General features: G+C 71.5%; 48 protein-coding genes and 4 pseudogenes (1 of these 52 only partly in view). 22 read left to right on the top strand and 30 right to left on the bottom strand.

All coding sequences use genetic code 11. From position 1 onward, the window contains the following. The first annotated feature begins 116 nt into the window (after positions 1–116). Positions 117–1,709 carry an oleate hydratase gene (locus tag BMZ82_RS20335; RefSeq protein WP_107487676.1) on the top strand — a complete coding sequence of 531 codons (1,593 nt, stop codon included), beginning with the start codon at positions 117–119 and terminating at the stop codon, positions 1,707–1,709. Positions 1,710–2,092: 383 nt separating this feature from the next. Here BMZ82_RS20335 and ppdK read toward each other — a convergent pair whose 3' ends face one another. Then, positions 2,093–4,219: a pyruvate, phosphate dikinase gene (gene ppdK, locus BMZ82_RS20330; protein WP_256252015.1), complete on the bottom strand. Its 2,127-nt coding sequence runs from the start codon at positions 4,217–4,219 to the stop codon at positions 2,093–2,095. Positions 4,220–4,268: 49 nt separating this feature from the next. Next, positions 4,269–4,550: pseudogene (locus BMZ82_RS20325) on the bottom strand (universal stress protein); the annotation flags it as partial. A gap of 166 nt (positions 4,551–4,716) precedes the next feature. Here BMZ82_RS20325 and BMZ82_RS20320 point away from each other — a divergent pair. Continuing rightward, on the top strand, positions 4,717–5,547 hold the full coding sequence (locus BMZ82_RS20320; RefSeq protein WP_093777729.1) for a universal stress protein: 831 nt from the start codon (positions 4,717–4,719) through the stop codon (positions 5,545–5,547). 723 nt (positions 5,548–6,270) lie between these two features. Here BMZ82_RS20320 and BMZ82_RS20315 read toward each other — a convergent pair. The 9 genes from BMZ82_RS20315 to BMZ82_RS20275 form a co-directional block, all read right to left on the bottom strand. After that, complete coding sequence (locus BMZ82_RS20315) at positions 6,271–6,780, bottom strand: flavodoxin domain-containing protein (protein WP_093777727.1); 510 nt, start codon at positions 6,778–6,780, stop codon at positions 6,271–6,273. A 22-nt stretch (positions 6,781–6,802) separates the two neighbouring features. Beyond that, positions 6,803–7,534, bottom strand: coding sequence for a CBS domain-containing protein (locus tag BMZ82_RS20310; protein ID WP_093777725.1), 732 nt, complete (start codon positions 7,532–7,534; stop codon positions 6,803–6,805). A 12-nt stretch (positions 7,535–7,546) separates the two neighbouring features. Further along, positions 7,547–10,237: a bifunctional acetate--CoA ligase family protein/GNAT family N-acetyltransferase gene (locus BMZ82_RS20305; RefSeq protein ID WP_093777723.1), complete on the bottom strand. Its 2,691-nt coding sequence runs from the start codon at positions 10,235–10,237 to the stop codon at positions 7,547–7,549. 150 nt (positions 10,238–10,387) lie between these two features. Next, entirely contained in the window at positions 10,388–11,401 is a 1,014-nt protein-coding gene (gene gap / locus BMZ82_RS20300) for a type I glyceraldehyde-3-phosphate dehydrogenase (protein ID WP_093777721.1), read from the bottom strand. 43 nt (positions 11,402–11,444) lie between these two features. After that, positions 11,445–13,835: a phosphoketolase family protein gene (locus BMZ82_RS20295; RefSeq protein WP_093777719.1), complete on the bottom strand. Its 2,391-nt coding sequence runs from the start codon at positions 13,833–13,835 to the stop codon at positions 11,445–11,447. 87 nt (positions 13,836–13,922) lie between these two features. After that, a complete protein-coding gene (locus BMZ82_RS20290) occupies positions 13,923–14,801 on the bottom strand; it encodes a universal stress protein (RefSeq protein ID WP_093777810.1) in 879 nt (292 codons plus the stop codon). A 5-nt stretch (positions 14,802–14,806) separates the two neighbouring features. Further along, the gene (locus BMZ82_RS20285) at positions 14,807–15,829 is read right to left on the bottom strand and encodes a zinc-dependent alcohol dehydrogenase (RefSeq protein WP_093777717.1); all 1,023 of its coding nucleotides are present in this window, start codon (positions 15,827–15,829) and stop codon (positions 14,807–14,809) included. 31 nt (positions 15,830–15,860) lie between these two features. Next, the gene (locus BMZ82_RS20280) at positions 15,861–16,748 is read right to left on the bottom strand and encodes a universal stress protein (protein ID WP_093777715.1); all 888 of its coding nucleotides are present in this window, start codon (positions 16,746–16,748) and stop codon (positions 15,861–15,863) included. Between the two features lie 150 nt (positions 16,749–16,898). Continuing rightward, a complete protein-coding gene (locus BMZ82_RS20275) occupies positions 16,899–17,534 on the bottom strand; it encodes a DoxX family membrane protein (protein WP_093777713.1) in 636 nt (211 codons plus the stop codon). Between the two features lie 835 nt (positions 17,535–18,369). On the opposite strand from BMZ82_RS20275, the gene BMZ82_RS20270 reads away from it, so the two are divergent. Both BMZ82_RS20270 and BMZ82_RS20265 read left to right on the top strand, forming a co-directional pair. Beyond that, positions 18,370–18,834: a Crp/Fnr family transcriptional regulator gene (locus BMZ82_RS20270; RefSeq protein WP_093777711.1), complete on the top strand. Its 465-nt coding sequence runs from the start codon at positions 18,370–18,372 to the stop codon at positions 18,832–18,834. Positions 18,835–18,869: 35 nt separating this feature from the next. Beyond that, positions 18,870–19,526 (top strand): CBS domain-containing protein, encoded by a 657-nt coding sequence (locus BMZ82_RS20265; protein ID WP_093777709.1) that lies wholly within the window; start codon positions 18,870–18,872, stop codon positions 19,524–19,526. A gap of 58 nt (positions 19,527–19,584) precedes the next feature. On the opposite strand, the gene BMZ82_RS20260 is transcribed toward BMZ82_RS20265, so the two are convergent. Further along, complete coding sequence (locus tag BMZ82_RS20260) at positions 19,585–20,163, bottom strand: Rv1733c family protein (RefSeq protein ID WP_093777707.1); 579 nt, start codon at positions 20,161–20,163, stop codon at positions 19,585–19,587. 225 nt (positions 20,164–20,388) lie between these two features. Between BMZ82_RS20260 and BMZ82_RS20255 the strand changes: the two genes are divergently transcribed. Together BMZ82_RS20255 and BMZ82_RS20250 are read left to right on the top strand one after the other, a co-directional pair. After that, complete coding sequence (locus tag BMZ82_RS20255; protein ID WP_093777705.1) at positions 20,389–21,090, top strand: response regulator; 702 nt, start codon at positions 20,389–20,391, stop codon at positions 21,088–21,090. Between the two features lie 133 nt (positions 21,091–21,223). Then, the gene (locus BMZ82_RS20250) at positions 21,224–22,228 is read left to right on the top strand and encodes an Acg family FMN-binding oxidoreductase (protein ID WP_093777703.1); all 1,005 of its coding nucleotides are present in this window, start codon (positions 21,224–21,226) and stop codon (positions 22,226–22,228) included. Positions 22,229–22,346: 118 nt separating this feature from the next. Here the strand turns inward: BMZ82_RS20250 and BMZ82_RS20245 are convergent, their stop codons facing one another. Together BMZ82_RS20245 and BMZ82_RS20240 are read right to left on the bottom strand one after the other, a co-directional pair. After that, on the bottom strand, positions 22,347–22,967 hold the full coding sequence (locus BMZ82_RS20245) for a universal stress protein (RefSeq protein WP_093777701.1): 621 nt from the start codon (positions 22,965–22,967) through the stop codon (positions 22,347–22,349). Between the two features lie 79 nt (positions 22,968–23,046). Next, positions 23,047–24,774 carry a sensor histidine kinase gene (locus tag BMZ82_RS20240; protein WP_177244574.1) on the bottom strand — a complete coding sequence of 576 codons (1,728 nt, stop codon included), beginning with the start codon at positions 24,772–24,774 and terminating at the stop codon, positions 23,047–23,049. A gap of 336 nt (positions 24,775–25,110) precedes the next feature. Here BMZ82_RS20240 and BMZ82_RS20235 point away from each other — a divergent pair, with 336 nt between their 5' ends. The 3 genes from BMZ82_RS20235 (at position 25,111) to BMZ82_RS20225 (ending at position 26,885) form a co-directional block, all read left to right on the top strand. Next, positions 25,111–25,512 carry a hypothetical protein gene (locus BMZ82_RS20235; RefSeq protein ID WP_093777699.1) on the top strand — a complete coding sequence of 134 codons (402 nt, stop codon included), beginning with the start codon at positions 25,111–25,113 and terminating at the stop codon, positions 25,510–25,512. Positions 25,513–25,620: 108 nt separating this feature from the next. After that, entirely contained in the window at positions 25,621–26,298 is a 678-nt protein-coding gene (locus tag BMZ82_RS20230; protein WP_256252013.1) for a CBS domain-containing protein, read from the top strand. A 107-nt stretch (positions 26,299–26,405) separates the two neighbouring features. Further along, on the top strand, positions 26,406–26,885 hold the full coding sequence (locus BMZ82_RS20225) for a pyridoxamine 5'-phosphate oxidase family protein (RefSeq protein WP_093777697.1): 480 nt from the start codon (positions 26,406–26,408) through the stop codon (positions 26,883–26,885). A gap of 375 nt (positions 26,886–27,260) precedes the next feature. Here the strand turns inward: BMZ82_RS20225 and BMZ82_RS20220 are convergent. The 5 genes and pseudogenes from BMZ82_RS20220 to BMZ82_RS20200 all read right to left on the bottom strand — a co-directional run bounded on the left by BMZ82_RS20220 (position 27,261) and on the right by BMZ82_RS20200 (position 31,416). Then, positions 27,261–27,625, bottom strand: a pseudogene (locus BMZ82_RS20220) (hypothetical protein). A 135-nt stretch (positions 27,626–27,760) separates the two neighbouring features. Beyond that, complete coding sequence (locus BMZ82_RS20215) at positions 27,761–28,594, bottom strand: universal stress protein (RefSeq protein ID WP_177244573.1); 834 nt, start codon at positions 28,592–28,594, stop codon at positions 27,761–27,763. Positions 28,595–29,092: 498 nt separating this feature from the next. Further along, complete coding sequence (locus tag BMZ82_RS20210; RefSeq protein ID WP_093777693.1) at positions 29,093–29,539, bottom strand: pyridoxamine 5'-phosphate oxidase family protein; 447 nt, start codon at positions 29,537–29,539, stop codon at positions 29,093–29,095. Between the two features lie 37 nt (positions 29,540–29,576). Then, on the bottom strand, positions 29,577–30,326 hold the full coding sequence (locus BMZ82_RS20205; protein WP_093777691.1) for a helix-turn-helix domain-containing protein: 750 nt from the start codon (positions 30,324–30,326) through the stop codon (positions 29,577–29,579). Beyond that, complete coding sequence (locus BMZ82_RS20200; RefSeq protein WP_093777689.1) at positions 30,319–31,416, bottom strand: zinc-dependent alcohol dehydrogenase family protein; 1,098 nt, start codon at positions 31,414–31,416, stop codon at positions 30,319–30,321. Before BMZ82_RS20200 ends, BMZ82_RS20205 begins: the two co-directional genes overlap by 8 nt. 212 nt (positions 31,417–31,628) lie before the next feature. On the opposite strand from BMZ82_RS20200, the gene BMZ82_RS42715 reads away from it, so the two are divergent. The 3 genes and pseudogenes from BMZ82_RS42715 to BMZ82_RS39510 form a co-directional block, all read left to right on the top strand. After that, a complete protein-coding gene (locus BMZ82_RS42715) occupies positions 31,629–32,105 on the top strand; it encodes an STAS domain-containing protein (RefSeq protein ID WP_093777687.1) in 477 nt (158 codons plus the stop codon). A gap of 40 nt (positions 32,106–32,145) precedes the next feature. Then, a complete protein-coding gene (locus BMZ82_RS20190; RefSeq protein ID WP_093777685.1) occupies positions 32,146–32,727 on the top strand; it encodes an Rv1733c family protein in 582 nt (193 codons plus the stop codon). A gap of 113 nt (positions 32,728–32,840) precedes the next feature. Beyond that, positions 32,841–33,042 (top strand): annotated as a pseudogene (locus BMZ82_RS39510) (amino acid permease); the annotation flags it as partial. A 211-nt stretch (positions 33,043–33,253) separates the two neighbouring features. Here BMZ82_RS39510 and BMZ82_RS42710 read toward each other — a convergent pair. The 3 genes and pseudogenes from BMZ82_RS42710 to BMZ82_RS20175 all read right to left on the bottom strand — a co-directional run. Beyond that, a pseudogene (locus BMZ82_RS42710) lies at positions 33,254–33,349 on the bottom strand (hypothetical protein); the annotation flags it as partial. Positions 33,350–33,499: 150 nt separating this feature from the next. Next, positions 33,500–34,519 (bottom strand): ABC transporter permease, encoded by a 1,020-nt coding sequence (locus BMZ82_RS20180; RefSeq protein WP_093777683.1) that lies wholly within the window; start codon positions 34,517–34,519, stop codon positions 33,500–33,502. After that, positions 34,516–35,487: an ABC transporter ATP-binding protein gene (locus tag BMZ82_RS20175; RefSeq protein WP_093777681.1), complete on the bottom strand. Its 972-nt coding sequence runs from the start codon at positions 35,485–35,487 to the stop codon at positions 34,516–34,518. The genes BMZ82_RS20180 and BMZ82_RS20175 overlap by 4 nt, the downstream gene beginning before the upstream one ends. Before the next feature lie 179 nt (positions 35,488–35,666). Between BMZ82_RS20175 and BMZ82_RS20170 the strand changes: the two genes are divergently transcribed. The 8 genes from BMZ82_RS20170 (at position 35,667) to BMZ82_RS20135 (ending at position 45,766) form a co-directional block, all read left to right on the top strand. Next, positions 35,667–36,878, top strand: a complete 1,212-nt coding sequence (locus BMZ82_RS20170; protein WP_256252012.1) for a sensor histidine kinase — start codon at positions 35,667–35,669, stop codon at positions 36,876–36,878. Further along, the gene (locus tag BMZ82_RS20165; protein ID WP_177244572.1) at positions 36,875–37,543 is read left to right on the top strand and encodes a response regulator; all 669 of its coding nucleotides are present in this window, start codon (positions 36,875–36,877) and stop codon (positions 37,541–37,543) included. The genes BMZ82_RS20170 and BMZ82_RS20165 overlap by 4 nt, the downstream gene beginning before the upstream one ends. Before the next feature lie 167 nt (positions 37,544–37,710). Further along, on the top strand, positions 37,711–38,700 hold the full coding sequence (locus BMZ82_RS20160; protein ID WP_093777679.1) for an NADPH:quinone reductase: 990 nt from the start codon (positions 37,711–37,713) through the stop codon (positions 38,698–38,700). Positions 38,701–38,870: 170 nt separating this feature from the next. Next, positions 38,871–39,431, top strand: coding sequence for an SRPBCC family protein (locus BMZ82_RS20155; RefSeq protein WP_093777800.1), 561 nt, complete (start codon positions 38,871–38,873; stop codon positions 39,429–39,431). 66 nt (positions 39,432–39,497) lie between these two features. Then, positions 39,498–41,072: a class I adenylate-forming enzyme family protein gene (locus tag BMZ82_RS20150; RefSeq protein ID WP_093777677.1), complete on the top strand. Its 1,575-nt coding sequence runs from the start codon at positions 39,498–39,500 to the stop codon at positions 41,070–41,072. Between the two features lie 10 nt (positions 41,073–41,082). Beyond that, complete coding sequence (locus BMZ82_RS20145; RefSeq protein WP_093777675.1) at positions 41,083–42,333, top strand: FAD-dependent monooxygenase; 1,251 nt, start codon at positions 41,083–41,085, stop codon at positions 42,331–42,333. After that, positions 42,330–44,369 (top strand): FAD/NAD(P)-binding protein, encoded by a 2,040-nt coding sequence (locus tag BMZ82_RS20140; protein ID WP_256252011.1) that lies wholly within the window; start codon positions 42,330–42,332, stop codon positions 44,367–44,369. The genes BMZ82_RS20145 and BMZ82_RS20140 overlap by 4 nt, the downstream gene beginning before the upstream one ends. Next, positions 44,366–45,766 carry a nitrosuccinate lyase gene (locus BMZ82_RS20135; protein WP_093777671.1) on the top strand — a complete coding sequence of 467 codons (1,401 nt, stop codon included), beginning with the start codon at positions 44,366–44,368 and terminating at the stop codon, positions 45,764–45,766. The genes BMZ82_RS20140 and BMZ82_RS20135 overlap by 4 nt, the downstream gene beginning before the upstream one ends. An 89-nt stretch (positions 45,767–45,855) precedes the next feature. On the opposite strand, the gene BMZ82_RS20130 is transcribed toward BMZ82_RS20135, so the two are convergent. From BMZ82_RS20130 to BMZ82_RS20105, 6 genes are all read right to left on the bottom strand, one after another. Further along, entirely contained in the window at positions 45,856–47,754 is a 1,899-nt protein-coding gene (locus BMZ82_RS20130) for an anthranilate synthase family protein (protein ID WP_093777669.1), read from the bottom strand. After that, positions 47,751–48,374 carry an isochorismatase family protein gene (locus BMZ82_RS20125; RefSeq protein WP_093777667.1) on the bottom strand — a complete coding sequence of 208 codons (624 nt, stop codon included), beginning with the start codon at positions 48,372–48,374 and terminating at the stop codon, positions 47,751–47,753. The genes BMZ82_RS20130 and BMZ82_RS20125 overlap by 4 nt, the downstream gene beginning before the upstream one ends. Positions 48,375–48,458: 84 nt before the next feature. Next, positions 48,459–49,229: a 2,3-dihydro-2,3-dihydroxybenzoate dehydrogenase gene (locus BMZ82_RS20120; RefSeq protein WP_093777665.1), complete on the bottom strand. Its 771-nt coding sequence runs from the start codon at positions 49,227–49,229 to the stop codon at positions 48,459–48,461. A gap of 17 nt (positions 49,230–49,246) precedes the next feature. Beyond that, positions 49,247–50,428, bottom strand: a complete 1,182-nt coding sequence (locus BMZ82_RS20115) for a 3-deoxy-7-phosphoheptulonate synthase (RefSeq protein ID WP_093777798.1) — start codon at positions 50,426–50,428, stop codon at positions 49,247–49,249. 296 nt (positions 50,429–50,724) lie between these two features. Further along, positions 50,725–51,852 carry an IS701 family transposase gene (locus BMZ82_RS20110; RefSeq protein ID WP_177244571.1) on the bottom strand — a complete coding sequence of 376 codons (1,128 nt, stop codon included), beginning with the start codon at positions 51,850–51,852 and terminating at the stop codon, positions 50,725–50,727. Positions 51,853–52,232: 380 nt separating this feature from the next. After that, a complete protein-coding gene (locus tag BMZ82_RS20105; RefSeq protein ID WP_093777661.1) occupies positions 52,233–52,874 on the bottom strand; it encodes an NAD(P)-dependent oxidoreductase in 642 nt (213 codons plus the stop codon). 180 nt (positions 52,875–53,054) lie between these two features. On the opposite strand from BMZ82_RS20105, the gene BMZ82_RS20100 reads away from it, so the two are divergent. Both BMZ82_RS20100 and BMZ82_RS20095 read left to right on the top strand, forming a co-directional pair. Continuing rightward, positions 53,055–53,768 (top strand): TetR/AcrR family transcriptional regulator C-terminal domain-containing protein, encoded by a 714-nt coding sequence (locus tag BMZ82_RS20100; RefSeq protein ID WP_093777659.1) that lies wholly within the window; start codon positions 53,055–53,057, stop codon positions 53,766–53,768. 169 nt (positions 53,769–53,937) lie between these two features. Beyond that, the gene (locus BMZ82_RS20095) at positions 53,938–54,906 is read left to right on the top strand and encodes a 3-oxoacyl-ACP synthase III family protein (protein WP_256252019.1); all 969 of its coding nucleotides are present in this window, start codon (positions 53,938–53,940) and stop codon (positions 54,904–54,906) included. Between the two features lie 133 nt (positions 54,907–55,039). Here BMZ82_RS20095 and BMZ82_RS20090 read toward each other — a convergent pair whose 3' ends face one another. Together BMZ82_RS20090 and BMZ82_RS20085 are read right to left on the bottom strand one after the other, a co-directional pair. After that, positions 55,040–55,738, bottom strand: a complete 699-nt coding sequence (locus tag BMZ82_RS20090) for an NAD(P)-dependent oxidoreductase (protein WP_093777657.1) — start codon at positions 55,736–55,738, stop codon at positions 55,040–55,042. A 161-nt stretch (positions 55,739–55,899) separates the two neighbouring features. Then, positions 55,900–56,576: the 3' portion of an NAD(P)H-dependent oxidoreductase gene (locus tag BMZ82_RS20085; protein WP_093777655.1), read on the bottom strand. It continues 4 nt past the right edge of the window; the window shows 677 of its 681 coding nt (coding positions 5–681); its start codon lies beyond the right edge, outside the window; it ends in the stop codon at positions 55,900–55,902.

The following is a 56,576-nucleotide window of genomic DNA, read 5'->3' as shown; positions in this document are numbered from 1 at the left end:
CAGTCCGGCGCCACCCCGCGCCCCCACACCGCACAGCCACACCGGGTGTCCGGCGCGCAGGGCCCTGAACACTGTCGGCCGCCCGTACGACCCGGGCGGCAGAACGGAGGGACGTCATGGCAGACGCTCCGCGCTCGTCCCACGCCTACCTCGTGGGCGGCGGCATCGCTTCCCTCGCGGCCGCCGCCTTCCTCGTCCGTGACGCGGATTACCCCGGTGAGCGCATCCACATCCTGGAGGAACTCCCCGTCGCCGGCGGCTCGATGGACGGCAGCGGCGAACCCGCCGGGTACGTCACCCGCGGCGGACGGATGCTGGAGGAGGAGGCCTACACCTGCCTGTGGAACCTCCTGGAAACGATCCCCACCCTCACCGACGAGACGGTGTCGGTACGCGAGGAGATCACCGAGTTCAACGCCAAGTGGCCCACCGACGCCAAGGCCCGCCTGATCGGCCACGGCACGACGATCCTGGACGCCGCCGACTACGGCCTCGACACCCGCGACCGCCTGGAGCTGACCCGCCTGCTGGTGCTGCCCGAAGCGGTCATCGGGGCCCGCAGGATCGAGGACTTCTTCTCCCCGCACTTCTTCGCCACCCACTTCTGGACGATGTGGCGCACCACGTTCGCCTTCCAGAACTGGCACAGCGCCATCGAGCTCAAGCGCTATCTCCTGCGCTTCATGCAGGAGTTCCCACGCATGCACACCCTCGCCGGCGTGCGCCGCACCCGCCTCAACCAGTACGACTCGATCATCCGGCCACTGCGCGCCTGGCTGGAGTCGCGTGGTGTGGTCTTCGAGTACGGCGTGCGGGTCACCGACGTCGACTTCATGACCGACGAGGACGGCGTACGGCGGGCGCGACGCCTGCACCTCGAACGCGACGGGCACCCGGACACGTACGAACTCACCGCCGACGACTACGCGTTCCTCACCCTGGGCTCGATGACCGCCGACGCCGCCTACGGCAGCGACGACAGCGCGCCCGAACTGGTCCGCGACAAACGGGACGGCGGATGGCGGCTCTGGGAGACCCTCGCCGCCAAGGCCGACGACTTCGGCCGGCCCACCGCCTTCAACGGCAACGTGGACGAGGCCAAGTGGGAGTCCTTCACCCTCACGATGCGCGACCCGCTTCTCCTGCACCGCATCGAGGAACTGTCCGGCAACCTCCCCGGCACGGGCGCGCTGATGACGTTCAAGGACTCCAACTGGCTGATGTCCATTGTCGTGCCACACGCCCCGCACTTCGACGGCCAGCCCGAGGACGTCCACACCCTGTGGGGCTACGGCCTGTTCACCGACCGCGACGGCGACTTCGTCGGCAAGCCGATGGCCGAGGCCACCGGCCGGGAGATCCTCACCGAACTCCTCGGCCACCTCGGCATGTCGGACATCGAGGAGCAGGTCGCGGCGACCACGACCGTGATCCCGGTGATGATGCCGTACATCACCAGCCAGTTCGCCCCACGCACCGTGCACGACCGGCCCCTGGTCATCCCGCGCGGCTCCGCCAACTTCGCCTTCCTGGGGCAGTTCACGGAGATTCCGCAGGACGTGGTCTTCACGGTCGAGTACTCCGTGCGCGGCGCGATGCACGCCGTCCACGGTCTGTTCGGCCTCGACGACCGCGAGATACCGGGCATCTACCACGCCCTGGCCGATCCGGCGACGGCCTTCGACGTGCTGAAGGCCGCGCTGGGCTGAGGAGCTCCGGGCCGCTTCGGCCTGTGCGGTTCCCGTCGCAGGCCGAGGCTCCACGGACGCTCGCCGTGAGCCCGGCGCCGATTCCACGTTGCCCTCGTCAACACTCTTCGCTTCGACCGAATCTGAGGTACGAGAGGATGCCGACGATGTTCCCGCATGCGGAGACGGCGAGTCAGACCTGCAGCGGGTCTGTTGTGTGCGGGCGTGCGTGCGATGTCGGCGACCATGCAGAAGGCAGCGGGGAGAATCACCGTCATCGCCACGATCGCGACTCACGGCGTGGGCGGTGCCACGGACTCAGGCACTCCTGGTGATCCGACTGCACCGAAGACTCCATCGCCGCGGCCCAGGACGCGACGTGCCCCTCGCCTTCCGCTCCCGGCCTACCTGCTGTCGCTGCCCCCGGTCGTGTCCATGAGGGCCGCCCGTCCGGCCTCCAGCCGTGCCGCCGGTATGCGGAACGGCGAGCAGGAGACGTAGTCGAGCCCGACCCGGTGGAAGAAGTGGATGGACTCGGGGTCGCCGCCGTGTTCGCCGCAGACTCCGGTCTCCAGGCGGGAGTTGACGGCTCGGCCCGCCTCGACGGCCATCTCCACGAGTCGGCCCACGCCCTCCTGGTCGATCGTCTCGAACGGCGACACGCTGAAGACTCCCTTCTCCAGGTACAGCGGGAAGAAGGATGCCTCGGCGTCGTCCCGGGACAGGCCCCAGGTGGTCTGGGTCAGGTCGTTGGTGCCGAAGGAGAAGAAGTCGGCGTACTCGGCGATGCGTCCCGCGGTGAGTGCGGCGCGCGGCAGCTCGATCATCGTGCCGATCGGGCAGTCGAGGGTCGTGCCGGTCTCCTCCTGGACCTCGGCGAGGACCGCCTCCGCCTCGGTGCGCGCGAGGCGCAGTTCCTCGACCGTGTCGACGAGCGGGATCATGATCTCGGCGCGCGGCCTGCCGCCGGCCCTCAGTCGCGCGACCACGGCCTCGGCGATCGCCCGCACCTGCATGGCCATCAGACCGGGCACGGCCAGGCCGAGCCGGACGCCGCGCAGTCCGAGCATCGGGTTCTGCTCGTGCATCCGCTCGACGGCGGCGAGCAGTTCGCGGTCGTGCGGGTCGGGGTGCTCGGTGCGGGCCAGGCTTACGGCCAACTCCGTGCGGTCCGGCAGGAATTCGTGCAGGGGTGGGTCGATGAGCCGGATGGTCACCGGCAGTTCGTCCATGGCCGTCAGGATTCCGGTGAAGTCCTCGCGTTGCAGGGGCAGTAGAGCGGCGAGGGCGTCCTGGCGGGCGTTGTCGTCGCGGGCCAGGATCATCGCCTCGACCAGTGCCCTGCGCTCGCCGAGGAACATGTGCTCGGTGCGGCACAGGCCGATGCCCTGTGCGCCCAGGCTGCGGGCGCGTACGGCGTCCTCGGGGGTGTCGGCGTTCGCTCGGGCTTCGAGGCGTCGTACGGAATCGGCGTGGGTGAGGGCGCCCAGGACGGCTTCCGTCAGCGGGCCGCTCGCGGTGCCGGTCTCCAGGGCGCGACCGACGTCGGACGCGGTCAACGGGAGTGCGCCGAGGTGGACGGTGCCGGCGGTGCCGTCGACGGAGACGGTGTCGCCCTCGTGTACCGACACCCCTGATTCCGTGGTGAATCGGCGCGCCGCCGGGTCGACGGTGAGGGCTTCGGCGCCGCAGACGCAGACCTTGCCCATGCCGCGTGCGACGACGGCGGCGTGGCTGGTCTTGCCGCCCCGGCTGGTCAGGACGGCCTGTGCGGCGATCATGCCGGGGAGGTCGTCGGGGGTGGTCTCGCGGCGGACGAGGACCGTGGCCTCGCCGGCCGCGGCGCGTCGTACCGCCTCGGCGGAGTCGAAGACCACGACGCCCACTGCCGCGCCTGGGGAGGCCGGGACACCCTGAGCGAGGGGCACGTCGGCCGGGGTGGTGTCGAAGCGGGGGAACATCAGACGGGTCAGTTCGGCGCCGTCGACACGGACCAGGGACTCGTCCGGTGTGATCGTGCCCTCCACGCGCAGGTCGTGGGCGATACGGAAGGCGGCCTCGGCGGTGCGCTTGCCGACCCGGGTCTGGAGGATCCACAGCTTGCCGCGTTCGACCGTGAACTCGACGTCGCACAGGTCGCGGTAGTGGTGCTCCAACATGCGCAGGTGATCGGCGAGTTGGAGATAGGCGCGCGGGTTGAGCCGCTTCAGCTCGCTCAGGGGCAGGGCGTCGCGGACGCCCGCGACGACGTCCTCACCCTGCGCGTCGGGCAGGTAGTCGCCGTACATGCCGCGTTCGCCGGTGGCGGGGTCGCGGGTGAAGGTGACGCCGGTGCCGCTGCTTTCGAACGTCACGGCGGAGCGGAGGTTGCCGAAGACCATCGCCTGGACGTTGACGGCGGTGCCGAGGTCCTCGGAGATGTGTTCGCGGTGGCGGTAGATGCGGGCACGTTCGCCGTTCCAGGAGTCGAAGACCGCGCGGATGGCGCGGGTTAGCTGCTCGGCCGGGTCCTGGGGGAATTCCTCTGACACCGCTCAGGCCGCGTGAGCCGAGTACCAGCAGCTCGGACTCCTCGGCCGCCGTCAGCAGGGCGGCGGTCGCGGGACCCTCCATCTGCTCGTCGTACGGGCGGAGGTTCGGGGCGACGGCACGGATCCTCGCCTTGGCCTGCCGCAGGATGCGCGCCGCCTGATGGCGCTGGGCGGCCGTGACGGGCTCGCCGTCGTCCTGGCGCGGGTGCCAGTTCCAGGCGTGCACGAGCCGCAACGGCAGATCGCGGCGTGCCGCCTCGCGGGCGGCCCAGTCGGCGGCGGCGAGACTCTCGGCGGAACCGTCGACTCCGGCGGTGACGGGCGGCAGCATGATCCGCACCTCCTGCGCTCGGTCTGCTCCTCCCCTCCAGCGTCGTCCCGCGGCCTACCGGCAGGTATGGGCCGCCAGGTCTCCAACCGGGGTCCGTTCGGCCCCAGCGCGCACCCGCCTCGCGCGGTCAGAGTGGTAGGGCCACGGACCTGGAGGGCGGCACACCATGGAACGAGTGATCATCACGGGCGTCGACCGGTCGCCGCGCAGCCGCGTCGCCGCGGACTGGGCGGCGCGCGAGGCGCTGCGGCGCGGGCTGCCTCTGCGGGTGGTGCATGTGGCGCCGCCCGAGAACCTGGACCCGGTGGAGCACTGGCCCTACCGCCCGGACATCGTGGCGGACCACGTGCTCGCCGAACTCACCGCACGGCACCCGTCGTTGACAATCCGGGCGGTAAGCGTCACCGGAGCGCCCGTCCCCGAGCTGCGGGCGGCGAGCGCGCACGCGGAGCTGGTCGTGCTCGGTCTGCGCGGCGAGGGGCAGCACGCCCGGACGCCCCTGGGCTCGACCGCGGCGGCCCTCGCCACCGGGTGCGCCGGGCCCCTGGTGCTCGTACCCGGGACCCTCGCGGGACTCGGTGTGTCGGGTCACACCGACGCGGTGACCGTGGGTGTCGACGCCCGGAACCCGGCGGTCGGCGCGCTCGGCTTCGCCTTCGAGGCCGCCCGGCTGCGCCGTGTCCGGCTGCACGCGGTGCACGCCTGGGCGCTGCCGGCGGGCGCCGACGCGTCGCCCGTCTTCGTGTCGGAGACGGACCGTGCCACTTGGGAGGACCACGAGGAGGACCTCCTCTCCGACGCGCTGCGTCCGTGGCGCGGCAAGTACCCGGACGTCGACGTTCAGGAGGACGTGCTGCTGTTCCCGCCGGCCGAGGCCCTGGCCCACGCCTCCGAGACATCCGGGCTGGTGGTGATCGGACGCCACACCGCCCCGGGCGCCACCGCCCAGGCCCTCCTGAAGCACGCGCACTGCCCGGTCGCCGTCGTGCCGTCGTAGCCCGCAGGGCAGGTTCGGCCCCGGCGGACAGGCCGTTCGGCCTCTGTGGGCCGGGGAGAGCGCGGCGCACGTCGAGAGGTATGACGAGGCCTTCCACGACCGACCGGGCTACGGCAACGCGCCGCGCTCACCGTGGCCTGCGACAGCCCGCGGATTCCGGCCGCCCGGCCCGCACCCCCTGCTCGAAGCCGACGCCGGGAACCTGCCCCGGGCACGAACCCCGGTCGTCGCGCGGGAAGCCGGACACGAAACAGAGGCGAACCGATGCCCCCGTCAATGGCACTCCCGCTCGCCACTTCGATCCCTCATGCGCGCCTGCTTTGCCGCCTCGCGTTCCCGGCGCTCTGCACGTCGCGCTTCGAACGACTCCCGTTCTTTCACCAGGCGGTCACGCTGATGCTGCTCGATATCCGGGCGGGCCGCCCGCGCCTGGTGAGATCGGACGCCAGGACGTCCACCCCGCGATCCACGATCTGCCCATGCGGAAGCCGCCACAGAAAAGTCCGTCGCAATGGCCTTCTCTGCGAGAAAGCGGCCCGGATGGTGGACCGCCGCCGTCCCCGGCCAGTACCCATCTGCGCAGCACGTGGACGTTCCCGATGAGGACAACGGTTGCAGAAGCGCCAACAAGCTCTCCGGGAAATCCTGCCGTACGCCCGGAACAGCCCCGGCGCATCGGTTCCGCACCGGAGCTGTTCCCTGCCAAGGAGAGGTACGGCAAGTTCAGTCCTCTGCCCGCTCCTTCAGCAACTCGTCCGCGATCCGTGCCGCCCATTCCTCGATCGCGCCGAAGTCACGGAAGTCGCCGCCCTTCCCGTTGCGCACGATCGCCTGGGCGACGCGCCCCTTGGCCCCTTCCTCCAGGCAACCGCCGAAGGTGACGTGGCCCCTGGCGTCGAGGCGGGTCATGGCACGCCGTACGCCGCGCACAGGCGGGATGTCCCGCTCCGAGGCGGAGGCGTCGAGCGGGCCGCTGCTGAAGAACCACAGCGGACGCTCGGCCAGTTGGCGGCCGTGCCGGTTCAGGAACCGGCGGGCGTCGCGGTGCCAGCGGCCGGCGTACAGCGCGCCGCCGAGCACCACGGCGTCGTACGCCGTCACGTCCACGACGGACCCGGCGGGCAGCAGGTCGGGAGCGAGCCCCTCCTTGCGCAGGACCTCGGCGACGGACTCGGCGATCTGTGCGGTGGATCCGTTGGTCGTCCCGTAGGCGACCAGCACGCTGGTGGGCATGGCACTCCACACTCCTCTCACTTCACAGGTGGCGCAGCCAGGTCTCGGAGACGCCGTGGTACCGCTGGTCCTCCGGCTGGATGCGGGAGTCGTCCGTCCGGTAGGAGAGCTTGTCGACGACCGCGACGACGCCGTCGATCTGACGGGTCATGGAGAGGGCGATCTCCGTCTCGCTCTTGCGTTCCATGTGCCCGGAGAGGGTGACGACGCCCTCCACCACGGAGACGTCGATGGTGCTCGGCGCCAGCCACAGGGCGTGCACCAGGACCTCGTTGACAACCTCGTCCCGGATCTCCGTGTCCGGCCGCAGGAAGACCTGGAGGACGTCGCGGCGGGTGACGATGCCGACGAGCCGCTGTTCCTCGTCGAGGACGGGCAGCCGTTCCACGCGGTGCTGCGCCATGGTGCGGGCGGCCTCGACGATGCTGTCGTCGGCGTGCACGGTGACGGGTGGCGCGGTCATCAGCCGGCCGGCGATGCGGGCCGTGGCCTTCGCGGCCCGCCGCCTGGCGCTGCGCGTCAGGTCGGCGAACCGGAACCGCTTCTTCGTCTCGTACGGGTCGGGTGCTTCGGACTGGTGGGCCATCAGGTCCGTCTCGGAGACGACTCCGATGACCTGGTCGTCCTCGTCGACCACGGGCAGGCCGCTGATGCGGTGTTCGCCGAGCAGGCGTGCCACCTCTTTGAACGGCGTTCCGTACGTGACGCGGACGACCTCCGTGGTCATCACGGAGCCGACCTTGTTGTGCTTCATGGTGTTCCCTCCTCAGCGAAGTCGGCGCAGATACGGGTCCTGCGGCCTGGTGGGCAGCAGGCGCACGCGGGCATCGAGGACGGAGACTCCGCCGGGTGCCGCGAGTACGGGGTTGAAGTCGGCCTCGGCCAACTGCGGCAGGTCGCTCGCCATCCGGGAGAGCCGCAGCAGCAGTTGTTCGAGGCCTTCGAGGTCGACGGGCCCGCTGCCGTGTGCGCCGAACAGGAGCGGGGCGCAGCGCGGGGCCGTGATCAGGTCGTGCACGTCGTGGTCGGTGAGCGGGGCGAGCCGGGCTGTGTGGTCGGCGAGGATCTCGGTCGCGGTGCCGCCGAGGCCGAAGAGGACGAGCGGTCCGAAGACCTGGTCCTGGACGACGCCGGCGAAGAGCTCGGTACCGCGCTCGGCGAGCGGCTGCACGACCACGCCGGTCAGCAGGCCGGCGAACCGGGTTTCCAAGTCCCGGAAGGCGGCGCGTACTTGGGAGTCGCCGCGCAGGTCGAGGTGGACGGCGTGCTGTTCGCTCTTGTGCAGCAGGCCCGGCCAGTGGCCTTTCATGACCACCCGGCCGTCGGCGCCGCGCATCCGGTCGGCGGCGAGGACTGCCTCGTCCTCGGTCTCCGCCCAGGCCCAGGCCTGTTGGGGAATGCCGTAGCAGCCGAGGAGTTCGGCGCACTCGCGCGGGCCGAGCCAGCCGCCGTCCGGGTGCGCGTCGAGGTAGGTCTCGACGACGGTGTGGGCGCGTGCGGTGTCGACTCCATCGAGGTCGGGGACCGTCCCTGCGGGCCGGGCGAGCCAGGCGGCACGATGGGCGGCGTGGGCCAACGCCCGTGCGGCGGCCTGCGGTTCGGCGTAGGCAGGAACGGTGCGACCGTCGGTGGTGGGCAACAGCTCGACGGGCAGGGCCTGTTCGAGTCGCACCGCAGCGACCGGCTTGGGCCGTCGGCCGGGGGCGTCGGTGAGCGCCCTGACGAGGTCGTCGCCGGTCGCCTCGGCGACCGCCGTGGGGACCAGGGCCACGAGGACGGCGTCGACGCCGGCGTGCCGCGTGATCCGGTCCACACAGTCCTTGAGCTGCTCCTCCGAGACGGCCGCGGTGGCGTCGATCGGGTTGCCGATCGCGGCACCTTCGGGCAGTACGGCGAGCAGGTCGTCGATGAGCTCGGGGGTGGGTGTCGGGAGGCTGAGTCCGGCCTCGGCGCAGGCGTCGGCGGAGAGCACCCCGGCTCCCCCGGCGTTGGTGACGATCAGGACGCGGGATCCGGTCGGCAGCGGCTGGGAGTGCAACAGCGCTGCTGCTTCCATGAGTTCGCCGACGGAGCGGGTGGCGGTGATGCCTGCCTGGGTGAACAGCGCGCCCCGGGTCATGGTGCGGGTGGCGGCTGCCGCGGTGTGCGAGGCGGCGGCGCGGCGGCCGGCGTCGGTGCGGCCCGCGTCGACGGTCAGGACGGGCATCCGGCGGGTCACGCGGCGCGCGGTGCGGGAGAACGCCCGCGGATTGCCGAAGGACTCCAGGTGCAGCAGGGCGAGGTCGGTGGTGCCGTCGTTCTCCCACCACTGGAGCATGTCGTTGCCGCTGACGTCGAACTTGTCGCCCAGGGACGCGAAGGTCGAGACGCCGATGCCGAGCCGGGACAGCCCGTCGAGCAGGGCGATGCCGACGCCGCCGGACTGCACGGCGATGCCCGCGGTACCGGGTATCGGGTGGTTGGCGGCGAAGGTCGCGTCGAGGTTCAGTTCCGGGTCGGTGTTGGAGACACCGAGGCAGTTGGGGCCCACCAGCCGCATGCCGTACGTCCGGCAGGCCGCCGTGAGCGCCTTGGCCTGGGCCGGGTCGAGTCCCGCGGTGACGACGAGGAGGGCGCGCGCGCCCGCCTTGCCGCACTCCTCGGCGGTGGCCGGGACGGCGGCGGCGGGTACGGCGACGACCACGAGATCGGGCGTCCTGGGCAGGGCGCTCACGGACGGGTAGCTCGGGACGCCGAGGATCGAGGTAGCCGCGGGGTTCACCGCGAAGAGGCGGCGAGTGAAGCGGCCGGCCTTCAGGTGGTGCAGGATCGCCCGGCCCACGGAGCCGGCCTTGCGTCCCGCGCCGACGACGGCGACCGCGTCGGGGCGCAGCAGCGGGACGAGGCTGGCGACGTCGGCGGCCCTGCCGCGCGCGTCGGTGGCCGACAAGTAGGTCTCGTCCTCGTCGAGTTCGATGGTGCAGCGCATCTCGGGGCCCTCGAAACGGCGGGCGGTGCGCAGGCCGAGGTCGGCGAAGAGCCGCAGGATCTCGCGGTTCTCGCTGAGCGCGTCGGCGGTGAACGTGGTGATGCCCTCGGCGCGGGCGGCGGAGACCAGATGCTCGACGAGGAGGGTGCCGATACCGCGATGGTGCAGTCCGTCGGCGACCGCGATGGAGATGTCGGCCGCTGTGCCGGTGCCGCCGTTGTCGTACTCGGCGAGCCCGATCACCTGGCCCTTGGCCTCGGCCAGCAGGGCACGGTATCCGGGGTGCGGACGACAGGCCCGGTCGGCGGCCATCTCTGCGGACCGGCGACTCACTCCGAAGAACCGCAGCCGCAGGTTCTCCGGGGACATCTCCTCGTAGAGACCCTCCAGTTGGTCGTGGTCGTCGGCCTCGGCAGGACGGATGCACACGGTGGTGCCGTCCGCGAGCAGGGCGTGGAGTGGGGGTCGGCTGAGCGTGTCGTCCGTCATCACGGGTTTCCTCCAAGGTTCTTCGTCACTTCGAGCGTCCCGCGGAACGCGGAGAGGCCCCATGGGCTGCCTGGGGGCGGACCATGGGGCCGATCGGCCCTCAGGAACCCGCCGCACAGGCCCACCGCACGGGGCCTCTCGCGGTCGTGCTCAGTCGTCGGCGACCAGTGCCGTCAGGTCGAGGAGGCGGTTGGTGTAGCCCCACTCGTTGTCGTACCAGCCGAAGACCTTGGCCAGGGTGCCGTGCGCCTGGGTCAGGGCCGGGTCGAAGACGCACGAAGCGGGGTCGCCGATGACGTCGCGGGAGACGATCGGGGCCTTCGAGACGCGGAGGATGCCGTTGAGGGGGCCCTCGGCGGCCTCGTCGAAGACCGCGTTGATCTCCTCGGTGGTCACCTCGCGGCGCAGCACCACCGCGAGGTCGGTGAGCGAGCCGTCCTCCACCGGTACGCGTACGGCGATGCCGTCCAGGGCGCCGGCCAGCTCGGGCAGCACCAGGCCGACGGCACGCGCCGCTCCGGTGCTGGTCGGGATGATGCTCAGCGCCGCCGAGCGGGCCCGGCGCAGGTCCTTGTGCGGGCCGTCGAGCAGGGACTGGTCGTTGGTGTAGCCGTGGACGGTGGTCATCATGCCGCGCTCGATGCCGAAGGCGTCGTTGAGGACCTTGACCATCGGGGCGACGCAGTTGGTGGTGCAGGAGGCGGCCGAGACGATCCGGTCCTGCCTGCGGTCGTACGTCGAGTCGTTGACGCCCATCACGATGGTGGCGTCCGCGTTCTTGCCGGGCGCGGACAGCAGCACGGTGTGGGCGCCCGCCTTCAGGTGCAGGGCGGCGGAGTCGCGGTCGCGGAAGCGGCCCGTGGACTCGACGACGATGCCGGCGCCGTAGTCGGACCAGTGCAGGGCGGCGGGGTCGCGTTCGGCGCTGACCGCGATGCGTCGACCGTCGACGGTGATCGAGCTGTCGTCGTGGCTCACCTCGCGTCCGATGCGCCCGAACGTCGAGTCGTACTCCAGGAGATGGGCGAGGGTGGCGGGCGAGGTGATGTCGTTGATCGCGACCACCTCGACGTCCTGGGTGCCCGCCTCGGCGCGGTCGAGTGCCGCGCGCAGATAGGTGCGGCCTATCCGGCCGAAGCCGTTGATGCCGACGCGTACGGTCATGACGGCGAACTCCTTTGCTTCACAGGGGATTCACGGGCCGGGGTCAGGCGTCCCAGGTCCAGTCGGCCACCTCGGGCAGGTCGGTGCCGTGTTCGCGGATCCAGGCGTGGTGGCGGGTGCGGGCGTCGGCCATCTGCTGGCGTACGGCGGCGGCGCGTACCGCGAGGCCGGGGACGCGGTCGATGACGTCCATGACGAGGCGGTAGCGGTCGAGGTCGTTGCGGACGACCATGTCGAAGGGTGTGGTCGTGGTGCCGGACTCCTTGTAGCCGCGTACGTGCAGGTTGGCGTGGCCGGTGCGGCGGTAGGCGAGGCGGTGGATGAGCCACGGGTAGCCGTGGTAGGCGAAGATGACCGGCTTGTCGGCGGTGAACAGGCCGTCGTACTCGAAGTCGCTCATTCCGTGCGGGTGTTCGTCGCGGGGCATGAGCCGGGTCATGTCGACGACGTTGACGACGCGGACGGCGAGGTCGGGCAGGTGGCGGCGCAGCAACTGGGCGGCGGCCAGGACCTCCTGGGTGGGGACGTCACCGGCGCAGGCGAGCACGACGTCGGGTTCGCCGCCGTTCTCGGTGCCGGCCCAGTCCCAGATCCCGGCGCCGCGCGCGCAGTGGGCGCGGGCGGCGTCCATGGAGAGCCAGTCGAAGCAGGGCTGCTTGCCGGCGACGACGACGTTGACGTAGTCACGGCTGCGCAGCACGTGATCGGCCACTGAGAGAAGGGTGTTGGCGTCCGGCGGGAGGTAGACGCGGACGACCTCGGGGCTCTTGTTGAGGACGTGGTCGACGAAGCCGGGGTCCTGGTGCGAGAAGCCGTTGTGGTCCTGGCGCCAGACATGGGACGTGAGCAGGTAGTTGAGGGAGGCGATGGGTGCCCGCCACGCCAACTCCCTCGATGTCTTCAGCCACTTGATGTGCTGGTTGACCATCGAGTCGACGATGTGCACGAACGCCTCGTAGCAGGAGAACAGTCCGTGCCGGCCGGTGAGGAGATAGCCCTCCAGCCAGCCCTGGCAGGTGTGTTCGGAGAGGATCTCCATCACGCGGCCGTGCCGGTCCAGGTGTTCGTCGACCGGCAGGTGCTCCGCCTGCCAGGCCTTTCCGCTGGCGTTGAACACGGCCTGGAGGCGGTTGGAGGCGGTCTCGTCCGGGCCGACGACACGGAAGTCGCGGCTCGCCGCGGTGTCGTGCATGACCCTTTCCAGCAGGTCGCCGAGGATGCGGGTCGGCTCGTGCAGCGTCGTGCCCGGCTTGTCGACGAGGACGGCGAACTGGTCGAGGGACGGGACCGGCAGATCCCGCACGAGGAGACCGCCGTTGGCGTACGGGCTGGAGCCGAGGCGCTTGGTGCCCTCGGGCAGGCAGGCGAGGACGTCCGCGACGGGCCGGCCCTCGGCGCCGAACAGCTTCTCCGGGTGGTAGGAGCGCAGCCACGCCTCCAACTGGCGTAGGTGCTCCGGGTTTTCGCGCACCTCGGACAGCGGGACCTGGTGGGCGCGCCAGGTGCCCTCGACGGGGACGCCGTCGACCTCGGCGGGTCCGGTCCAGCCCTTGGGGGTGCGCAGCACGATCATCGGCCAGTGCACCCGCTCGCTCACGCCGTCCTCGCGGGCCGACTGCTGCATCACGGCGATGCGGTCCAGCGCGTCGTCGAACGCGGCGGCCATGGCGCGGTGCACCGTGAGCGGGTCGTCGCCGGTGACATGGATCGGCTCGTGGCCGTAGCCGCGCAGCAGGTTGTCGAGTTCGGACTCGGGGAGGCGGGACAGCACCGTCGGGTTGGCGATCTTGTAGCCGTTGAGGTGCAGGATCGGCAGGACGGCGCCGTCGTGGACGGGGTCGAGGAACTTGTTGGAATGCCAGGCGGCGGCCAGCGGCCCGGTCTCCGCCTCGCCGTCGCCGATGACGCAGGCGACGAGGAGGTCCGGGTTGTCGAAGGCGGCGCCATAGGCGTGCGCCAGCGAATATCCCAGCTCGCCCCCTTCGTGAATGGACCCCGGCGTCTCCGGAGCCACATGGCTCGGTACGCCGCCGGGGAAGGAGAACTGCTTGAAGAGCCGCTCCATCCCCGCCCCGTCGCGGGACACGTCCGGGTAGGTCTCGCTGTAGCTGCCCTCCAGCCAGGAGTTGGCGAGCACGGACGGGCCGCCGTGTCCCGGTCCCCACACGCACAGCGCGTCCAGGTCACGTGCCTTGATCACCCTGTTGAGGTGGGTGTAGACGAGGTTGAGCCCGGGCGAGGTTCCCCAGTGGCCGAGCAGGCGCGGCTTGATGTGCTCGGGCCGGAGGGGCTCGGTGAGCAGGGCGTTCGCCATCAGGTAGATCTGGCCCGCCGCAAGGTAGTTGGCGGCTCGCCAGTGGGCGTCCAGGGTGCGCAGTTCGTCGTCGGAGAGTAGGGACAGAGCGGTGGTGTCCTGGTGTTCGGCCTTGGGCATCGGAGGCTCCGGAAGTCATCGACATGGGTCAACGGGTGGTGGAGACGGAACTACTGCGTCAGCGGCTGGAGTCGGGGACGATCGCGCTCAGCCCTTTTCGGGCACGATGACCACCGGGCAGGCGGAGTGGTGCAGCACTCCGTGCGCCACCCGGCCCAGTTGGAGCCCGTAGTGCCCGGAGCGGCGCTTGGCCCCGACGACCAGGAGGTCGGCGTCCCGGGAGGCGTCCACGAGGACCTTCCGGGTGGGGCCTTCGACCGTACGGCGGTGCGACGCGACGTCGGCGGGAGCGTCCTGGAGCGCCGCGTCCAGGGCGTCCACCGCCTGCTGCTCGTGCAGCCGGGCGGGTTCGCCGGACATCAGCGGATGGTCGGTGGTCTCGTGCGCGGGCCAACGCCAGGCCCGTACGGCGTCCACCCGCGCCCCGCGCCGGCGCGCCTCCTCGAAGGCGAAGCGCACCGCCGCCGAGCCGGCCGGCTTCTCTCCGACGCCCACGACGATGCGGCCGTGTGCGCCGGTCCGGACCTGGTTGTCGTGGTTGCCGCGCACGACGACCATCGGGCACTGCGCGTGCCCGGCCACGACGAGGCTCACGGATCCCAGCAGCGCCTCGGCGATACCACTGCGGCCGCGGGTACCCGTCACCAGCATCGAGGCGCTGCGGCTCTCCCGCACCAGCGCGTACTCGGGCTCCTCCGCCGACACCTCGATACTCACGTCAAGGTCCGGGTGACGACGGCGGGCCCGACGTGCAGCATTGTCGACGATGTCCTCGGCCATCACCTGGTCGTCGGGCTTGGCGAGGTCCTCGGCGATCGAGGTGCCCTCGTAGTGCTCCCACAGGGAGGCGTACACCAGCCGCAGCGGGACCTCGCGCAGCGCGGCCTCGTCGGCCGCCCAGTCGACGGCACGCAGGCTGGGCTCGGAGCCGTCGACACCGACGACGATCGGCAGGGCCTTCGTCATCTCCGTCACCGCCCCGCCGTGAGGTCGAAGACGATCCGGGCCTTGACGTCGCCGCGCAGCACGTCGGCGATGGACTCGTTGACGGAGTCCAGCGGGCGGGTCTCGGAAATGACCTTGGTCTGTCCGGCCGCGTGCAGTTGGAAGACCTCGGTGAGGTCCTGGCGGGTACCGACGATCGAGCCGATCACCGAGGTGCCGTTCAGCACGGTGTCGAAGATCGGAATCTGGATCGTGCCGTGCGCGGGCAGGGCGACCATCACGAGCTTCCCGCCGCGCCTGAGGCCCGAGTTGACCGCGGCGAACGCGGCCTCGTTCACGGCCAGGGCGATCGCCGCGTGCGCGCCGCCGTGCCTCTTGAGGACCTCTCCCACGTCGTCCTTGCGGGCGTCGATGACGAGGTCGGCGCCGAGCGCGGTGGCGAGTTCGAGCTTCTCGTCGGTGACGTCGATCGCCGCGACCGTCGCCCCCGCGATCTTCGCGTACTGCACCGCCAGGTGCCCGAGCCCGCCGACCCCGGAGATCGCGACGAGTTGCGCGGGCCGGACACCGGCGACCTTGAGCGCCTTGTACGTGGTCACGCCCGCGCAGGTCAGCGGGGCGGCCTCGACCGCGGTGACACCGTCGGGCACCGGCTGGGCGAAGTCCGCCCAGGCCAGCATCTTCTCGGCGTACCCGCCGTCGCAGCCGTACCCGGTGTTGATCTGCTGCTCGCACAGCGTCTCCCAGCCGGACAGGCAGTGCTCGCACCGCCCGCAGGCCCTGCCGAGCCACGGCACGGCCACCCGCTGCCCGACGGACAGGTGGGTGACGCCGTCGCCGAGCTTCTCGACGAGGCCGACGCCCTCGTGACCGGGCACGAACGGCGGGTTCGGCTTGACCGGCCAGTCGCCGTGCGCGGCGTGGATGTCGGTGTGGCACAGCCCGGACGCCTCGACACGGACGCGGACCTGACCGGGGCCGGGCTCGGGGTCGGGGCGGTCCTCTATGACGAGGGGTTCGCCGAACGCTCGTACAACGGCTGCCTTCATGACTGCTGCTCCTCAGGGGGACGGGGGTGGGTCAGTCGTGTGCGACGACGGCCACGGGGGCGGTGGAGTGGTGCAGAACGCCGTGCGCGACCGGGCCGATGTGGGCGCCGAACGCACCGCGACGGATCCGGCGGCCGATGACGACCAGGGAGGCCTCACGGGAGGTGTCCACCAGGTGATCGGCCGCGCTGCCGACGCGCGGTTCCAGGACGACCTCGGTGCCGGGGTGCTTCTGGCGCCACGGGCGCAGGGCCTCGGTGAGGGTGTCGGTCTCCTGGAGGGAGAGTTCCTCGTGCAGGCCCGCGTCCAGCGCGAAGCCGTAGGCGTAGTACGGCGGAAGGTTCCAGCCGTAGACGACCCGCAGGCCGGTGTCGCGCCGGGCGGCCTCGGCGAACGCGAACTCGATCACCGTGTCGGAGGGGGCACCGGCGTCGAGGCCGAGGACCACGGGCCGGTACGGGGCGGCAGATACGGGGCTCGTCTCGTCGGCGGCCTGTTCGCCGGCCCGGACCAGCACCACGGGCAGTTCGGCGTGCGCGACGACCGAGAGGCCGACGGAACCGACGAGGAAGCCGCCGACGCCGCTCAGTCCACGCGAGCCGAGGACCAGCAGTTCGGCGTCCTTCGCGGCATCCACCAGCGCGTCCGAGGGCGTGCCGGTCACCTGCTCCACGGTCACGTCCACGCCGGGGTGGCGCCGACGCAGGCCCTCGCCCGCCTCGCGCGGAATCCGCTCACTCCAGTGCTGCTGCGTCTCGGCGCCCAGCAGCGGGGCCTGGGCCAACGGGTCAGGGACGGGCTCCCAGACGTGGACGATCTTCAGCGGCAGACCGCGCAGTTCCGCCTCGCGGGCCGCCCATTCCGCGGCGGCACGGCTCTCGGGGGAACCGTCGAGACCTGCGACGAGTGTGCGGACCATGACTCTTCCTCCTGAACGGATGTCTGATTCCAGCTTCGTGACGTAGGGGTCCTTGCAGCAGGGGCCGCAAGTCCCCGGTGGAAGCCGATCGGCCCAATGGGCAGCCGCAGGGTGGGCCCCCTCGCGAGGGGGCCACCGTTTCTCCTGCGGTCAGCGCAGCCAGGTGTGGTCGCGGACGATCGGCAGCGTGGCCCAGAGCTTGCCGAGACCCCAGGTGACACCGGCGCCCGCCGCCGCGAGGGCTATCAGAACGATCGCGTAGACGAGGTGGTAGTCGGCGAAGGGGTTGGACGACATGCTCAGCGTGCCGTCGGACAGGTGCTTGGCCGGCGGCCACTCGGCGATCCACATCAACGCCATCATCGCCGTGCCGGCGACGGCAGCGAGCCGCAGCGCGACACCGGACACCAACGCGATACCGACGCCCAACAGACCGAGCATGAACAGCCAGTTCGCCCAACCCGCACCGGCCCAGTCATGGAACGTCGACTCCATCGGACCCGCCGCCACCGAACTCAGGAAGCCCTTGGTGGGCGACCCGCCGTCGATCCAGCCCTTGCCCGACGGAGTGGCGTAACCGAACCCGAACGTCTTGTCCAGGAACGCCCACAGGAAGACGAACCCCGTCAGCAGACGCAACGACGCGAACGCGTAGGCACGCGCCGCAGCGGTCGCCGCCGTCGTGTCGGTGGCGGCCGTGGTGGCGCCGTCCGACGCCGAGCCGTTCCTGCGGAAGGTGGGCAGGTGGAAGCCGGAAGTGCGGTGCGGGTGCTCGTGCACGGCCATGATCGTGGTCCTTTCGAGGTGTCAGGTCGTTCGTTGCACCCCTGACTCTCGTGCGCCGGGCCGTCGGTCACCTGATGCCGTTGGTCCGTCGGCGCCGGGCTGAACGACCCCTTCCACAGGGCCGGTTGGACCTCCGACTCGACGGCGCCAAGCCCGACCGAATGTCATGCCATCCTTCGGGCGGCGCCCCGTATGCGGCTGCGTGACCTCACCGCTCCCCTGTGGCTGCCCGTGGACTGGCTCCTGCCGGTGGAGACACGCACACACGGGCTCATCACCCTGACTGTCGGCGCGCAGGTCGTGTACGTCGAGTACGTCGAGTACGAGGACGGTTTCCACGCCCTCGTCACCGAGGGCTGGGGATGGTGTGTCGGCACACAGCGACGCCGACGACGTCCAGCACCCGGTCACGACAAGCCCCGAACGCAGATGTGCCCGCCAGTCCGTTCCATGGACTGGCGGGCGCCAACAGGACCGCGGCCTTGACGTCCTGCTCAACGATGGGACGCATAGCGACTCGCGCCGCATGAAAGGGCGTTGCCACCGAGGGCGTCGAGCAAGCGCGGGGTCAGCCCTTGACGAACGGCTTCAGTGGTGGACGGGAGTCCCCCGGTCGGCCGATCCGTGCGGACCACGTGGGTGGTCCGCCCCCTCATGGCGGTCGAGTACCTCTCTCGGTTCCATCGAGGCGCGGGCATCCCGGTGGCACAGGGTGCCGTAGGGCTCTCCCGGGGTACCGGTCGGCCCGGTCGGCGGGCCGGGTGGCCCATGGTCCGTCGGGACGCGGGGGCGGACGCTGGAAGTGGTCAATCCGTACGCTTTCCGGAGGTACGCCATGAACGCTTCCCCGACCATGAGCATGCCGCGGGCCCTGCCCCCGAAGCACCGCGAACAGTTGATGAAGTTCGCCCGCGAGGTGTCGATCCCGCAGGGCACCCGGCTCTTCCAGGAGGGCGCCCGCGCCGACCGGTTCTGGATCATCCGGACCGGCACGATCGCCCTCGACATGCACGTGCCCGGCCGCCGGGCCGCTGTCATCGAATCGCTGGGGCACAACGAACTCGTCGGCTGGTCCTGGCTGTTCGGGCCGCCCTCCTGGCACATGGGTGCCGAGGCGACGACTCCGGTGCGTGCCTGGGAGTTCGACGCCGCGGCCGTACGCACGCTGTGCGGGGACGATCCCTCGTTCGGTGTGCACGTCTTCCAGTGGGTGGGAGACATCGTGGCCCACCGGCTGCGCGCGGCCCGCACCCGGCTGCTGGACCTGTACGCCCCGTACGGCAGCGGCGGCATGCGGTGACCGCGCCGACGGACCGTGACGAGCGAGGAGTGACCATGAATGGATCGCCGCACATCGTGAGCGACGTGATGACCCGTACCGTCGCCGCCGTCGGCCGCGGGGCCGCCTTCAAGGACATCGTGCGCACGATGCAGGAACGGAGGGTCAGCGCCCTGCCCGTGCTCGACGCGGCGGAGCGGGTGATCGGGATCGTCTCGGAGGCCGACCTGCTGCCCAAGGAGGAGTTCCGCGACGACGACCCCGACCGGCGCACCCAGGTGCGCCGGCTGTCCGACCTCGCGAAGGCCGGCTCGGTGACCGCGGGCGAGCTGATGACCGCGCCCGCCCTCACCGTGGGCCCCGGGGCGACCCTCGCGCAGGCCGCGCGGACCATGGCCCGGGCCAAGGTGAAGCGACTGCCCGTCGTCGATCATGCGGGCCGGCTGGAGGGCGTCGTCAGCCGGGCCGACCTGCTGAAGGTGTTCCTCCGGGACGACGAGGAGATCGCGGAGGAGATACGGCGCGAGGTGGTCGCGTACCTGTTCCCCGGTCCGGCGTCGGATGTGCGGGTCGAGGTCCGGGACGGTGTCGTACGGCTCGGCGGTCGGGTACGGGACACCTCCCTGGTCCCGGTCGCCGCGCGGCTGGTGCGAGCCGTCGAAGGGGTCGTGGACGTGCGATTCGACCTCGCCGAGCCCGACCGCTCCGCGTAGCGCGACGTACGCAGCCCACACGACGTTGCCCCGCCGGTGTCGGCGGGGCAACGTCGTATCAGCCGGTCCTGCGCCCCCACCGCGCACCGGTCCGCTCCCATTCCTCGCCCCACCGCTCGGTGGCCCGCCGCTCCACCCGCAGCCGGATCAGCCGTCCGCCCGCGAGCACGAACAACCCACCGGCCAGGCCGACCCCGGTACCGGCCATCACCACGCGTGCCGTCTCCACGGTCGGACTCGCGGGCTCGTCGACCAGGTGGCCGTGCCCGTCCGTCCACACCGGTACCGAGCTGCCGACGGCGGTTCCGGCCTTCACGTCCGCAGTGGCGGTACGGACGGTGCCCCGCGCGTCGGTCCAGCGCACGTTCGCGCGCGCCAGGTTGTAGGTGGCCGGGGCGCGTGCACCGGGCGGCACGGTGCCGAGCAGCACGGCGGTGGCCGGCCGATGTTCCGCTCCGCTCCTCGCCTGCGCGGTCTCGACGGCCTGGGCGCCCGCCACCCCTGCGACGGCTCCCCCGGCTGTCGCGAACGCCCAGGCGGCAAGGACGATCCATGCCTCGACCGCATCGCTGTGCCGGCGCAGTTCGTTGCGCCGCCAGCGCCACCCCAGGACCTTCACGCGCTTGGTCTTCCGCATCGGTCACACCCCCTCACGGGCCTCATGGAGACGAGAACAACAGGAAGGTCTCACCGGGTGATCGCCTCGGGGAGGGGCCGCCGGACCGTCGTATGAGGGCCGGTCGGGACAGGTCGAAAGGGCCGGTTGGGCCGGTCGGCCCTAGTGCTTCCGGGCCGGGCGCGTGATGATCGAGGTCACGGACGGCCCGCAGTCCGTTCATACTCCGGGGAACGAGGCGTCGAGATGGCCGAGGCACACACCTTCACCGCACAGGACCCGATCCGCGTCTTCCTGCTGGACGACCACGAGGTCGTGCGACGCGGTCTGTCCGACCTCCTGGACGCCGAGGAGGACATCTCGGTGGTCGGCGACGCCGAGAACGTCGAACACGCCCTCGTACGAGCCCCCGCGGTGCGCCCGCACGTCGCCGTCCTGGACGTACGCCTACCCGACGGCGACGGCATCACCGTCTGCCGCGAACTCCGCGACCAGATGCCGGAGTTGGCTGTGCTGATGCTCACCTCGTTCGACGACGAGGACGCCCTGCTCGACGCCATCATGGCCGGTGCGTCCGGCTACGTCCTCAAGCAGATCAAGGGCTCCGACCTGGTCTCGGCGGTACGCACGGTCGCCTCCGGCCAGTCGATGCTCGACCCCGCGACGACCGCCCGCCTGATGCGCTCACTGCGGGCCGAACCGGCCCAAGCCCCGGAGATGGCACCGGAGTTGGCGAGCCTGTCGCCGCGCGAGCGGGAGATCCTCGCGCTGATCGGGGACGGCCTGACCAACCGCGAGATCGGCAAACGGCTGTATCTGTCGGAGAAGACGGTCAAGAACCACATCTCCCGGCTGCTCGCCAAGCTGGGCGTCCAGCGCCGGGTACAGGCCGCGGTCCTCGCCTCGCACCTGGAACAGCCGGAGTCCAGCGACAGCTCGGCCCGCTGAGCCACGCGCCCGGGCCGTCCGGCGCGACCCCAGGCCGTACGGCCCCTCCCCCGGCCCTCCCCGCAGCACCACGCTGGACAGGCACAGCCAACAGCTCTGCCGCCTCTCGGGCGCGGGGCGGGGAGGAGACCCCATGTCCAGCACGGTTCTCGACGTCCCGACCCTGGAAACGCTGATCGCGGCGTCCGTCGCCGCGCCCTCGATCCACAACACCCAGCCCTGGCGCTTCCGGCTCGACCCGGACACGGTCACGCTGGAGATCCGGGCGGTCGCGGAACGCGGTCTACGGCACACCGACCCGTCGGGGCGCGCCCTGCACATCTCGGTCGGCTGCGCGCTGTTCAACCTGCGCGTCGCGGTGGCCCACTGCGGCTGGGAGCCCGTGACCCGGCGGCTCCCCCGGCCCGCCGAACCGGACCTGCTCGCCACCGTACGACTCGCCGGAACCACCCGGCCGCCCACAACCCCACATCTCTACGACGCCCTGTGGCGCCGGCACAGCAGCCGCTTCCCGTTCTCCGACCGGCCGGTGCCCGCCTCCGTCCTGACCGAACTGACCGAAGCCGCCCACGCGGAAGGCTCCGTGCTGGAACTCCCCGGCCCCACGAGGACCGACCGGCTGCTGCGGCTGACCCGGGAGGCGGAGCAGCGCAACACCGCGGACACCGGCCGGGCCGTGGAGAGCCGCCGCTGGGTCCACCCTCCCGACGCCGAGTCGTTCGGCATGCCACCGGAGGCGATCGGCCCGCAGGACTTCCGGGAGCAGATACCCGTCCGGGACTTCGGCGCCCACCGGAACCCGACGGCAGTCGCCGCCCGCCCCTTCGAGAAGCGGCCCTCCATCGCCGTACTGTCCACCCTCCACGACCGCCGCACCGACTGGCTGCGCGCCGGAGAGGCGCTCGAACGCGTCCTGCTGGTGGCCACCGCCCACGGTGTGAAGGCATCCCTCCTCCATCAGGCACTGGAGTGGCCCGACCTGCGCGAGCACCTCCCAGACGGCCAACGGCAGCACGCACAGATGGTGCTCCGCCTCGGCTACGGCAGGCAGGGGCCCGCCTCGCCGCGCCGGTCGGTGGGTCAGTCGTTGGAGCAGAGTTCACGGCCGACCGCCGTGCCGGGTGTGGCCGCGCGTTGAACGACCGCCGTCCGAGGCCACGGCCCTGGATCGGGTCGCCCGTCGCACGTGCGAGTGGCCGGGAGAACACCCTCTGGCGCTCCACCGGCCACTCTCTGTTTCGGACGTCCATCGGGGACTAGCAGCGGACCAGGGCGACGGGGCAGTCGGCCTCGCGCAGGGCGGTCCGCCCGACCGGGTCCAGCAGGCCGCCTCCGAACCGGGACCAGCTACGCACGCCGACCACCAGGAGCTGGCTGTCGCCGCTGGCCTCGACGAGGGATCGGCGGGATCGGCCCTGGGGCCGACGGCAGCGCAGGATGACGTCCGGGTACCGCTTGCGCGGTTCGGACAGGGTCTCGGCGAGCGCGAGGTCCTCGTCGTCGTCCGCCACGGTGGTGGTGGACCCGCTCTGCGGCCGTGTGGCGGCGGCATGCCGCAGATGCACGGCCACCACGTCGGCTCCCCGCAACGAGGCCTCGGCGAAGGCGAATTCGGCGGCTTCACGGAGTGTCGACGTGCCGTGGACGGCGAGCAGCACGGGGCCGGCCGGGTTCGGCCTGCCGCGCACCACCAGCAGCGGACCCGACGCGCGGGCGGACAGACACCCGGCGAGCGAGTCGTCGCGCAGGGTGCCGTGCCCACGTGTGGCGTTGCTTCCGACGACGGCCAGGGACGCGCGGTGCGACTCCGCCCCTCGGGCCCGTACAAGGGCTGACCGGCGGAGAACGCGCTGGGCCCTCGCCGGTGCGCCGGGCATGGGGATGCAGCAACCGCATGACGTCCTGGGCTCGCGGCCCGGCCAGGGCTTGGGGCGATCCACGGTGGCAGAGCGGTGCCTACTTCCCGGTCACCGGCACCTTCCACACGAGTGCGGTGCCGCCCTCCGGCGGAGTGGTCCACTCCAGCGCTCCGCCGAGCTGCTCGGCCCGCTCCTCCATGTTCCGCAGCCCGCTGCGTCGGCCGTCGGCCGGTATGCCCACGCCGTTGTCGGTGACCGACAGGCGTACTTCGCGGCCGTCGGTCATCAGGGCAACGTCGGCGCGGTCGGCCCGGGCGTGCCGGGCGATGTTGGTCAGTGCCTCGGACAGTACGGCGATCACGTGGTCGGCGGTCTCCCGGGGCACGTCGGTGTCGACCAGGCCCTCCATACGGACGCTGGGTGCGAAGCCGAGCACGGGAGAGGCCTCGCCGACCGCGCGCACGACACGGGCCCGCAGCCCCGTCCCGGCGCCGCCGTCACGGGCCCGCAGGCCGAAGATGGTCGACCTGATGATCTTGATCGTCTCGTCCAGGTCGTCCACCGCCCGCACCACGCGTTCGGCGGCCTCCTCGTGCTCGATGAAACGGCCCGCACTCTGCAGAGTCATGCCGGTGGCGAACAGCCGTTGGATGGCGAGGTCGTGCAGGTCCCGGGCGATGCGGTCGCGGTCCTGGAGTACGGCGACCTCCTGCGCGTCCCGACGGTGGTCGGCAAGTTCCATGGCGACGGCCGCTTGGGCGGCGAAGTCCTGGAGGGTCTCGGTCTCCGTCGCCGAGAAGGGCGGTCGCCCGGCCTCTCGTGCCAGCAGGACGACACCGCGCACACCCGCCTCTGCCGTACCGATGGGCACCGCCACGGCGGGACCGAGTCCCCCGAAGCGCGGTGGATCCAGCGAGATGCGACCGTCGTTGCCCACGTCCGCGCTGGTGACGGGAGCGGCACTGGAGAACGCCAGCCCCATCAGGCTGCGGTCCAGAGGCAGCACGAGCCCCTGGTGCGCCTCCGCGTCCATCCCTACGGCGATCTCCACGGCAAGCGACCCGGTGTCCTCCATCGGCAGCGCCACCGCCGCGAGGGCGGATCCCGTGATCTCGCCGGCCCGCTCGGCGATCAGGGCGAGGACGTCGGTACGCGCACCGCCGGACATCAGCCCGTGGGTGATCTCGGCGTTCGCCTGAAGCCAGCGCTCGCGCAGTCGCGACTCCTCGTAGAGGCGGGCGTTGTCGATCGCGACACCGGCCGCGACGGCCAGCGTCGACAGCACCGACTCGTCGTCCTCGTCGAACTGCGCTCCGCCGTGCTTCTCGGTCAGATACAGGTTGCCGAAGACCTGGTCGCGCACCCGGATCGGGACACCGAGGAAACTGTTCATCGGCGGGTGGTTGGCCGGGAAGCCGTACGAGGCGGAGTGCTGGGAGATCTTCGTCAGCCGCAGCGGCTCGGGGTGACGGATCAGCTCGCCCAGAATGCCGTGGCCCTGCGGATAGGGGCCGATCTCGGCGATCTGCTCCTCGGTGACACCGACGGTGTGGAAGGCCGACAGTGCCTTGCCGTCCGGGGTGATCACGCCGAGCGCGGCGTACTCGGCGTCGACCAGGACCGCCGCCGCTTCCACGATGCCGTGCAGTGCCTGTTTTTTTTCCAGCTCCCGGCCCACCGAGAGGACGGCCTCCAGCAGACTGTGCACGCGGTCGCGCGTACCCCGAGCCGTGTCCAGGCGGGCCTGAAGCTCCTCCAGCAGCTCGTCCATCTTCAACTGGGGCAGCCGGACCCGGGCCACGCGGGACTCCTCAGGGCTTCCCACCGGTGATCCTCCAGTTCGCCTCAACACACCGCCGGCCTACCGCTCCGGTCATGTGCCACGGTAGCGGCCCCGCGCCGGTGAGGATACGGGGATCAAGCACCTGGAGAAATGTTCCGGGACCCGAGAACTCGATCACCGGCCCTCCTCTCCGGGCGGCACCCGTCCTGACGGCGACGACCGCCTGACCACACCACTCGACGCCGTCCTTGACCATCTGGTTCGACGACACGGAAACGGGACCCACTGGCCCGCGTACAGGGCCGGGCGGCCCTGTACGCGCCCGCGGTACCAGGGCCAGTCTGGAACTGCTGACGAACGATCAAAGGAGTGGAGCAGATGACGCTCAAGGACAACGGCAGCCAGACCCCTTCGCCGGCCGCCGTACAGGTACGGACCGAGGGGGACGTGGACGCGGAAGCACTCACCTACCTGCGGGCCAAGCTGAGCGCGGTCCTCGACCGCCCGGGGCTCGCGCCCGTCGGCGGCGAGGTGCGGATCGCCAGGGCCGCGGCGCACCACGTCGACCAGCCGTGGTCGGCCGGGGCCAAGATCCGGGTGGGGAGCGATCTTCTCGTCGTCCACGCGCGGGAGGCGAGCGCGCACGAGCTCGCGGACCGGCTGCAGGACCGGCTGCGCACCCGCCTGGACCGGGTCGTGCACCGCGAGGACACGGCCCGCAGGTCGGCCACACCGCCTCCGTGGCGCGGCGGCCCGGCGGACGGTCGGCAGGATCCGTAAAGCATGCTGCGGGCGACTGCCCGTCGCCCGGCACGAAAGGAACGGCCGCTCCGGACACGGCAGTTGGACGGCCGTTTCCCTCCGGCGCAGGTGAAGGAGGAAAGTGCCGTGAAGACCCACACCGTCGGTGAAGTGATGACGAGCGACGTCGTCCGGGCGCATCCCATGACCCCGTTCAGGGAAGTGGTCCGGCTGCTGGAGCGGCGCCGCATCAGTGGGGTGCCCGTCGTCGACCACGACGACAAGGTGCCGGGTGTGGTCTCCGGAACCGATCTGGTGCGCGAGCAGGCACGCAGGGCGCGCGACGGAGAGGGCCGCATCGCCACGGCGGAGCACCTGATGTCGACGCCCGCGGTCACCGTGCACCCGGAGCAGCCCGTCCCGGACGCCGCGCGGGTGATGGAACGCCGTGGCATCGAACGGCTGCCCGTGGTCGACGAGGAGGACCGCCTGATCGGCATCGCCACCCGCCGCGACCTGCTCCGGGTCTTCCTCCGCACGGACACGGACATCCGCCGTGAAGTGATCGACGACGTCCTGGTCGGCGCTCTCGGTCTGGCCCCCGACAGCGTCACCGTGCTCGTCCGCGACGGTCTGGTCACCCTGACCGGGCCGGAGGAGCGCCGTAGCGACGTCCCGAAGGCGATCCGGGCGGTGTGGCGACTGGAGGGAGTCGCCGGAATGGTCAACGGCCTCACCCACCACGTCGACGACGGCCCGCCACCGGCCCGGCAGGCTCCGGAGCAAAGGGCCGATCGGACACGCCCCAGGGCCGAACGGCCCTAGCCCGACCAGCACCAGAACGCCTGGAATGGCCTGATCAACCCCAGACGCCCCACCCACCGGCCGCCACCCGGGTGGTCCGGTGGGCCGCAGGCCGGAGACATCGAGCAGTGAGCGAAAAACCTGTCGCGAGGCATCCCGAGGCCCCGGCCTCGGAGCCGTCGCGCCGGACCGTCGAGATCGACGGCGCGGAGGCACTGCGGCTGCTGGGCAGTGTGCCGATGGGGAGGATCGCCTTCACCCGCCAGGCACTGCCGACCATCCGCCCCGTGAACCACATCGTGGACGACGGGAACATCGTCATCCGCACGCACGAGGGCGCGGCCCTGACCTCGCGCACACTCCAGGCCGACGGCCCGGGAGTCGTCGTGGCCTACGAAGCCGACGCCATCGACCCCGACACCCACCTCGGCTGGAGCGTGGTGGTCACGGGATACGCCCACCTGGTCACCGACGCCCGCGAACTCGCCCGGTATCAGGCGCTGTTGCGCCCCTGGGTGCGGCAGCCGATGGACTACGCGGTCCGCATCCACCCGGACCTGGTCACCGGGCTCCTGCTCGTCCCCGTCGACCAGCCGGCCGAAGCCTGACACCAGCCTCTCCGGTGCCTGCCTGTCCGAGTCTCGGACGGGCGAGCACGGTTGCCCATATCGACCGCTCGCCGCCCCCACGAAGTGCGCGTCAGCCATGAGGAACCACCACTGGGGACGCCGGTCACCGGCTCCCACGCCGCGGTCGGCCGACTCTAAGGCGAACTCGATTACGGGATCGTGGAGTTCGCCGCAATCGAGGCCGACTACGACGTCGCAACAGGAAGCCGTCTCGCGGGCGGCCCCAGTCGGCAACAGCAAGGCGTTCGGTCAAGCCGTCCACGCCGACGGTGACGGTACATGACGGAACACCAATGACCGGGGTGCCAGCGCCAGTTGGCGGTGGCACCCCGGTCGCGACGGGTAACCGGCTGTCTACTTCAGCCAGTTGTGGTCGCGGACGATGGGGAGCGTGGTCCAGAGCTTGCCGAGACCCCAGGTGACACCGGACACCAGCGCGATACCGACGCCCAGCAGACCGAGCATGAACAGCCAGTTCGCCCAGCCCGCACCGGCCCAGTCATGGAACGTCGACTCCATCGGACCCGCCGCCACCGAACTCAGGAAGCCCTTGCCCACAGGAAGACGAACCCCGTCAGCAGACGCAACGACGCGAACGCGTAGGCACGCGTCGCAGCGGTCGCCGCCGTCGTGTCGGTGGTGACCTGTGCCGTTCCGGTCCGGTGGAAGGACGGGAAGCGGAATCGTGTGTGGTGTTGGGGGTGGTTCTGGACTGCCATGCTGCTCATCCCTTTCGAAGGAACGACGCTTGGGATCCGACGACTCTCGTCGCACCCTCGATGTCTCGCGGCGGGCGGTGGCGGCGGAGGGGCTGCAGGTCCCGGCCGAGGGCCCGAACGGCCCTGTCTGCCGGGTCACTTGGCGATCGGCACCACTACGACAGGGCAGTGGGAGCGGTGCAGCAGGGTGTGCGCCACCGGCCCCAGCCGCGGGCCGAACCGGTGTGTGCGGTGGTGTGCGCCGACGACCACGAGGGCGCAGTCGCGCGTGGCCTCCAGCAGGGCGGGCGCCGGCCCGGTGCGAACCGTACGGCTCTCGACCTGGACAACGGGGTGCCGCTCGCTCAGCCGGGCCAGGCTGAAGCGCGGTACGGACTCCTCCGCCCTCGCCTGCTGGGCGAGTTGACCCTGGTCCGGGCTCACCGCCGGGAGCAGTGAGGGCAGTTCGGGGGTGACGTGCCGGTGGGTCCAGGAGTGCAGGACGTGCAGCGGAACACCGCGCCGCTCGGCCTCCTGGAAGGCGTAGCGGGCCGCGTCCTCGTCGCCGTCGCCCTCCAGGCCGAGCAGCACGGGCCGGCCGTCGTCGCAGCGGTGGTCGCCGCGGACGACGAGCAACGGACTGCGCACCTGCGCGGCCAGGCGCAGGCTCACCGAGCCGAACAGCAGGCCAGCGATACCGCCCATGCCCCGGGTCCCCACGACGGCGAGATCAGCGCCCTCGCTCTCCCGCACGAGCGTGCGCACCGGACCACCCACTGCACCCCTGGTCACCACCGACAGTTCCGGGTGACGTGCGGTGAGGCGCGTGACTGCCAACGCCAGGACCGGGCCGGACTCGTCGCTGTCGGGCACGGCGTACACGACACGCAGTTCGGCGCCGCGGCGCGCGGCTTCGTCCGCGGCCCAGTCCAATGCCCGGACCGAGACGAGCGAACCGTCCACTCCGACGACCACATGATGGAGAGTCATGTCCCTTTTCCCTTCTGGCTGTTGCGTGCTCACCCTGTTCGGCGGGAAGGGGCCGCCAGGACGCACAACGGCTCCGATGACGATGCTCGTCCGGCGCGGACGGGTCAGGGCAGGGACCACGGGAACCTGATGACATGCCGTACGGCCCCTTCTTGCCGGGCCGTACGGTCCAGGGGTCGTTCTCTCACGGACGAAGGGAGAAGGGGGAGATCTGACGCACGTGGGCTCACCGATGAGAAACCTGCAAGCTTGGTCACGGACGGCGGCGGACCGGTCGATGAGTCGCTCGGCGAACGCGCCCGGCGATTCCGAGCCGGTCAGGTGCAGCCCCGTCTCGCGCAGCGCCTCGCGGCCCAACTGCGCCGGGTGCGTCCTGACCAGCTCGCCGACCAGACCCACGCGCACTTGAGCGAATGCGCCGAGGTGGACTCGGCGGTAGTGCCCTTCGCTGGGGCTGAGGTTTTACGGACAGGCCGCCGGAGGAACGGGCTCCGGTCGTCAGGTCGCGTCGGTGAGATCGACCCCGTACAGCGAGTGCCCGCCGACGAGTTCACGTCCCGTCACCAGCTCGGGTTCGACCCGTACGAAGACCTCCTGGGGCGAGGGCACCCAGGAGGACGGCCCGGTCCGGGTCAGGCGTTCGTGTTCGCCCGGGTCGGTCACCACGGTGGCCGACCCTGTGACGACGACGCTCCAGCCGGAGTGCGCAACAGCATCGACTTCGTCGGCCTCGAAGGCGACCACCGAGCCGTCGATCGCGCGCACCAGCTCCGAGGCCGCGGAGGTGCGCAGCAGCACCGCCCCGTCGTGGTCCAGGGAGAAGTTCACGGGCAGGACGGCGGGCAGGGCCTGGCGAGTGTGGACGATGCGGCCGACGGGCACCTTGGCCAGCCGGCGCAGGCACTCGTGTGGTTCCAGTTCGCGGAATCCGTCGTTGGAATACATCAGCCAGTCCGTCTCTCGCCGGGTCTGTGTACGGGTGTCACTCCATGTTTCGCGCCGCAGGCTTGACGGGTGAGGGGCCATCGGTCCCGCTCGCCTCGGCGAAGGTCCCTTGGCGCGTGGTGATCCGGCGTCCGGTGAGGCTCAGCGCGTCGATGCGGATCCACTCCTCGCGTTGGCCGCCGGCCCACGGTGTGCTGAACGCGTGTTCCGTCAGACGCCGCACGTCGTCCGCGTCGGTCACGGTCCGCGCCCGGCCGAGCGCCAGCACGCTCCAGCCTTCCGCGAACGCCTCGTCGATACGGTCGATCTCGAAGGTCACCTGGCAGCCCGCCGCCCGGGACGGCATCGCGCCGGGAGCGGTCCGGTAGACGATCGCGCCGTCGACCACGCTGTAGTTGACGGGGACGATGACGGGTCCCGAAACGGTGGGTATCGCAACCCTGCCCACCCCCTTCGTGGACAGCAGCTCGCGGCACTCCTGGACGGTCAGCGCGGTGAACTCGGGGTCAAAACCGGCCCGCCCCGCACCGGGCGTCTGGTCCCCGGTGCCTCCGGCGAGATCGGTCACGGTGGTCTGCAGCACCTCGGCGAGCCTGAGCAGAACGCCCCGGCCCGGCGCGGCACCGGGGAACTCCTCCAGGTACTGGAGGTAGCTCGCCGCCACGCCGGCCCGGTCGGCCGTCTCCTCGCGGGAGAGGTCAAGTGCCGTGCGCCGTACGGCGATCCGGCGTCCGAGGTCACCCGCGGGTGAGCCCTCTGTCATGCTCAGCGGGAACGGGTCAGGCATGGCTGGTCACGTCCTTTCGTCCTGCCGCCTGGACGGCGACTTCCTCGTGCCGGGTCCCGCCGAGGACCACCTTGAGGGCGCCGGTGTCGGCCGCCTTGGCGAAGACGTCGTACGCCTCCTCCATGCGCTCCAGCGGGAAGGTGTGGGTGACCAGCGCGCCGGTGGGCAGCCGGCCGGCCGCGGCCATGCGCAGCAGGGTGGGTGTGGAGTGGGTGTCGACCAGGCCCGTGGTGATGGTGATGTTCTTGATCCACAGGTCTTCGAGGTGCAGGGTCGCGGGTTTGCCGTGTACGCCGACGTTGGCGATGTGGCCGCCGGGGCGCACCATGCGGGTGCACAGTTCGAAGGTCTCCGGCACGCCGACCGCCTCGATGACGACGTCGGCGCCGAGCCCGTCGGTGACGTCGGCGATCAGTTCCTCGGGGGTCTCGCGGGCATCCACGACGCTGTCGGCGCCGAACCGCTTCGCCGCGTCCAGCCGAGCGGGGGCCAGGTCCACGGCGACGACGCGCTCGGGTGAGAACAGGCGGGCGGTGGCGATCGCCGCCAGTCCGACCGGGCCCGCTCCGACGACGGCGACGGTGTCTGCGGGACGCACCTGTCCGTTGAGCACGCCCACCTCGTACCCGGTGGGGAAGATGTCCGCCAGCAGGACGGCGTCCTTGGCGTCCAGCGTGCCGGGCAGTGGGTGGACGGAGAGGTCGGCGTGCGGGACGCGCACGTACTCGGCCTGGGTGCCGTCGACGAGGTGGCCGAGGATCCAGCCTCCGCCGCCGCGGCACTGCCCGTACGTGGCCTTGCGGCAGTAGGCGCAGCGCCCGCAGGCGGTGATGCAGGAGACCAGGACCCGGTCCCCGGGCCGTACGGTCCGCACGTCGGAGCCCGCTTCCACGACCTCGCCGACCGCCTCGTGACCGAGCACGGTGCCGGGGCGCACCTCGGGCACGTCGCCCTTGAGGATGTGCAGGTCCGTTCCGCAGATGGTGACGGCGTCGACGCGCACGATCACGTCGGTGGCGTCCTTGATGCCGGGATCCGGGACGGTGTCCCAGGACGACTGGCCCGCGCCGTGGAAGACGAAGCCCTTCATGACGTTCCTTCCTCGTACGGTCGGCTGCCCCCCTGTGTCCAGGGTGTCCGGGTCCGTCGGTCCTGGCTTGGGCCGGTCGGCCCTCATAGGCCGGCCGGACGGGCTCGTTACGCCCCGGCGTCCGTGGGGTGGGCCGAACGGCCCGGGTCGAACAGGTGGACGGGGCTGGTCGGCCCTTCCGGGCGGGACCACCTGGCCGGTTGGCTCGCACCATGACCGAGATCCACACCACCGCCGCCCTGCGCTCCTCGGAACGTGTGCTCGGCGGGACGACCGTCGTGGCGCTGTCCGGTGAGATCGACCTCCTCACGGCGCAGCCGCTGTCGGCGCGCCTGGACATGCTGACCGCAGGTCCCCACCCCGATCTCGTACTGGACCTGCGCTCCGTGTCGTTCATCGACTGCGCGGGGCTGGGTGTGCTGTGCCGGGCGCGGAACCGGACGGCGGCCCGCGGCGGACGGCTCCGGTTCGTCACCGGGGACACCGGCTTCCTGCGGATCCTGCGCCACGCCCGACTCGGCGGCGTCTTCGAGATCCACGCACGGCTGCCGCACGCCCTTGCCGCCAAGCCGGAGTCGGCGGCACCTCCGCCACAGCGGGCTGAGCGGCCCACCCGGGTGCCGCATGCAGTGCCGATGGGGTACTCCACAGCCCCTGTTCGGCCCAAGCGACGCCATGTTCCCGACTGACACCTTCGAAGGGACGAACACGATGAGGAGGTGCGGACTCATGGGCAGGAACAGGCGTCTGAAGAAGCGGCTGTGGCGGTTACGGAACAACCCGTTGCGCCGACACGACGACATCGTCGAGGCCCGGATCGTCCTGGTCATGTGGGCGGTCATCGTGCTGGGCGGCGCACTCGCCGGCCTGGTGACGTTCCACGCCGCCGACGAGGTGTTCGCCGCGCAGCGCACCGAGCGGCACACCGTTCAGGCCGTGCTCCTCACGGACACCCCGCCCGCGAACTCGACGCCGGGCGGAGCGCGCGGCCTGATCAAGGCGAAGGTCCGCCGGACGACCGCCGACGGCACCCGCCGCACGGGCAGCGCGCTGGTGGACACAGGGCAGAAGGCCGGATCCAAGGTCGAGGTCTGGGTGGACTCTGCCGGCAGCTTCACCATCGAGCCGCCGAGTTCGAAGGAAGCGACTCTCGAATCCGCCGCCCTGGGCCTGACCGCCACGCTTGCCTTCGCCGGCCTGGCGTTCGGCACCGGAGCCGTCGCACGGTACCGGCTGGACCGGCGCCGTATCGACTCCTGGGACAGGGAGTGGCAGCTTGTAGGGCCGAGTTGGGGCCGCAAGACCCTCTGATGCCCGGCAATGCCACCTCTACTCCTCGGCTCCTCGGCTCCTCGGCTACCGTGCGCCGGGTACGAGGAGGAGCACGCGATGAACACGGAGAGAGCCCGGCGGGCACGGGTGAGATGAAACGGCGTCTGGACCTGTCCGATGCCGTGGTGATCGGCTGGCCTGGGGTCGATGATCGGAGCCGGGATCTTCGCGGCCCTCGGCCCGGCGGCCGACACCGCCGGTTCCGGACTGCTGCTCGCGCCGGCCCTGGCCGCCGTCGTGGCCTACTGCAACGCGACGGCCTCGCAGACTCTCACTCGACGGCAGGAAGCGACCACTGTGGTTGTTGATATCCGACCCAAAGAACCCGTCTCCCGATGAGCCAGCACTCTCAGCCTCGCCAGCCGCTCGCACCGGGGCCCCTCGGGTGAGAACTGACTGCGGAATCAAAGCCCGCAGATCCAACGCCGGAAGGCGTAACGCCCATCCTGTCCGCCAGGGCGAGCTCCCTGTCGAGAGTTCCTGGCATTGAATTGGGAAACAGATCACAGCCCGGACCGCTGTTATGCACGAGAACCGACGTATTTCCGGCGAGTACATAGTACGTGTGGAGATCGTCGACGGTGAGGTTGTACATGTCGGCGGAGCCGGCTTGGTCGGCGACGGCGACAACCGCATTACGCAGGCACGCCTCGGCAAGAGGTCCCCCGAAAAGTCTCCGACTGGCTCAAGACGAGCCTGCTCATCCGGCCCGCGCGTTGCGTCCACTGGTTGCAGTGGTTGTTTCAGGGGTTCAGGACAGGTGGCGGCGGATCCACCAGGCGCACAGGGCTGTGAGGGCGGCTGCCAGTAGGAGGCAGAGGGCGGTTTCGGTCCATTGGAGGGGCCAGAGTTGGGAGGAGGGGTGGAACTCTGCCCAGCGGGCGGTTCTGCCGTGTTCGGCGAGGCACTTGGTGTAGTCGTCGGTCGTGTAGCAGTCGAGGACGTCCGGTACGGGTCGGCCGGCTGCGTCGGCGGCGCCTTCGGCAAGGACCCAGGCGTTCGGCGGGGCGGCGGTGTCGACGGCGTGCTGGACCGTCAGCTTCGTGGTCGGGAGCAGATGGGGCCGGACCGAGTCGAGCACGTAGAGCGCGCCCACGCTCACGACCGCCGTCGCGCCCATCGCCAGGACCGTGCGGCGCAGTATCAGGCCCGCGGTCACGCCGATGAGCAGGGACAGTACGGACAGGCCGACCACCACGGGGCCGATACCGTCGTACGGGTACCACTGGTACCAGGGGAACGAGCTGCCCAGCAGGTGGCCCGCCGGCTGCCACCACCAGGTCATCGCGGCGGCGATCACCCCGCTGATCAGGACCGTCAGGGTCACGGGGACCGCCAGTTTGGCGGCGAACCAGCGCAGCCGGGTGACGGACTGCGTGCACACCGTGCGGTAGGTGCCGGACTCCAGTTCCTGGGCCAGTTGGGGGCCGCCCAGGAAGATGCCGAAGATCAACGGCAGCGCCAGCATCGCCTGGAGCGGGCGGCGCATCGGGAACTGGTGGGTCTGCGAGAAGGCGGTGAGCTTGTGCGAGCAGTCGCCGGCCCCGATCGTCGCGCCCCGGCAGGCGTCGAGGTGTCCGTCGGCGATGGCGGTCACCATCTCCTGGTGCCGGACGATCGCGTACACCGAGATCGCCGCCGCTACACCGAGTCCGATCCAGAACGCCAGCCTGTTCTGCCGCCAGATCAGCCAGGTCAGACCCCGCAGTCGTAGTCCTGATCCGGATCCTGATTCTCGTCCTGACCTGGTCGATCGCGTGAGTGTGGTCATGCCTTCACCTCGTGGTGGGAGACGGGGCGGGCGGTGGCGGTGGCCGTGATCAGCGGGGGGACGTCGTCCGTTCGTAGGTGGGCCAGGAGTAGGTCTTCCAGGGTGGGGAGGGTCGGGTCGGTGTCCGCCGGGAGTGGGCCTCGGGGGCGGATCAGGGCCGTGGTGCGGCCGGCCTCGCTGCGGGTCTCGACGGTCGTCTGGCCGGGCAGGTTCACCAGCCGGGCCGCCTGCGCGTCGGGGACGGAGACCGTGCGGTGGGCGCTGATCAGTTCGTCCACGTCGCCGGCCAGCCGGACCGTGCCGTTGCCGATCAGTACCAGGAAGTCGCAGACGCCCTCGAGTTCGGACACCAGATGGGACGACATCACGACGGTGGAACCGTGCTGGACGGCCGCCGCCATCAGCGTGTCCATCATCTGCCGCCGGACCAGCGGGTCGAGATCGGCCATCGGTTCGTCGAGCAGCAGAAGCCGGGGCCGCTTGCCGAGGGCGAGGGCGAAGGCCACCCGGGTGCGCTGGCCGCCGGACAGGGTGCCGACCCTGGCGTCCATCGGGACGTCGCCCGCGGCGATGATGCGTTCGGCGGTCTCCTGGTGCCAGGTCGGGTTCAGTTCACGGCCCATGCGCAGGGTCTCGGACACCCGGAAGCGCGGGTAGAGCGCCTTCTCCTGGCTGAGGAACGCGGTGTGCTGCCGCGCCTCGGCGGAGCGCGCCGCGTGCCCGCCCAGCCGGACGGTGCCGGTGCTGGGCTCCAGCAGGTCGGCGGCCAGTGACAGCAGGGTCGTCTTGCCGGCGCCGTTCGGGCCGACCAGCGCGCAGATCCGGCCGGCCGGCAGCCGGAACGAGCAGTCCCGCAGCGCCCAGCCGCGCTTGTAGCGCCTGCCGAGTCCCACCGCCTCCAGCGCCGGGGGCGGGGTGCCTCGTAGGGCGCCGGTCGTCGGATCGGTCGTGGTGCGGCTTTTCTTCAAGGCCGGGCCCTTCGTGGGAGGCGTGCGGAAGACGTGCGGGGTGACTTCCTGAACGCTAGAAGTGCCGGTCTGCGGGTGGCTTCGGCGCAAAGTCGGTGCTCGCGCCTACCAAAGGCGTACCGCGGTCGCTAGACCAAAGTCTCTGGGCAGCCCTCGGCCGCCGCTCTACATTTGCGCTCGTGAGCGGTTACCGGCGTGAGAAAGTCATCGACCTGGGCGTCGTCGTGCTGGCCCTGGTGCTGTCGGCGGCCCTCTCCCCCGTCCAGAGCAGGGGGAATCTGGCGCTGGGTCCTGAACTCGGTTCCGGGACATGGCCGTTCGGCACGCTGAGCCTGTCGTTGCCGGCGCTGTCCGGGATCTCCTGGGAGGTGAACCCGGTCTCCCTGGTGGCCATCGGGCTGCTGGGGTGGCGCAGGCGGTGGCCGACCGTCGTCGCGGGCGTGGCCGTGGCCTGCGCGATCGTCAGTCCGGCCGTGGTGCCTCTGGTCGTGGCGCTGTTCACGGTCGCCGCCCTCAGGCCGCCGCGCACCATCCTGGCCGTCGCCGGGTCGGCGCTGCTGCCGCTGCCCGTCTACTTCGTACTGAACCCCTACGCCTCCGGGACGCGGATCGCGAACGCGGTGATCGTGGCGGTGCTGATCGCCGCCGCCGTCGGCTGGGGGCTGTTCGTCCGCTCCCTGGGCGAGCGCGCCGAACGGGCCGAGGCGGAGGCCGTGTTGCGGGTGCGACGGGCCCAGGGGCAGGCCAGGGAGGACATCGCGCGGGAGATGCACGACGTCCTGGCCCACCGGCTGTCCCTGCTGAGCGTCCACGCGGGGGCGCTGGAGTTCAACTCCGGGGTGTCCGCGCGGGAGACCGCCCGCGCCGCCGCCGTGATCCGGGAGAGCGCGCACCAGGCGCTGGAGGATCTGCAGGTGGTGCTCCAGGTGTTGCGTTCACCGGCCGAGGGCTCTCTCGTGGACGGGGCCCGGCCGCCGCGGACCGGTCTTGCCGACGTGCCCGACCTGGTCGAGGAGTCGCAGGACGCCGGTATGCGCGTCGACCTCGACATGCGGGTCGACCTCGACACGGGCGGCGTCGAGGCGGGCGGCGGGCCGACGGGGGTCGCCGGGCTCACGGCCTACCGGTTCGTGCAGGAAGGACTGACCAACGCCCGTAAGCACGCCCAGGGTTCGCCGGTCAGGATCACGGTGGCGGGCGGGCCCGGTGACGGGCTCACTCTGGAGATGTCCAATCCGGCCGGACGAGGTGCCGCGCGCGACGGCATCCCGGGTGCCGGGCAGGGGCTGATCGGCCTGGCGGAACGCGTCACGCTGGCCGGTGGCAGGTTCAGCCACGGCAGGGCCGACGCGGACTACGTACTGCGGGCCTGGCTACCCTGGCCCCCATGATCCGCATGATCCGTGTGCTGCTCGTCGACGACGACCCGCTGGTCCGCGCGGGACTCCGCCTGATGCTGGGCGGCGCGGACGACATCGAGGTCGTCGCCGAGGCGGGTGACGGCGGCGAGGTGCCCGCGCTGGTCGACGAGCACGCCCCCGACCTGGTGCTGATGGACATCCGGATGCCCGGCGTGGACGGCCTGGCGGCGACCCGGCTGCTCCGTGCCCGGCCCGAGCCGCCCGCCGTCGTGATGCTGACGACGTTCAAGGACGACGAACAGGTCCTCGGCGCGTTGCGCGCCGGCGCGGCCGGTTTCCTGCTCAAGCACACCCCGCCCGCCGAGATCGTCACGGCGGTGCGCAGAGTGGCGGCGGGTGAGCCGGTGCTGTCCCCCGCGGTGACCGAGCAGCTCATCGCGCGGGTCACCCGGAGCAGCGGGGCGGACTGGCGGCCGGAGTCGCACGAGGCCCGCGTCCGACTCGACCGGCTGGGCGAGCGGGAACGGGAGGTCGCGGTGGCGGTCGGGCAGGGCAGGACCAACGCGGAGATCGCGGCCGAGCTGTACATGAGCCTGGCCACGGTCAAGGCCCATGTCTCGCACATTCTCACCAAGCTGGAGCTCACCAACCGGGTGCAGATCGCGCTGACCGTGCACTACGCGGGGCTGGCCTGACGGGTCGCGGGGCGGCGCGGGGCGCCGACGACAGGCGGTGGTGACGGCGGCTGGTGACTGGCGCTGGTGACCGTCGCTGGTAGCTGGCGTTGGTGACAAAGTGACTCGGCGTCGGCCGTCTGCGGTGCCGGGCCCGTGGCAGCATGCGCGCCATGAAGGCTGCGTACATGAAGGCTGCGTATATAGAGGGGTTCGGGTCGGCGGACGGTATTCGGTTCGGTGAACTTGCCCCGCCCGTCGGGGGGCCGACCGACGTGGTGGTCGACGTCGTCGCCACGACGGTCAACCCGGTGGACACCTTCGTCCGTTCCGGGGCCTGGCGGACGCCGGTGACCTTTCCGTTCGTCGTCGGACGGGACGTGGTCGGCACGGTCGCCGCCACCGGCGCGGGGGTGAGCGGCTTCGCCGTGGGGGACGTCGTGTGGTGCAACAGTCTCGGTCACGGTGGACGGCAGGGGGCGGCGGCGGAGCGGGTGGTGGTGCCGGTCGACCGGCTGTACCGCCTGCCGGACGGGGTCTCCCCGACGGACGCGGCGCCCGTGCTGCATCCGGCGGCCACGGCGTATCTCGCGCTGTTCACCCGTGGCGCGCTGCGTGCCGGGGAGAACGTCCTCGTCGTCGGCGCCGGCGGGAACGTGGGCGGCGCGGCCGTCGTCCTCGCCGCCGAGGCGGGCGCGCGGGTGCTGGCGACCGCCCGCGCCGACGACGAGCAGTACTGCCGGGGCCTCGGGGCGGAGGGGTTCGTCGACTACCGCGATCCCGAACTCGCCGACCGGTGCCGGGAGTTCGCTCCCGACGGGTTCGACCTGGTCGTCGACGCGGCCGGCTGGAACGACCTGGAGACCGTCGTCGACCTGCTCGCCTTCCGTGGGCGGGTCGTGGTGCTCGCCGGTCTCCGGTCGCGTCCCGTGCTTCCCGTGGGGCCGCTCTATCTCAAGGACGGGTCCGTCACCGGGTTCGTCATCTCGCGCGCCACGACCGCCGAACTCGCGGACGCCGCACGCACGTTGAACCGGCTGCTGGCGCGGGGGCGGCTGCGGTCCCGGTCCGTCGAGGAAGCCCCGCTGAGCGCCGCCGCCGAGGTGCACGCCCGTCTGGAACGGGGCCAACTGCACGGCAGGCGGGTCGTCTTGCGCCCGGACCTCGACGCCGTCTGAAGCCTGTCTGGCCGCCCACTTACCGGACCATGTCTGACTGTCCGTCAATACTTCACAGCACAGCGGATGTTCAGGCATGCCCTGCCGTACTCCCCTTCCTCCCCGTCGACTTGACGGACCCGGCCGGGTTCCGTTGACCGGGTTCCGTGCAACTGGCGACGCTTCCGGCCATGACTGCTACCGAACTTGAGAACACCGCGCCCCAGAACACTCCCCTCTTCCAGGTCAGCGCCGAAACGCGGATCGCCGTCTCGCCGGACGACGTGTACGCCACCGTCAGCGACCTGCCACGCAGTGGCGAGTGGAGCGTCGAGTGCACCGGCGGGCAGTGGATCTCCGGCACCCCGGCGACGGTGGGCGCGGTGTTCCGCGGGGAGAACCACCGGCCCGAGGACGTCGTCGCGTGGGCGCCCGTCGTGCGCGGCGAGTGGAGCACCGAGTCCGAGATCGTCGAGGCCGAGCCGGGGCGGGTGATCCGCTGGGCGATCCGGGACCGTGCCGGGCAACGGCAGGAGAGCGTCTGGTCGTTCGAGCTGCGGGCGGCGGGCGACGGCGGCTGCGTCCTCGTACACCGCTTCTGGATGGGCAGGCCCACCGAGGGCATCCGTGGCATCACCGCCGACATGGATCCGGCGCAGCGGCAGACGTTCTTCCGGGACTGGACGGCCAAGCTCACCGCGGACCTCACGGCCACGGTCCAGCGGATCAAGCAGGTCATCGAGAAGAACTGATCCGGAAGAACAGATCCGGATGAACCGATCCAGAAGGACTGAGCGAGAAGAAGCGAAGGCGGACAGATGCTGTTGCAGCGCATTGCGAACCATGGAATCCGGCTGGGGACGCTCTTCGAACGTGCGGCGTCCCGGCATCCGGCGAACGTGCTGATCCTCGACCACGATCTCGACCTGGCCCCGGACCTGGGCCGCCGGGCCACCGTGCCGGAGCTGGCCGATCTGGTGGCCGACCTGGCCTCGCGGCTCTGGGAGGCGACGGTCAAGCCCGGCGACCGTGTCGTCGTCCACAAGTCCGACAGTTTCGACATCACGCTGCTGGCCTGCGCGATCAGCCGTATCGGCGCGGTGCCCGTACTGCTGTCGCCGCAGCTCGACGGCGACACGGTGGCCGAGTTGATGCGGCGCGCGGACCGGCCGCACCTGGTCACCGACCAGGTCACGTTGGAGGGGTCGCTGCCGGAGTCGGTGTTCGACCTCGCGGAGAGCGTCCTGCTCACTTCCGGTCACCACGAACGCGCCGTGGAACTGGAGGACTTCGCCGGTGTCCGCCGGGTCGCCGCGGTGACCGTGCCCGCCGACCATCCGGCGCTGATCACCCACACGTCCGGGACCACCGGCGTGCCCAAGCTGGCGGTGCACACGGGCCGGACGCTGCAAGCCCGTTACCGTCCGCAGCGGTTGGCGATCGAACCGGTCGTCCGGGGGCGCGAACCCATCGCGATGCACGTGTCGTTCGTCCACTCGCGGCTGTTCACCGCGCTGGCGATCTCGTTGCTGAAGGGCTTCCCGATCCTGGTGCTGTCCGACGCGGATCCGGTGCGGGCGGGCGATCTCTTCGCGCGGATCCGGCCGGGCATCCTGGAGGCGCATCCCAACACGTTCATGCGGTGGGAGAGTCTGGCGGACGATCCGCGTGAACCGCTGGGCAACGTCAAGCTGTTCAGCAGTACGTTCGACGCCATCCATCCGCGTACCGTGCACCGGCTGCTGCACGCCTCGCGCCGCCGGGCGCCGCTCTTCGGGCAGCTCTACGGGCAGAGCGAGGTGGGTCCCACGGTGGTGCGCGCGTTCACCCGGCGGCACGCCCCGGAGGCGGACGGGCGCTGTGTGGGCCGGCCGTTCCCCGGCATGACCGACGTGCGGGTGGTCAGCCGCGACGGGCAGCCGCCGTCGGAGTCCAACCCGGGGTACATCGAGGTGCGCAGCGACGGACGTATCAAGACGTACCTGGGCGAGCAGGAGCGCTACGACCGGCAGCTCAGCGACGGGTGGTGGCGGATGGGCGACGTCGGCTACCGGACGAGGTGGGGGTGTCTGCACCTGCTCGACCGCGAGGTCGATCTCATCCCGGGGTTCGGCTCCACGCTCGCCGTCGAGGACGCCCTGTTCGCGAAGTTGGCCCAACTGACCGAGGTGATCATCATCCCGGACGCGGGCGGCACCGCCGTCCCCGTGGTGTGCACCAAGGACGACAAGCCCCTCGACCGGGAGGCGTGGCGCGGCGCGGTGGCCGGGCTGCCGGCGATGGCGGAACCGGTGCAGTGGCGTCTGACGGACCTCCCGCAGACCGCCACCACGAAGATCAAGCGCCTCGAACTCGCCAAGCGCCTGCCCGCGGCACCCGGTCCGGGCGAGTAGGGGCGCCGGCATGACAAGGACGGTCATAGTCGGAGGCGGCATCGGCGGCCTGGCAGCAGCCCTCGCCATCACCCGAGCGGGAAACAGGGACGGGCCCCGGGCCGAGCACAGTGCCGGACACGGTGCCAGGCACAGCGACGGCCACCAGGTCATCGTGTTGGAGCAAGCCAGCGAGTTCGCGGAGATCGGGGCCGGGATTCAGCTCGCGCCGAACGGGCTGCATGCTCTTGACCGGCTCGGGCTCGGTGACACCGTGCGTGCCCGTGCGGTGCACATCGACGAGCTGCGGTTCATGGACGGCGTGACCGGCGACCACGTGGCGAGCATGCCGCTGACCGGCGTCTACCGGAGCCGGTTCGGGAATCCGTACGTCGTCGTCCACCGCGCCGAGCTGCACCGGCTGCTGCTGGACGCCTGCCGCCGGTCGCCCGCGATCGAACTGCGGGCCGACAGCCGGGCCACCGGCTACCGGCAGGACGACTCCGGCGCGACCGTCCTGCTGGCCGACGGCGGTCAGGTCGCCGGGGACGCGGTGATCGGCGCCGACGGCATCCGCTCGGCGATCCGACGACAGCTCGTCGGCGACGGCGCGCCGCGCGTCGCGGGCATCACCGTGTACCGGACGGTCATCCCGATGGAGCGCGTCCCCGAGGAGCTGCGCTGGAACGCGGTGACCTGGTGGGCGGGGCCGGGCCGGCACTTCGTGCACTACGCGATCGCCGGCGGCCGGTATCTCAATCTCGCCCCGAGCGTCGAGAACGGGGTCACCGAGGCGTTCACCGGGGTCGCCGTGGACCGGGATCGGGTGCGGCGCGCGTTCGCCGACCTGGACGGGACGGCGCGGCGGCTGCTGGCCCTGGGCGAGGACTGGCGGTCGTGGTCGCTGGTCGACCGGGACCCGGTGGACCGCTGGACCGACGGCCGCGTCGCCCTCCTCGGCGACGCAGCCCACCCGATGCTGCACTACGCCGCCCAGGGCGCCTGCCAGGCCCTGGAGGACGCCGTCGTCCTGGGCGACCTGCTGGACGAGGACACGGATGCCGTCCCCGAACGGTTCGAGGAGTACCACGCCGTACGGCACGAGCGCACCGCCCGGATCACCCACGCCGCCCGGGCGAGCACCCGGCTGTGGCACCCGGCCGGAGCCGAAGCGAAAGCGAGGAACGAGATGCTGTCGGCCCTGTCCGGCACGGCCCTGCACGACCATGTGGCCTGGATGCACGGAGCCCGCGAGTTCGGCACGGCGGGAGTCCGCCGATGAGCGTGACCATGAACGAGAGGCGCAACGAGGGGTACGACGAAGGGCACTTGGCGGTGTGTCTCGTGGGCGCCGGACCGCGCGGGCTGTGCCTGTTGGAGCGGCTGTGCGCCAACGAGCGGACGGCGCCGTCGCACGCGTCCGTCACCGTGCACGTCGTCGACCCGGCCCCGCCGGGCGCGGGCGCCGTCTGGCGTACCGACCAGTCCCGGCATCTGCTCACCAACACCGTGGCGTCCCAGATCACCGTCTTCACCGACGCGTCGACGCGCACCGAGGGCCCGATCGAGCCCGGCCCCAGCCTGTACGAGTGGGCGGCCGGCCTGGCCCGCCGCGAGGAACCGGGCGGGTACGAGGAGACAGTCGTCGCCGAGGCCCGGGCGCTGGGCCCGGACTCGTACCCCACCCGTGCCCTCTACGGGCACTACCTGCGGGACTGTTTCCGGCGGGTGGTCGCGCGGGCCCCGGCGCACGTCACCGTCACGGTGCACCGCTCGCGCGCCGTCGCGATGGCGGACACGCACGGCGTGCCCGGCGGGCCCCAGGGGGTGCGGCTGGCGGACGGGACCCGGATCCACGACCTGGACGCCGTCGTCCTGGCGCAGGGGCATCTCCCCGCGCAACTGACGCCCCGCCAGGAACGGACGGCGAGCCTGGCCCGTATCCACCACCTCGCCTACGTCCCGCCGGCCAATCCCGCCGACGTGGACACGGGCCGCGTCGAGCCGGGCGAGCCGGTGCTGCTGCGCGGCCTGGGCCTCAACTTCTTCGACTACATGGCGTTGTTCACCGTCGGGCGCGGCGGAACCTTCGACCGGGTCAGGGACGGCGTCGGGGACCGGCTCGTGTACCGGCCCTCCGGGCGCGAGCCGCGGCTGTACGCCAGTTCCCGGCGCGGGGTGCCTTACCACGCGCGCGGGGAGAACGAGAAGGGCGCGTTCGGCCGGCACACCCCGCGGCTGCTCACGCCCGAGGTGATCGCGGCGCTGCGCGACCGGTCCCGCGACGGTGAGCGGGTGCGGTTCCGGGCCGACGTGTGGCCGCTCGTCGCGGCGGAGGTGGAGGCCGTCTACTACGGCACGCTGCTGGCCGCGCGCGGGGCGACGGCGGCCCGGGCGGAGGAGTTCGTCGACCGCTATCTGTCCGCGCCGCCGCGCCGCCGGGCGGCGCTCCTGGACGACGAAGACCACGACGGCCTCGGCATCGCTCCCGCCGACCGGTGGGACTGGGAGCGTCTCGCCCGGCCCTGCCACGGGCGGACGTTCGCCGACCGCGACGACTTCCGCGACTGGCTCCTCGACTACCTGGCGCAGGACGTGCGGGAGGCGCGGGCGGGCAATGTGAGCGGCCCGCTGAAGGCGGCGCTGGACGTCCTGCGGGACCTGCGCAACGAAGTCCGGCTGGTGGTGGACCACGGCGGTCTGGAGGGCGGTTCGCATCTCGACGAGCTGGAGGGCTGGTTCACCCCGCTCAACGCGTTCCTCTCCATCGGCCCCCCGGTGACCCGGACCGAGGAGATGATCGCGCTGATCGAGGCGGGGATCCTGGAACTCACCGGCCCCGGCACCCAGATCCGCGTCGACACCGACCGCCCCGCCTTCGTCGCCCGGTCGACCGTCGTGCCCGGCCCGCCGATACGGTCCCGGCACCTCATCGAGGCCCGACTGCCCCCGCCCGACCTGCGCCGCACCGCCGACCCGCTGCTGCGCCACCTGTTCCTCACCGAGCAGTGCCGTCCGTTCCACGTCGACGGGGAGTGCGGCGTCCGCCACGAGACGGGCGGCCTGTCCGTCACCGAGCGGCCCGGCCGGCTCGTCGACGGACAGGGCCGGCCCCACCCGCGCCGGTTCGCCTACGGCGTCCCGACCGAGTCGGTGCACTGGGTCACCGCCGCCGGGGTCCGCCCCGGCGTGGACTCGGTGACCCTGGGCGACGCCGACGCGATCGCCCGCGCGGTCCTCGCGCTGGCCCCGGCCCGCGAGACACCGGCGCGGCCTGCCGTGGCCGGGAACAGCCGGTTCACGGGGGTGATCGTATGAACGACGACGTCCTCATCGACGCCGGGCTCCTCTCGCCCGTGCGCGCCGGGACCCCCGTCGAGGCGGCCGTGTGCGACCTGGCCTGGTTGCAGGCCATGCTGGACGCGGAGGCCGCGCTCGCCCGGGCGCAGGCGCGGCTCGGCGCGGTCCCGGCCGGTGCGGCGCAGACGATCACCCGGGCGGCCCGCGCCGAGCGGCTCGAGCTGCGGGCGCTCGCCGTCGCGGCGCGCGAGACCGCCAATCCGGTGGTGGGCCTGGTGGCGGCGTTCCGGGAAACGGTACGGGCGCTGGATCCGGCGGCCGCCGAGTACGTGCACCGGGGCTCCACCAGCCAGGACGTCTTCGACACGGGGGCGATGCTGGTCGCGCGCCGGGCGCTGGCGCTGGTCCGGGCGGATCTCCGGGGCACCGCCGACGCGCTCGCCCGACTGGCCGCCGAGCACCGGGACACCCCGATGGCGGGCCGCACGCTGGCCCTGCACGCGGTGCCCACGACGTTCGGGCTGAAGGCGGCGGGCTGGCGGCACCTCGTACTGGACGCCGCCGAGCGGCTCGACGCGGTGGACGCGGCGCTGCCCGTGTCGCTCGGCGGAGCGGCCGGCACCCTGGCCGGCTATCTCGCCGCCGCCCCGCTCACCGGGGCGGCGGCCGACGCGTATCCCGGGCGGCTGGTCGCGGCCTTCGCCGAGGAGACCGGGCTGGCCCGACCGGTGCTGCCCTGGCATGCGTTGCGCTCGCCGATGGCCGATCTCGGGGCCGCCCTGGCGTTCACCGCCGGGGCGCTGGGCAAGCTGGCCGTCGATGTGCAGTCGCTGGTGCGGACCGAGGTCGGCGAGGTCGCCGAACCGGCAGCGCCCGGCCGGGGCAGGTCCTCGGCCATGCCCCACAAACGCAACCCGGTACTGGCCACCCTGTTGCGCAGCGCTGCGCTCCAAGTCCCGCCGATGGCAACGATCCTGACGCAGTGTCTGATATCCGAGGACGAGCGGTCGGCGGGTGCCTGGCACGCCGAGTGGCAGCCGTTGCGCGAGTGCCTGCGGCTGGCCGGGGGCGCGGCCCACACCGCCGTACAGCTCGCCGAGGGGCTGCGGGTGCGGCCGGAGCGGATGCGGACGAACCTGGAGCTGACCGGGGCCAGGACCAGCGCCGAGCGGATCGTGTCCGCACTGGCACCCACGTGGGGCGGCGAGACGGCCAGGAAGCTGCTCGACGCCGCGTCACAGGAGGCCGAGGAGACGGGCCGCACCCTGCCCGAAGTCCTCCGGGACGTACCCGAACTGGGCCTGAACGAAGCCGAGTTGACGGAGCTGTGCGATCCGGCCGGTTACACCGGCGCCGCCGGCACGCTGGTCGACCACGCACTGCGCGACCGCCCCGACCGCCCCGACCGTTCCTGAAGAACGGGGGCAAGGCGGTCGCGCATACGGAGGCGGCTGTGCGGTGGGCCGAAACCCACCGCACAGCCGCCTCGGCGCTCCCCCGCTCCTCACCCGCGCACGAGACCCGTCAGCAGTTCGGCCAGGATCCGTACGCCGTCGCGGCTGAGCACCGACTCGGCGTGGAACTGCACGGACGCGAAGTGCGGTCCGCGCAGCGCGTGCACCTCACCGGTGTCGCGGTCCCGGCTGACCTCCACCGCGCCCACCCCCGCGCACTCGACCTTGTCCTCGGACGAGCGCGCCGCGAACGTGTTGTAGAAGCCGACGGTCTCGCGCGCCCCGAAGAAGTCGATCTCCCGTTGCGTCCCCTGGTTGGGCGTCTCACGGCGTGCCACCTCGAACCCCAGCCGCGTGCACAGCACTTGGTGACTGAGGCACACGGCGAGGAACGGGCGGCCCTCGGCCAGCAGCTCGTCGACGACCGTCCGCAGCCGTGCGATCTTCGGATGCCCGGCGTCCCGGGGGTCGCCGGGGCCGGGACCGAGCACCACGAGATCGTGGTCGCGCCACGCGGCCGTACCCCTCTCCTCGTCAAACCGACACACCGTCACCGACAGTCCCAGCGAGCGGAGTTGGTGGTCGAGCATCGCGGTGAAAGTGTCCTCCGCGTCGACGACCAGCACCCGCGCCCCGGCCAGCGCCGGCACCACCGTGGCGACCGCGTCCCGTCCGCCGAGCCAGAACTCGGCGACGGAGGCGTTGCGTTCGGCCAGCGCGGCGCGCACCTGCGGATGGTCGGCGAACCGCGCCGTCCGCGCGCCCTCCAGCGCGGCGAGCAGCCCGGCCGCCTTCGCCCGCGTCTCCGCCGCCTCGGCGTCCGGGTCGGAGTGCCGTACGACGGTGGCACCGACGCCGATGTCGAGGTGGCCGTCCGGGTCGATCTCCGCGGTGCGGATGAGGATGCAGGAGTCCAGTGCGCGGGCGCCCTGTTCGTCCCTGCCGATCAGCGCGGCGACGCCGCTGTAGTAGCCGCGGCCCTCGGGCTCGTACCGGGCGATCACCCGGCAGGCGCTCTCCAGCGGGCTGCCCGTGACCGTGGGCGCGAGCAGCGTCTCCCGCAGGATCTCGCGCGGGTCGCGGGTGCTGCGTCCCTCGATGAGGTACTCGGTGTGCGCGAGCCGGGCCATCTCCTTCAGATACGGTCCGACGACCGTGCCCCCGGTGTCGCAGATCCGGGCCATCATCTTCAGTTCCTCGTCGAGGACCATGTACAGCTCGTCGGTCTCCTTGCGGTCGGCGAGGAACCCCAGCACCTGGGCGAGGTCGGCGCCGGCGGCCGGATAGCGGTAGGTGCCGCTGATCGGGTTCATCACCACCGTGCCGCCGGACAGGCTCACATGCCGTTCCGGCGAGGCCCCGACGAAGGTGCGGCCGCCGGTGTGCACGACATGCGTCCAGTGCGCGCCGGTCTCCGTCTCCAGCAGGTTGCGGAAGAAGGACAGCGCGCCGGCCAGCGAGTAGTCGCCGATCCGCGCCCGGTACGAGCGTTTGATGACGAAGTTCGCGCCCTCGCCCATGCCGATCTCGTCCGCGATGACCTTCCGTACCGTCGCGGCGTACGTCTCGTCGTCGGGTGCGAAGTGCCCGTCGACCAGCCGGGTCGGGGTGCGGGCGAGCCGGGGCAGGGCCTCGGCCAGGGGCAGCGACTCCTGGGCGGTCACCTCCAGGGTGAGCAGCGGCGCGCCGTCGTCGACGCCGGCGTAGCCGCGCTCGCCGATCTGCCGGTAGGGCACCAGGGCCAGCACGTCGTGGCGGGCCCGGCCGTCGGCGGGCGGTTCGGTCGGCAGCGGGATCGACGCGAGGGTGGGCCGGTTGCGCACCTCGCCGACGAGCACCTCCAGCCGCCCGCCGCCGCCCGCCTCGGGCCGGTGCAGCAGGGCGAACGGCGGTGGGTGCGGGGCCAGCACCCTGTCGAGCAGATCGGATGCATGCGTGCCGCCCGTCATGCGACGACCTCCTTGACCGTGCGGACGACGGCGCAGCAGCGCGCCGCGTAGTCGAGCGCCAGCCGGTGATCGGCGGCGGAGAAGTCGGCGACGGCGTCGGCGACGAGGAACGTCTCCAGGTCGTGGGTGAACGCGTCGACGGCGGTCATCAGCACGCCGACGTGCGCGTACACCCCGCAGACGATCAGTTGGTCGCGGCCGTGCGCGCGCATCCGCTCCAGCAGACCGGTGCGGAAGAAGGCGCTGTAGCGCCACTTGGTGAACAGCCAGTCGTCGGGCCCCGGCGCCAGTTCCGCCGTGATCTCGCGGTCGGCTGCGGACCGCCGCATGCCCGGCCCCCAGAAGTCCCGCAGCAGACCGCGCTGCGCGTCGTCCATGGCGCCGGGCTGCGCCGTGTACGCGACGGGGATGCCGAGTTCGGCGCAACGGGTGCGCAACTGCGCGGCGTTGGACAGCAGTTGCTCCCGCAGGGGTGCCGGGAACGCCCGGAGGAAGTAGCGCTGCATGTCGTGCACCAGCAGCACCGCGCGCCGGGGATCGACCGTCCACGACGGGACGGGCGCGGGCAACTCGCCCGCGCGGGGCAGTTCGTAGGGTTCGATGGGAGGTATCCCGCTCATGTCTTCTCTCCGCCTCTTGTCTCCGCCTGGTCCGGTCGCGCGCCGGTCGCTCGCCGTCACGCGCCGGTCACGCGCCGGTCGCGGCTAACTGCCGAGGGTGGCGCCGCCGTCCACCGTGAGGCTGTGCAGGGTGATGTGTCCGGCCTGGTCGGACAGTAGGAACGTGACTGCGTCGGCGATGTCGTCGGGGCCGGCCAGCTTGCCGAGGGGGATGCCGACCCGGTACTCGTCGGGGCGGCCCTCGACGGTGCCGCGGCGTCCGCTCGCGTCGTGCCACATGGAGCTGAGCATCGGGGTGTCGGTGGACCCGGGGGCCACCACGTTGCACCGGATGCCGTGCCGGGCGACCTCCAAACCCAGGCACTTGGTGAACATCGTCGCGGCTGCCTTGGAAGCGGCGTACGCGGCCATGTGGGTGCGTGCGGTGCCCGCCGCGTTCGAGGCGACGGTGACGATGGCGCCGCGACCGCGCGGCACCATCCGGTTGACGACGGCGCGCGACATGAGGAACACGCCGGTGGCGTTCACCGCGAAGGTGGCGTCCCAGTCCTGGTCGGTCAGGTGCCGGGCCTCGGCCAGGTGCAGCACCCCCGCCGCGTTGACGAGGTGGTCGACCGGCCCGAGCACCTCCTCGACCACGTCGACGACGTCGCCGACCTCGGCGCGGTCGGTGAGGTCGGTGGGAAACCCCTCGGCCCGCACGCCGTCGGCGGTCAGCTTCTGCACGGTGCGCAGGACGCCGTCGGCGTCGCGGTCCACGACGGCGACCGTGGCCCCGCGTTCGCCGAGCGCGCGGGCCACCGCGGCCCCGATCCCGCCTGCCGCCCCGGTCACCAGAGCGATCTTGCCCTCCATCTGCGGTCCTCCTTCTTCTACGGGTTGGTACGGTCCACCCAGGCCGTGATCACGGAAACGGCCTGGTCCGGGCGCAGTCGCGGGTCGCACAGGCTGGTGTAGCGGTCGCCGACCCGGTCGGTGTCCGAGGGGCTCTGCGCGCATTCGGTGACGTCGTCCGGGGTGGTCTCCAGATGCAGTCCGCCGGCGGTCCCGCGCGCCGACAGCACGGCGGACCGGAACTCGCGTGCCTCGCGGGCGATCCAGTCGAGGTAGCGGGTCTTGCGGCCGTCCGGGGTGGTGACCGTGTTGGCGTGCATCGGGTCGCAGAGCCAGATGACGGGATGCCCGGCCTCCCGTACCGCCGCCACGAGCGGTGGCAGCCGGTGGGCGACGAGCTGCGCGCCCATGCGGGCGATCAGCGTGAGCCGGCCGGGTTCACGCGCCGGGTCGAGGCGCTCGCACAGGGCGAGCAGCTCTTCCGTGGTCATGCCCGGCCCCACCTTGCAGGCGACCGGATTGGCCACGGCGGCGAGCAACGCGACGTGCGCGCCGTCCAGTTGGCGGGTGCGGTCGCCGATCCACGGCCAGTGCGTGGAGGTGAGGACCGGCTTGCCCGAGGGGTCCTCGCGCACGAGCGGCAGCTCGTAGTCGAGGACGAGCGCCTCGTGGCTGGTCCACACGGGCGGGTCGATGCCGGGCTCCCCCGGTCCGCGGTGCCAGCCGAGGTGGCGCATCACCGTGCGGGAGGCGCGGTAGCAGGCCAGCATGCGCTGCGGGTCCGGCCGTCTGGCCGCCCGGTCGGCTTGGGGGCCGTTGACCATGTGGCCCCGGTAGACGGGAAGTTCGAGGTCGCCGGCCCACTCCGTCGGTTTGGAACGGGGCTTGCCGAACTGGCCGGCCAGCCGCCCCACCCGGACCACCGGCCGGTGGCCGACGCCCTTCAGCGCGCCCGCGAGGACGTCCAACAGGCCTGCCTTGCGGGCGACATGGGGCCGGGTGCTCTCGGCGGGGTCCTCCGCACAGTCGCCCGCCTGCACCACGTGGGCGTCCCCGGCGGCGACGACGGCCAGCACCGAGCGCAGCGTGCGCACGTCCTCGGGGGTGACGAGCCCCGGCGCGGCCCGCAGTTGCCGCCGCACCCGCCGTACGCCCTCCGCGTCGCCCCAACTCGGCTGCTGCCGGGCGGGTTTCGAGCCGATGTCGCCGATGACATCGATATCACCGACACCACTGGTACCACCGATGTCAGCTATATCGCTTATATCGCCGCTGCCGGGCACAGGGTTGTCCACTGAAGCCTCTCCCGTTGTGGATGGATCGGTCCGCCGTGTCGTCTCACGGTTGCCGTGAGGCACGGATCGCCGTGGCACGGATCGCTCGCCGTGCGGCACGGATCTCGCGGGTCGCTGTGCATACCTGTGCGGGAACCGGCCCGACGGCCGGGTGTGTGTCCGCCGACGGTCCGATCCTGTGACGGGGGCCGGAGCGCGACAACGCGCGGCGGCTCACTTCGTCAGGTGCCCGAGCGCGCCCGGTCCGCCTGCCCGTTCCAGACCTGGCCCGGGCTGTTGAGTACGGCGATGGCGTGGGCGGCCGAGGCGAGGGTCATGTGGCGGTGCCAGCCGTCGAACGAACGGCCCACGTAGTCCTCGATGCCCACGTTCTTGGCGACTTCGCGGTAGTCGTCGCGCACCCGCTCCAACTGGCTGAACAGCGTTAGCAGCGACGCCGGGTGATGCTCCGTCAGATTGGTGAGCCACAGCTCGGGCTCGGCCGGCCGGCCGGCCTTGGCCAGCCCGATCAGAGCCAGCCTGCGGCTGCCGCCGGCCCGCAGTCGTCCGGTGAGTCCCAGGGGAAGCCGTACGGCCACGCTGGAGATCAGGCCCGTGCGGACCCGGCCGTAGCTGCCGAACTCGCGCCACTGGACGGGCTGTCTGGTGCCGGCGGCCGCGCGGACGACGTCACCGGCGGGCATGCTCGCCGAGCAGCGGTGGCCGGTCAGCGCCGCGTCCGAGACGAGCAGCGGGACCGACGGGTCGACCCGGGCCAGCAGCGGGATGCCCTTGCGGCCCAGCCGGTCGACGAGCGTGGCGAGGTTCAGGGCGCCGGCGTCCAGCACCACTGGGCGTACCGGCATCCCCCAGTCCGTCACCATGCCGACGCACAGCCGGACGGCCCGGTCGGACAGGGTCTCGGCCTCGGTGCTGTCGGGGATGGAGGCCCGGTCGCGCAGTGACCGGTCGTCGATCCAGGTCGGCGGCAGATGCAGCCCCCAGTCGACGGGGCTGCTGCGGCAGCCGGAGGCCGCCCAGACGCCGATCGCCTGCTGCGCGTTGAGCACGCGCCCCTCGGCGGGGACGAACCTGCGGTCCACGCCGACCGAGTGCTGCCCGGCCTTGCGGATCACCGTCTCCTGCACGACCCATGCCTCGACCGGCAGGCGCGGCACCAGATAGCGGGCCAGGGCTTGGCGCACCGGGGCCCAGTCCCACGTCGACTCGCTGATGAAGTGGTGCAGGCTCTGGTCGGTCGCCCGGCCGCCGATCAGACTCGCGATGTTCCTGATCGACTTGCGCCCGGGCACCTCCAGGAGCCCCCTGACGTACTCGACGCCCTTCTTGCGCTGATCGGCGCGCGGCAAGGAGGCGAAGAGCGAAGTCGATATCTCGCGCAGTAATTCATCCGGCGGAACATTCTCGCCGAATAATCGATCCGCGCTCTCTCCGTGTTTTCCCATTCTTGTCAGCGGAAACCCGGCTGCACTCAAAAGTGACCCCCGAATAGCTGTCCCGCCAGGCTTGGAACATATTGCCTGCCGGACGGTCAGTACAACACGGGAGATCACTTTATCGACCGGCCAACCTTTGCACCACCACAGGGCGGGCAGATCTGTCACCTACGCCTCCGAGGAGTGGAAACACACCGGTCGCCCCGTTGGGGAACGCCTTCGTTGCACCCGGAAACTACGAAAAAGTGGACGTTACACCCAACAATCAGCTTTGCCTTGTCTTTACGGCGTCTTTACTTGGGCGAAGAGACGTACACGGTCTCGCCGAGGTACGCACCGTGCGTGACCTCGCGCACGAGGGCGTGCGCGATATCGGTCCGGAAGGTGAGCGGGCGCGGCACCGGACGCGCGGTCATCCGGTAGTCGCTCACCTCGCTCCCGGCGACGAGCCGCCCGGGCCGCAGCAGTGTCCAGTCGAGCCCCGATTCCCGCACGATGTTCTCCATGCGCCGCACGTCCCGCTGGACGGCGGATCCGGAGGCGAGGACCAGCGGCCGGATCGCCCGCTGCCGCAGGAGCCCGGCCGGGGACAGGTCGGCCGCGTCGAGGTCGGCCGAGGCGACGCACAGCAGCCGCCGCATCCCGTGGCCGATCATCGCCTTGACGATGTTGTAGGTGGCCTGCGAGCAGACGGTGACGGGCCGCACGGAGGGCGGCACCCCGATCACCGAGACGACCGCGTCATGGCCGCCCGTCACCCAGTCCACCGCGTCGGCGTCCATCACGTCGGCGGCGGCGGTCTGCACCCGGTGGTCGCAGAACGGGAAGTCGGCGGGCCGCCGGGTGACCGCGGTGACGGTGTGCCCCGCGGTCATGGCCATGGCCGTGACCAGCCGTCCCGTGGGGCTGTTGGCGCCGAACACGACCAGCTTCATGCGTTCCTTCCTGGCGGGCGGGCCGATCGGCTGAAGAACTACGGAACGACGGTCGGATGCAGACCAATGGTCGGTTGTAGAACAACGATCGGGCTCTCGTACATTGTTCGAGTGTGTCGATCAATGTACTACGCGGTGTTCTCCCACGTACGATGAGCCGGAAAGGTGGGTGGTGTCAGCGTGGGAAAGTCACGGGGGAACGGTCGTACGGGCTCGGGTGCCGAGCAGAGCATCTGGCTGCGCCGCTCGCCCGCGCCGCGCCAGGAACCGCCGCTGACCAGGACGCGCATCATCGAGGCGGCGATCGCCCTGCTCGACGAGGAGGGCATGGAGCGGCTCACCATGCGCCGGCTCGCGGAGCGGCTCGGCGTCGGCGCCACGACGCTGTACTGGCACATCGACACCAAGGACGACGTCGTCGACCTGGCCACCGACGCCATCTTCGCCGGGGCCCCGCTCCCCGACCGCCACGACGGAGACTGGCAGGAGAACGTCGTGGCCCTCCTCTCCGAGTGTCGGGCCATGCTCCTGCGGCACCCCTGGTCCGCGGCGCTGCCACTGCGTCAACGGCCGTCGATCGGGCCGAACTTCCTCACGTGGCTGGAGTTCCTCCAGGCGACGCTGTCGCGCGCCGGATTCAAGGCGCAGCAGACCCAGGCCACCTGCTGGCTACTGTACAACCACGTCCTGGGCTCGGCGGCGAGCCAGTCCAACCTCCAGTGGTCGAAGGCCGAACGCGCGGCGGCGCAGGAGCAGTTGCGCGAGCAGCGGGACGTCTACCCGACGCTGGTGGCGTACGAGTACATGCTCGACGAGGACTGGGAGGACAACTTCCACGTGGGCGTGCGGCTCGTCCTCGACGGTCTGGCGGCCCAACTCCCCGCCGCCGGCTGAGACCGCCGCTCATCTGACAGATCCGCAGGTCGTTGCTGGACCTCCGATCGCGCTCCGAGTGTCCTGATCCCAGGACGTCAGGACGACATTGGAGCAGACCATGATCACATGCGGTGCCGCCCAGGACGACGCGCGGGGACAGGGGCAGGGACGGGAACGGGGACGGGGCATACTCGCGACCGGGTCGTACGTGCCCAGTCGGGTGATGACCAACAAGGACATCAGCGAGCTGGCCGGGACCTCCGAGCTGGCGATCCTGCGCAAGACCGCGATCCGTGAACGGCGTTGGGCCAAGCCCGAGGAGGCGACGTCGGACCTGGCCGTCGCGGCCGGCCGGGCGGCCCTGGAGCGGGCCGGGATCGGCGCCGCCGAGCTCGGTCTCATCATCGTGGCGACCTCCACCCCGGACTCCCCGCAGCCGGCGACGGCCTGTGTCGTCGCCGACGAGCTGGGCGCCGGTCACGGCACGGCCGCCTTCGACGTCAACTCGGTGTGCAGCGGCTTCACTTTCGCCCTGTCGATCGCCGAGCGCACGCTCGCCGACTCGACGGCCGACTACGCCCTGGTCATCGGCGCCGACGTGTACTCGCGCATCCTCTCGCCCATGGACCGGCGCACGATCGTGCTGTTCGGGGACGGCGCCGGCGCTGTCGTGCTCGGTCCGGGCGGCGGCCAACGGCTGGTCTCCGCGCGGCTGGCGAGCTTCGCCTCCGCGCGCGAGCTGATCGGGGTGCCCGGCGGCGGCAGCCGGATGCCGGCGACGCAGGAGACGCTGCGCGAGGGGATGCAGTACTTCTCGATGAACGGCCGGGGCGTCAGCGAGTTCGTCGAGACCCAAGTCGTCCCCGGCATACAGGAGTTCCTCAAGGACAACGGGGTGAGCCAGGACGACATCGCGCACTTCGTGCCCCACCAGGCCAACGGGCGGCTCCTGGAGAGCATGGCGGAACGGCTGGGCATCCCCGCCGAGCGGATGGCCACCACGGTCACCCGGTACGGCAACACCGGCGCGGCCTCGGTCCCCATCACCCTTGACCAGTTGGCCCGTTCGGGCGCGGTGGCGCCGGGCGACCTGACGCTGCTGGCGGCGTTCGGCGGCGGCATGTCCATGGGCCTGACACTGCTGCGCGCCGGCTGACCCCGACGCCGTCGCGGTACGTCACGTCCGGCCGCGCGCACACGAAGGAGGCCCGGTCCCGTCGTCCACGCCACGGGGCCGGGCCTCCTCGTACGGCTCATACCGTTCGTACCGCTCGTACGGCTGCTGCGGCTCACTTCTTGCCGATGTGCAGCGCTTCCTTCTTGAAGACCTCGAAGTAGCTGGGGACGCCCTGGGTGGTGATGACCTCGACGCGGGCGCGGAGGTTGCGGTTGTCGACCGCCTCCCGCACCAGCGCGTCCGCGAGGTCGTTGCGCGAGGTGAACCAGCCGGGGTGGCGGGAGGTGCTGACGACGTAGTCGGTGGTGGTCGTGGCGTCGAAGAGACCGGCGGGCCGGACGACCGTCCAGTCCAGGTCGCTCGCGGCCACGATGTCCTCCATGCGGCTCGTGTCCTCGTAGAGGGGGCGGCCCATCTTGAGCAGGATCGGCACGATCACCTTGCGGAAGACGAACGCCTCGCCGGGCGCGTCCTCGTAGTTGGCGCCGATCGAGCTGACGCAGACCAGACGCCGGATGCCATGGGCGTCCATCGCCTTGATGACGTTCGCGGTGCCCTCCGAGTACACCGTCACCGGCTCCTTGGTGTACGGGATGCCGACCGTGGAGATGACGGCGTCGTGGTCGGCCACCACGCGGTGCACGTCGTCGGGGGCGAGGATGTCCGCCTTGACCACGCTCAACCGGGCGTCGCTCAGCTCGAACGCGTCGGGCCGCCGGGTCACCGCGGTGACCTCGTGACCCTCACGGAGTGCCTGTTCGGTGGTCAGTCGGCCGGTCGGGCCGTTCGCGCCGAATATGACCAGTTTCACGGGGGTTTCCTCCTGTGCGAGGGACGTCGATCTAGCACTCGAACGTTGGTCTAGTACCGGATCAACGTACCATGAAAGGGTAAAGCCATACGGCGCGCACCCGCGGCCCTGAAGCTGCCGCGGGTGCGCACGTCTTTCCCGTTCCCGTCTCTGACGGTCCGTCAGTCCACGGACAGACGGGGGAACTTCTTCATCAGGAACGCGAAGTCGAGGAACTCGATGGCGGACTCCTGCTGTTCCAGCCCCGTCCGGTAGGCGGTGGCCACCTCCACCAGGCGCAGGGTCTGGTACTCGATCGCCTTGCGGTTGTCCTCGTGCACGTTGTTCGGCGCGTGCCGCGAGACGCTGCATGTGCCGTACGGCGATCCGTTGTGCTCGGACGCCAGGATCTCGACGCTCGAACCGTTGGGCACGATGAGGCAGCCCCAGTGGCACAGCACGTTGTGCAGGGCGAGGATCGCCGTCTGCTGGCCGGCGTGCGCGGCGGACCCGGAGGCGAACACGGTCGCGACCTTGTTCGCCAGCTTCCCCGGAATGGCGACCGGGCCGGAGCGGTCGACGAAGTTCAGGATCTGCGGGGCCGGCAGACCGAAGTGGACCGGCGTGCCGATCATGATCGCGTCCGCCGCCACCAGGTCGTCCAGCGTGGCCACCGGTATGTCGCGGGTGGCGGCGTCCAGTTCGGCGTAGGCCTCCTTGTCCAGCACCATCGGGTCCGGGAGTTCGGGGACCTTGAGCAACTGCGGCTCCGCACCCGCCTTTTCGGCCGCGGCGGCCGCCGCTTTCGCCAACTCGAAGATGTTGCCGCTGCGGGAATGGAAGACAATGGCTACCTTGA

Source organism: Streptomyces sp. yr375 (assembly GCF_900110755.1).
In the GTDB taxonomy this organism is placed as follows: Bacteria; Actinomycetota; Actinomycetes; order Streptomycetales; family Streptomycetaceae; genus Streptomyces.
Note: the sequence above shows the minus strand (reverse complement) of the source record. Positions and strands in the feature narration are given on the sequence as shown.

What these genes read in the sequence shown, in the direction of transcription:
- BMZ82_RS20335 (WP_107487676.1), top strand. Translation starts at nt 117, where the DNA reads ATGGCAGACGCTCCGCGCTCGTCCCACGCCTACCTCGTGGGCGGCGGC.
- BMZ82_RS20320 (WP_093777729.1), top strand. Translation starts at nt 4,717, where the DNA reads ATGGAACGAGTGATCATCACGGGCGTCGACCGGTCGCCGCGCAGCCGC.
- BMZ82_RS20315 (WP_093777727.1), bottom strand. Translation starts at nt 6,780, where the DNA reads ATGCCCACCAGCGTGCTGGTCGCCTACGGGACGACCAACGGATCCACC.
- BMZ82_RS20310 (WP_093777725.1), bottom strand. Translation starts at nt 7,534, where the DNA reads ATGAAGCACAACAAGGTCGGCTCCGTGATGACCACGGAGGTCGTCCGC.
- BMZ82_RS20305 (WP_093777723.1), bottom strand. Translation starts at nt 10,237, where the DNA reads ATGACGGACGACACGCTCAGCCGACCCCCACTCCACGCCCTGCTCGCG.
- gap (WP_093777721.1), bottom strand. Translation starts at nt 11,401, where the DNA reads ATGACCGTACGCGTCGGCATCAACGGCTTCGGCCGGATAGGCCGCACC.
- BMZ82_RS20295 (WP_093777719.1), bottom strand. Translation starts at nt 13,835, where the DNA reads ATGCCCAAGGCCGAACACCAGGACACCACCGCTCTGTCCCTACTCTCC.
- BMZ82_RS20290 (WP_093777810.1), bottom strand. Translation starts at nt 14,801, where the DNA reads ATGACGAAGGCCCTGCCGATCGTCGTCGGTGTCGACGGCTCCGAGCCC.
- BMZ82_RS20285 (WP_093777717.1), bottom strand. Translation starts at nt 15,829, where the DNA reads ATGAAGGCAGCCGTTGTACGAGCGTTCGGCGAACCCCTCGTCATAGAG.
- BMZ82_RS20280 (WP_093777715.1), bottom strand. Translation starts at nt 16,748, where the DNA reads ATGGTCCGCACACTCGTCGCAGGTCTCGACGGTTCCCCCGAGAGCCGT.
- BMZ82_RS20275 (WP_093777713.1), bottom strand. Translation starts at nt 17,534, where the DNA reads ATGGCCGTGCACGAGCACCCGCACCGCACTTCCGGCTTCCACCTGCCC.
- BMZ82_RS20270 (WP_093777711.1), top strand. Translation starts at nt 18,370, where the DNA reads ATGAACGCTTCCCCGACCATGAGCATGCCGCGGGCCCTGCCCCCGAAG.
- BMZ82_RS20265 (WP_093777709.1), top strand. Translation starts at nt 18,870, where the DNA reads ATGAATGGATCGCCGCACATCGTGAGCGACGTGATGACCCGTACCGTC.
- BMZ82_RS20260 (WP_093777707.1), bottom strand. Translation starts at nt 20,163, where the DNA reads ATGCGGAAGACCAAGCGCGTGAAGGTCCTGGGGTGGCGCTGGCGGCGC.
- BMZ82_RS20255 (WP_093777705.1), top strand. Translation starts at nt 20,389, where the DNA reads ATGGCCGAGGCACACACCTTCACCGCACAGGACCCGATCCGCGTCTTC.
- BMZ82_RS20250 (WP_093777703.1), top strand. Translation starts at nt 21,224, where the DNA reads ATGTCCAGCACGGTTCTCGACGTCCCGACCCTGGAAACGCTGATCGCG.
- BMZ82_RS20245 (WP_093777701.1), bottom strand. Translation starts at nt 22,967, where the DNA reads ATGCCCGGCGCACCGGCGAGGGCCCAGCGCGTTCTCCGCCGGTCAGCC.
- BMZ82_RS20235 (WP_093777699.1), top strand. Translation starts at nt 25,111, where the DNA reads ATGACGCTCAAGGACAACGGCAGCCAGACCCCTTCGCCGGCCGCCGTA.
- BMZ82_RS20215 (WP_177244573.1), bottom strand. Translation starts at nt 28,594, where the DNA reads ATGACTCTCCATCATGTGGTCGTCGGAGTGGACGGTTCGCTCGTCTCG.
- BMZ82_RS20210 (WP_093777693.1), bottom strand. Translation starts at nt 29,539, where the DNA reads ATGTATTCCAACGACGGATTCCGCGAACTGGAACCACACGAGTGCCTG.
- BMZ82_RS20205 (WP_093777691.1), bottom strand. Translation starts at nt 30,326, where the DNA reads ATGCCTGACCCGTTCCCGCTGAGCATGACAGAGGGCTCACCCGCGGGT.
- BMZ82_RS20200 (WP_093777689.1), bottom strand. Translation starts at nt 31,416, where the DNA reads ATGAAGGGCTTCGTCTTCCACGGCGCGGGCCAGTCGTCCTGGGACACC.
- BMZ82_RS42715 (WP_093777687.1), top strand. Translation starts at nt 31,629, where the DNA reads ATGACCGAGATCCACACCACCGCCGCCCTGCGCTCCTCGGAACGTGTG.
- BMZ82_RS20190 (WP_093777685.1), top strand. Translation starts at nt 32,146, where the DNA reads ATGGGCAGGAACAGGCGTCTGAAGAAGCGGCTGTGGCGGTTACGGAAC.
- BMZ82_RS20180 (WP_093777683.1), bottom strand. Translation starts at nt 34,519, where the DNA reads ATGACCACACTCACGCGATCGACCAGGTCAGGACGAGAATCAGGATCC.
- BMZ82_RS20165 (WP_177244572.1), top strand. Translation starts at nt 36,875, where the DNA reads ATGATCCGCATGATCCGTGTGCTGCTCGTCGACGACGACCCGCTGGTC.
- BMZ82_RS20160 (WP_093777679.1), top strand. Translation starts at nt 37,711, where the DNA reads ATGAAGGCTGCGTATATAGAGGGGTTCGGGTCGGCGGACGGTATTCGG.
- BMZ82_RS20155 (WP_093777800.1), top strand. Translation starts at nt 38,871, where the DNA reads ATGACTGCTACCGAACTTGAGAACACCGCGCCCCAGAACACTCCCCTC.
- BMZ82_RS20150 (WP_093777677.1), top strand. Translation starts at nt 39,498, where the DNA reads ATGCTGTTGCAGCGCATTGCGAACCATGGAATCCGGCTGGGGACGCTC.
- BMZ82_RS20145 (WP_093777675.1), top strand. Translation starts at nt 41,083, where the DNA reads ATGACAAGGACGGTCATAGTCGGAGGCGGCATCGGCGGCCTGGCAGCA.
- BMZ82_RS20140 (WP_256252011.1), top strand. Translation starts at nt 42,330, where the DNA reads ATGAGCGTGACCATGAACGAGAGGCGCAACGAGGGGTACGACGAAGGG.
- BMZ82_RS20135 (WP_093777671.1), top strand. Translation starts at nt 44,366, where the DNA reads ATGAACGACGACGTCCTCATCGACGCCGGGCTCCTCTCGCCCGTGCGC.
- BMZ82_RS20130 (WP_093777669.1), bottom strand. Translation starts at nt 47,754, where the DNA reads ATGACGGGCGGCACGCATGCATCCGATCTGCTCGACAGGGTGCTGGCC.
- BMZ82_RS20125 (WP_093777667.1), bottom strand. Translation starts at nt 48,374, where the DNA reads ATGAGCGGGATACCTCCCATCGAACCCTACGAACTGCCCCGCGCGGGC.
- BMZ82_RS20120 (WP_093777665.1), bottom strand. Translation starts at nt 49,229, where the DNA reads ATGGAGGGCAAGATCGCTCTGGTGACCGGGGCGGCAGGCGGGATCGGG.
- BMZ82_RS20105 (WP_093777661.1), bottom strand. Translation starts at nt 52,874, where the DNA reads ATGAAGCTGGTCGTGTTCGGCGCCAACAGCCCCACGGGACGGCTGGTC.